Annotated in this window: 47 protein-coding genes (2 of these 47 only partly in view); 16 read left to right on the top strand and 31 right to left on the bottom strand. The window is 64.3% G+C overall.

The genetic code is table 11. The annotated features are described in order from the left end of the window. Positions 1 to 286, bottom strand: partial view of a Ku protein gene (locus GDN70_RS09940; RefSeq protein ID WP_028145682.1) — the 5' portion only. It extends 599 nt beyond the left edge of the window; only the first 286 of its 885 coding nucleotides appear in the window; its start codon is at positions 284 to 286; the stop codon falls past the left edge of the window. 118 nt (positions 287 to 404) lie between these two features. Here GDN70_RS09940 and ligD point away from each other — a divergent pair, with 118 nt between their 5' ends. Next, positions 405 to 3,089: a DNA ligase D gene (gene ligD / locus GDN70_RS09945; RefSeq protein WP_152102455.1), complete on the top strand. Its 2,685-nt coding sequence runs from the start codon at positions 405 to 407 to the stop codon at positions 3,087 to 3,089. Between the two features lie 150 nt (positions 3,090 to 3,239). On the opposite strand, the gene GDN70_RS09950 is transcribed toward ligD, so the two are convergent. Then, positions 3,240 to 3,404: a DUF3309 family protein gene (locus tag GDN70_RS09950; protein WP_018318514.1), complete on the bottom strand. Its 165-nt coding sequence runs from the start codon at positions 3,402 to 3,404 to the stop codon at positions 3,240 to 3,242. Between the two features lie 180 nt (positions 3,405 to 3,584). Here GDN70_RS09950 and GDN70_RS09955 point away from each other — a divergent pair, with 180 nt between their 5' ends. Then, positions 3,585 to 3,902 carry a polyhydroxyalkanoic acid system family protein gene (locus GDN70_RS09955; protein ID WP_028145680.1) on the top strand — a complete coding sequence of 106 codons (318 nt, stop codon included), beginning with the start codon at positions 3,585 to 3,587 and terminating at the stop codon, positions 3,900 to 3,902. Between the two features lie 2 nt (positions 3,903 to 3,904). On the opposite strand, the gene treY is transcribed toward GDN70_RS09955, so the two are convergent. The 6 genes from treY to GDN70_RS09985 are packed head-to-tail and all read right to left on the bottom strand — an operon-like array spanning position 3,905 to position 17,914. Further along, positions 3,905 to 6,691, bottom strand: coding sequence for a malto-oligosyltrehalose synthase (gene treY / locus GDN70_RS09960; RefSeq protein WP_152102456.1), 2,787 nt, complete (start codon positions 6,689 to 6,691; stop codon positions 3,905 to 3,907). A gap of 1 nt (position 6,692) precedes the next feature. After that, positions 6,693 to 8,444 (bottom strand): malto-oligosyltrehalose trehalohydrolase, encoded by a 1,752-nt coding sequence (gene treZ / locus GDN70_RS09965; RefSeq protein WP_152102457.1) that lies wholly within the window; start codon positions 8,442 to 8,444, stop codon positions 6,693 to 6,695. Beyond that, on the bottom strand, positions 8,441 to 10,519 hold the full coding sequence (glgX, locus tag GDN70_RS09970; protein ID WP_152102458.1) for a glycogen debranching protein GlgX: 2,079 nt from the start codon (positions 10,517 to 10,519) through the stop codon (positions 8,441 to 8,443). The genes treZ and glgX overlap by 4 nt, the downstream gene beginning before the upstream one ends. Before the next feature lie 3 nt (positions 10,520 to 10,522). Beyond that, the gene (gene glgB / locus GDN70_RS09975; RefSeq protein WP_028145676.1) at positions 10,523 to 12,670 is read right to left on the bottom strand and encodes a 1,4-alpha-glucan branching protein GlgB; all 2,148 of its coding nucleotides are present in this window, start codon (positions 12,668 to 12,670) and stop codon (positions 10,523 to 10,525) included. Beyond that, positions 12,663 to 15,956 (bottom strand): maltose alpha-D-glucosyltransferase, encoded by a 3,294-nt coding sequence (treS, locus tag GDN70_RS09980; protein ID WP_152102459.1) that lies wholly within the window; start codon positions 15,954 to 15,956, stop codon positions 12,663 to 12,665. The genes glgB and treS overlap by 8 nt, the downstream gene beginning before the upstream one ends. 11 nt (positions 15,957 to 15,967) lie before the next feature. Further along, positions 15,968 to 17,914 (bottom strand): maltotransferase domain-containing protein, encoded by a 1,947-nt coding sequence (locus GDN70_RS09985; RefSeq protein WP_152102460.1) that lies wholly within the window; start codon positions 17,912 to 17,914, stop codon positions 15,968 to 15,970. Positions 17,915 to 18,118: 204 nt separating this feature from the next. On the opposite strand from GDN70_RS09985, the gene malQ reads away from it, so the two are divergent. Together malQ and GDN70_RS09995 are read left to right on the top strand one after the other, a co-directional pair. Then, complete coding sequence (gene malQ / locus GDN70_RS09990; protein ID WP_038950969.1) at positions 18,119 to 20,080, top strand: 4-alpha-glucanotransferase; 1,962 nt, start codon at positions 18,119 to 18,121, stop codon at positions 20,078 to 20,080. A 45-nt stretch (positions 20,081 to 20,125) separates the two neighbouring features. Further along, positions 20,126 to 21,928 (top strand): glycoside hydrolase family 15 protein, encoded by a 1,803-nt coding sequence (locus GDN70_RS09995; RefSeq protein ID WP_152102461.1) that lies wholly within the window; start codon positions 20,126 to 20,128, stop codon positions 21,926 to 21,928. An 84-nt stretch (positions 21,929 to 22,012) separates the two neighbouring features. On the opposite strand, the gene GDN70_RS10000 is transcribed toward GDN70_RS09995, so the two are convergent. From GDN70_RS10000 to GDN70_RS10025, 6 genes are read right to left on the bottom strand one after another with little or no spacing between them, the layout of a single operon-like run. Continuing rightward, positions 22,013 to 22,825 (bottom strand): Cof-type HAD-IIB family hydrolase, encoded by an 813-nt coding sequence (locus GDN70_RS10000; RefSeq protein WP_028145671.1) that lies wholly within the window; start codon positions 22,823 to 22,825, stop codon positions 22,013 to 22,015. Positions 22,826 to 22,850: 25 nt separating this feature from the next. Further along, positions 22,851 to 23,381 (bottom strand): gluconokinase, encoded by a 531-nt coding sequence (locus tag GDN70_RS10005; protein ID WP_038970791.1) that lies wholly within the window; start codon positions 23,379 to 23,381, stop codon positions 22,851 to 22,853. After that, positions 23,368 to 24,117, bottom strand: coding sequence for a 6-phosphogluconolactonase (gene pgl, locus GDN70_RS10010; protein ID WP_038950966.1), 750 nt, complete (start codon positions 24,115 to 24,117; stop codon positions 23,368 to 23,370). The genes GDN70_RS10005 and pgl overlap by 14 nt, the downstream gene beginning before the upstream one ends. Continuing rightward, a complete protein-coding gene (gene zwf, locus GDN70_RS10015; RefSeq protein WP_028145668.1) occupies positions 24,117 to 25,628 on the bottom strand; it encodes a glucose-6-phosphate dehydrogenase in 1,512 nt (503 codons plus the stop codon). The genes pgl and zwf overlap by 1 nt, the downstream gene beginning before the upstream one ends. Positions 25,629 to 25,665: 37 nt before the next feature. After that, positions 25,666 to 26,664, bottom strand: coding sequence for a phosphogluconate dehydrogenase (NAD(+)-dependent, decarboxylating) (gene gnd / locus GDN70_RS10020; protein WP_028145667.1), 999 nt, complete (start codon positions 26,662 to 26,664; stop codon positions 25,666 to 25,668). A gap of 13 nt (positions 26,665 to 26,677) precedes the next feature. After that, positions 26,678 to 29,527 (bottom strand): bifunctional transaldolase/phosoglucose isomerase, encoded by a 2,850-nt coding sequence (locus tag GDN70_RS10025; protein ID WP_038950965.1) that lies wholly within the window; start codon positions 29,525 to 29,527, stop codon positions 26,678 to 26,680. A gap of 304 nt (positions 29,528 to 29,831) precedes the next feature. On the opposite strand from GDN70_RS10025, the gene GDN70_RS10030 reads away from it, so the two are divergent. The 4 genes from GDN70_RS10030 (at position 29,832) to GDN70_RS10045 (ending at position 35,570) form a co-directional block, all read left to right on the top strand. Next, positions 29,832 to 30,497: an STM3941 family protein gene (locus tag GDN70_RS10030; protein WP_028145665.1), complete on the top strand. Its 666-nt coding sequence runs from the start codon at positions 29,832 to 29,834 to the stop codon at positions 30,495 to 30,497. Between the two features lie 297 nt (positions 30,498 to 30,794). After that, positions 30,795 to 32,738: a PrkA family serine protein kinase gene (locus GDN70_RS10035; RefSeq protein WP_028145664.1), complete on the top strand. Its 1,944-nt coding sequence runs from the start codon at positions 30,795 to 30,797 to the stop codon at positions 32,736 to 32,738. Positions 32,739 to 32,757: 19 nt separating this feature from the next. Continuing rightward, positions 32,758 to 34,035, top strand: a complete 1,278-nt coding sequence (locus tag GDN70_RS10040) for a YeaH/YhbH family protein (RefSeq protein ID WP_173015941.1) — start codon at positions 32,758 to 32,760, stop codon at positions 34,033 to 34,035. Further along, a complete protein-coding gene (locus GDN70_RS10045) occupies positions 34,032 to 35,570 on the top strand; it encodes a SpoVR family protein (RefSeq protein WP_028145662.1) in 1,539 nt (512 codons plus the stop codon). Before GDN70_RS10040 ends, GDN70_RS10045 begins: the two co-directional genes overlap by 4 nt. A gap of 251 nt (positions 35,571 to 35,821) precedes the next feature. Here GDN70_RS10045 and GDN70_RS10050 read toward each other — a convergent pair whose 3' ends face one another. The 6 genes from GDN70_RS10050 to GDN70_RS10080 form a co-directional block, all read right to left on the bottom strand. Beyond that, positions 35,822 to 36,256: a DUF1801 domain-containing protein gene (locus tag GDN70_RS10050; protein ID WP_038950962.1), complete on the bottom strand. Its 435-nt coding sequence runs from the start codon at positions 36,254 to 36,256 to the stop codon at positions 35,822 to 35,824. Positions 36,257 to 36,270: 14 nt separating this feature from the next. Further along, positions 36,271 to 36,465, bottom strand: coding sequence for a hypothetical protein (locus GDN70_RS10055; RefSeq protein WP_085967818.1), 195 nt, complete (start codon positions 36,463 to 36,465; stop codon positions 36,271 to 36,273). A 59-nt stretch (positions 36,466 to 36,524) separates the two neighbouring features. Further along, entirely contained in the window at positions 36,525 to 36,956 is a 432-nt protein-coding gene (locus GDN70_RS10060) for an SRPBCC domain-containing protein (protein ID WP_028145659.1), read from the bottom strand. Next, complete coding sequence (locus GDN70_RS10065; RefSeq protein WP_028145658.1) at positions 36,953 to 37,276, bottom strand: helix-turn-helix transcriptional regulator; 324 nt, start codon at positions 37,274 to 37,276, stop codon at positions 36,953 to 36,955. The genes GDN70_RS10060 and GDN70_RS10065 overlap by 4 nt, the downstream gene beginning before the upstream one ends. Before the next feature lie 263 nt (positions 37,277 to 37,539). After that, on the bottom strand, positions 37,540 to 37,989 hold the full coding sequence (locus tag GDN70_RS10075) for a DsrE family protein (RefSeq protein WP_028145657.1): 450 nt from the start codon (positions 37,987 to 37,989) through the stop codon (positions 37,540 to 37,542). Positions 37,990 to 38,032: 43 nt separating this feature from the next. Then, positions 38,033 to 38,653, bottom strand: coding sequence for a hypothetical protein (locus tag GDN70_RS10080; protein ID WP_038950961.1), 621 nt, complete (start codon positions 38,651 to 38,653; stop codon positions 38,033 to 38,035). 304 nt (positions 38,654 to 38,957) lie between these two features. On the opposite strand from GDN70_RS10080, the gene GDN70_RS10085 reads away from it, so the two are divergent. Together GDN70_RS10085 and GDN70_RS10090 are read left to right on the top strand one after the other, a co-directional pair. Beyond that, complete coding sequence (locus GDN70_RS10085) at positions 38,958 to 40,499, top strand: SUMF1/EgtB/PvdO family nonheme iron enzyme (RefSeq protein ID WP_038970785.1); 1,542 nt, start codon at positions 38,958 to 38,960, stop codon at positions 40,497 to 40,499. A gap of 17 nt (positions 40,500 to 40,516) precedes the next feature. Further along, positions 40,517 to 40,966, top strand: coding sequence for a DUF4399 domain-containing protein (locus GDN70_RS10090; protein ID WP_028145654.1), 450 nt, complete (start codon positions 40,517 to 40,519; stop codon positions 40,964 to 40,966). Here the strand turns inward: GDN70_RS10090 and GDN70_RS10095 are convergent, their stop codons facing one another. The 10 genes from GDN70_RS10095 to pqqA all read right to left on the bottom strand — a co-directional run bounded on the left by GDN70_RS10095 (position 40,967) and on the right by pqqA (position 51,107). Next, positions 40,967 to 42,022 (bottom strand): 2-oxoacid:ferredoxin oxidoreductase subunit beta, encoded by a 1,056-nt coding sequence (locus tag GDN70_RS10095; RefSeq protein ID WP_018318541.1) that lies wholly within the window; start codon positions 42,020 to 42,022, stop codon positions 40,967 to 40,969. A 129-nt stretch (positions 42,023 to 42,151) separates the two neighbouring features. After that, positions 42,152 to 43,999, bottom strand: coding sequence for a 2-oxoacid:acceptor oxidoreductase subunit alpha (locus tag GDN70_RS10100; protein WP_028145653.1), 1,848 nt, complete (start codon positions 43,997 to 43,999; stop codon positions 42,152 to 42,154). Continuing rightward, complete coding sequence (locus GDN70_RS10105; protein ID WP_152102462.1) at positions 43,969 to 45,768, bottom strand: FAD-dependent oxidoreductase; 1,800 nt, start codon at positions 45,766 to 45,768, stop codon at positions 43,969 to 43,971. Before GDN70_RS10105 ends, GDN70_RS10100 begins: the two co-directional genes overlap by 31 nt. 236 nt (positions 45,769 to 46,004) lie before the next feature. Next, positions 46,005 to 46,682, bottom strand: a complete 678-nt coding sequence (locus GDN70_RS10110) for a DUF4286 family protein (RefSeq protein WP_152102463.1) — start codon at positions 46,680 to 46,682, stop codon at positions 46,005 to 46,007. Between the two features lie 24 nt (positions 46,683 to 46,706). Continuing rightward, complete coding sequence (gene pip / locus GDN70_RS10115; RefSeq protein WP_152102464.1) at positions 46,707 to 47,693, bottom strand: prolyl aminopeptidase; 987 nt, start codon at positions 47,691 to 47,693, stop codon at positions 46,707 to 46,709. Continuing rightward, positions 47,683 to 48,882, bottom strand: a complete 1,200-nt coding sequence (gene pqqE, locus GDN70_RS10120) for a pyrroloquinoline quinone biosynthesis protein PqqE (protein WP_152102465.1) — start codon at positions 48,880 to 48,882, stop codon at positions 47,683 to 47,685. The genes pip and pqqE overlap by 11 nt, the downstream gene beginning before the upstream one ends. Further along, complete coding sequence (pqqD, locus tag GDN70_RS10125; RefSeq protein ID WP_028145648.1) at positions 48,879 to 49,190, bottom strand: pyrroloquinoline quinone biosynthesis peptide chaperone PqqD; 312 nt, start codon at positions 49,188 to 49,190, stop codon at positions 48,879 to 48,881. Before pqqD ends, pqqE begins: the two co-directional genes overlap by 4 nt. Positions 49,191 to 49,202: 12 nt before the next feature. Next, positions 49,203 to 49,982, bottom strand: a complete 780-nt coding sequence (pqqC, locus tag GDN70_RS10130) for a pyrroloquinoline-quinone synthase PqqC (RefSeq protein ID WP_038950958.1) — start codon at positions 49,980 to 49,982, stop codon at positions 49,203 to 49,205. Beyond that, on the bottom strand, positions 49,979 to 50,908 hold the full coding sequence (gene pqqB / locus GDN70_RS10135) for a pyrroloquinoline quinone biosynthesis protein PqqB (RefSeq protein WP_038970781.1): 930 nt from the start codon (positions 50,906 to 50,908) through the stop codon (positions 49,979 to 49,981). The genes pqqC and pqqB overlap by 4 nt, the downstream gene beginning before the upstream one ends. A gap of 118 nt (positions 50,909 to 51,026) precedes the next feature. Next, entirely contained in the window at positions 51,027 to 51,107 is an 81-nt protein-coding gene (gene pqqA, locus GDN70_RS10140) for a pyrroloquinoline quinone precursor peptide PqqA (RefSeq protein WP_007595659.1), read from the bottom strand. 249 nt (positions 51,108 to 51,356) lie between these two features. Between pqqA and GDN70_RS10145 the strand changes: the two genes are divergently transcribed. The 6 genes from GDN70_RS10145 to GDN70_RS10175 all read left to right on the top strand — a co-directional run bounded on the left by GDN70_RS10145 (position 51,357) and on the right by GDN70_RS10175 (position 56,787). Beyond that, complete coding sequence (locus tag GDN70_RS10145; RefSeq protein ID WP_038950955.1) at positions 51,357 to 51,614, top strand: hypothetical protein; 258 nt, start codon at positions 51,357 to 51,359, stop codon at positions 51,612 to 51,614. A 200-nt stretch (positions 51,615 to 51,814) separates the two neighbouring features. After that, positions 51,815 to 53,215 carry an amidase family protein gene (locus GDN70_RS10150; protein ID WP_038950954.1) on the top strand — a complete coding sequence of 467 codons (1,401 nt, stop codon included), beginning with the start codon at positions 51,815 to 51,817 and terminating at the stop codon, positions 53,213 to 53,215. A 2-nt stretch (positions 53,216 to 53,217) separates the two neighbouring features. Then, positions 53,218 to 53,694 carry a glutathione peroxidase gene (locus GDN70_RS10155; protein WP_038950953.1) on the top strand — a complete coding sequence of 159 codons (477 nt, stop codon included), beginning with the start codon at positions 53,218 to 53,220 and terminating at the stop codon, positions 53,692 to 53,694. Between the two features lie 11 nt (positions 53,695 to 53,705). Next, positions 53,706 to 53,948 (top strand): DUF3297 family protein, encoded by a 243-nt coding sequence (locus GDN70_RS10160; protein WP_038950952.1) that lies wholly within the window; start codon positions 53,706 to 53,708, stop codon positions 53,946 to 53,948. Positions 53,949 to 54,085: 137 nt separating this feature from the next. Beyond that, a complete protein-coding gene (gene tarD / locus GDN70_RS10170) occupies positions 54,086 to 55,255 on the top strand; it encodes a D(-)-tartrate dehydratase (RefSeq protein ID WP_152102466.1) in 1,170 nt (389 codons plus the stop codon). Between the two features lie 242 nt (positions 55,256 to 55,497). Next, positions 55,498 to 56,787, top strand: coding sequence for an IS4 family transposase (locus tag GDN70_RS10175; RefSeq protein ID WP_038951373.1), 1,290 nt, complete (start codon positions 55,498 to 55,500; stop codon positions 56,785 to 56,787). A 139-nt stretch (positions 56,788 to 56,926) separates the two neighbouring features. On the opposite strand, the gene GDN70_RS10180 is transcribed toward GDN70_RS10175, so the two are convergent. Next, on the bottom strand, positions 56,927 to 57,671 hold the 3' portion of the coding sequence (locus GDN70_RS10180; protein WP_028145642.1) for a malonyl-CoA decarboxylase. Its footprint extends 608 nt past the window's final position; the window shows 745 of its 1,353 coding nt (coding positions 609-1,353); its start codon lies off the right edge, out of view; it ends in the stop codon at positions 56,927 to 56,929.

The following is a 57,671-nucleotide window of genomic DNA, read 5'->3' on the forward strand; positions in this document are numbered from 1 at the left end:
CGATGTCGATGGTATGGTTGCTCTCGATCTGGACCGCCTCGAGCTCCTCCGGCTCGATCTCGACATATTTGCCCTTGCGCAGCTCGTAGCCGCGGCCCTTCTGGTCGCTCTCGACGACATCGCCGGTCTCGGCATCGATCATCTGCTGCTTGAGCCGGTTGCCGGTCTCGCGGTTGATCAGATGAAACCGCGTCTTCTCGGCCGCCGTGGTCGCCGGATAAAGCACGACCGGGCAGCTGACCAGCGAGAGCTTCAACGTTCCCTTCCAATAGGCGCGCGGGGCCATTCCATTCTCCAGCGTTTTCAAGGCGTTTTGGAACCCCAACCGCCCCGCGGGGTTTTGGTTCCGGATGGGACTTTGGCCGTGATAGGCTTGAATCCCCGAAAGAGAAGCGGGACCGGTCGTGCTGCAAAAACTCTCCACTTACCGACAGAAGCGTGATTTCGAGAAGACACCGGAGCCGTCGGGCAAGACGGCGGTGACGCCGTCGAAGCAGCGGCGCTTCGTGATCCAGAAGCACGATGCGAGCCGGCTGCATTATGATCTCAGGCTCGAATTCGACGGCGTGTTCAAGTCCTGGGCGGTGACCAAGGGTCCCTCGCTCGATCCGCACGACAAGCGGCTGGCGGTCGAGGTCGAGGACCATCCGCTCGACTATGGCGATTTCGAAGGCACGATTCCGGAAGGGCAGTACGGCGGCGGCACGGTGATGCTGTGGGATCGCGGCACCTGGGAGTCGGAAGATCCCGAACGCGGCTTCAAGAAGGGCGATCTGAAGTTCACCCTGCATGGGGACAAGCTGCAGGGAAGCTGGGTCCTTGTGCGCATGCGCAACGACCGTACCGGCGGCAAGCGCACCAACTGGCTCTTGATCAAGCACCGCGACGAATTCGTCCGCGAAGGGGCCAAGAACGACATTCTCGACGAGGACAAATCGGTCGCCTCCGGCCGTGCGATGGAGCAGATCGCCGAGGGCAAGGGGCGCGCGCCAAAACCGTTCATGCTGGCCAAGGGTGCCAAGACCAAGGCCGACGCGGTCTGGCAATCCAACCGGGCCGAGGAAGCGAAAGGGCAAACGGTCAAGCCGGCGCCACGTACGGCATTGAAGGGCGGCAAGATCTCTAAGAGCGGGGCGGCGAAGAAGGCCACAACTGCCATCAGTGGCAAGAAGGTCACCGAGATGCCGGACTTCGTGCCGCCGCAGCTCTGCACGTCGGTCGAGCGGCCGCCGGGTGGCGAGGGCTGGTGCCACGAGATCAAATTCGACGGCTACCGCGTGCAGCTCCGGGTCGAGGACGGCAAGGCGACGCTGAAGACGCGCAAGGGCCTCGACTGGACCGACAAGTTCGCCTCGATCGCGAACGAGGCGGCTGCGCTGCCGGACGTGATGATCGACGGGGAGATCGTGGCGCTCGATCACGACGGTGCGCCGAATTTCTCCTCGCTCCAGGCCGCGCTGTCGGACGGCAAGACTGAAGAGCTGATCTTCTTTGCCTTTGACCTCCTGTTCGCGGAGGATCTCGATTTTCGGCGTCTGCCGCTCGGCGAGCGCAAGGCGCGGCTGAAACAGCTGCTGGGAGCGCGCAGGCGGAAATCGGCTCAGATCCGCTATGTCGAGCATTTCGAGAGCGGCGGCGATGCGGTGCTGCAATCGGCCTGCAAGCTCGAGCTGGAGGGCGTGGTGTCAAAGAAGCTGGAGGCGCCCTATCGCTCCGGCCGCACCGAGAGTTGGACCAAGGCAAAGTGCCGTGCTGGCCATGAGGTCGTGATCGGCGGCTACAAGACCACCAACGGCAAATTCCGTTCGCTGATGGCCGGCGTGCATCGCGGCGATCATCTTGTCTTCGTCGGCATGGTCGGCACCGGCTTCGGCGCGGACAAGGTCAAGCGCATCATGCCGTCCCTGAAGGCCATGGAGGCCAAGGAGAGCCCCTTCGGCGGCAAGAACGCGCCGAAGAAGAGCCGCGAGGTGCACTGGCTGAAGCCGGAACTCGTCGCCGAGATCGAGTTCGCCGGCTTCACCGCCGACGGCAATATCCGCCAGGCCGCGTTCAAGGGCCTGCGGCAGGACAAGCCCGCCGAGGAAGTCGAGGCGGAGACGCCTGTCGACACCGAGCTCGCCGAGCCCACGCCCCGCAAGCGCGCGGCGAAGACAGCCAAGCGATCGAAGGACACCGGCACCGCCGAGGTGATGGGCGTCGTCATCTCCAAGCCGGACAAGGAGCTGTGGCCCGACGGCGGTGACGGCGAGGGCGTGACGAAGCTGGATCTCGCGCGCTATTTCGAGGCGGTCGGCGCCTGGATGATCGAACATCTGAAAGGGCGGCCGTGCTCGATCGTGCGTGCGCCCGACGGCATCGGCGGCGAGACGTTCTTCCAGCGTCATGCCATGCAGGGCACCTCGAATTTGCTCGAGCTGGCCAAGGTCTCGGGCGATCGCAAGCCGTATTTGCAGATCGATCGCGTCGAAGGGCTGGCCGCCGTCGCGCAGATCGGCGGCGTCGAGCTGCATCCCTGGAATTGCGCGCCTGATGCCTACGATACGCCGGGCCGGCTGGTGTTCGATCTCGATCCGGCGCCGGATGTGGAGTTCGCCGATGTCGTCGAGGCCGCCAAGGACATGCGTCAGCGGCTCACAGACCTCGGCATGGAGAGCTTCTGCAAGACCACGGGCGGCAAGGGCCTGCATGTGGTGGTGCCGCTGCTTCACGGCGCGCGCGACAAGGTGAGCTGGAAGGAAGCCAAGGCCTTCGCGCAGGGCGTCTGCCAGTGGATGGCCGACGACGATCCAGAGCGCTATCTGCTCAACATGTCGAAGAAGCTACGCAAGGGGAAGATCTTCCTCGACTATCTCCGTAACGACCGGATGTCGACGGCGGTGGCCCCGCTGTCGCCGCGTGCACGGGCCGGAGCCACGGTTTCGATGCCCGTCACGTGGGCGCAGGTGAAGAGCGATCTCGATCCGAAGCGCTATACGCTGCGGACCGTGCCGGGCCTGCTGCCGCGGTCGAAGGCGTGGGAGGGCTATGACGATGCGGCCGCGTCGATCAAGGCGGCGATCAAGAAGCTTGCGGAGAAGATGAAGTAGGGTGGATTAGACGGCGCAGTCCCCGCTCCAGCCGCGACACTCGTAGGGTGGGCAAAGCGAAGCGTGCCCACCACCTTCTTGTTGCGGCGAGGGAAGGTGGGCACGGCGCAAGAGCGCCTTTGCCCACCCTACGAAATCCTCGCTGGGTCGCTAGATCCGTCCCATCAGCAGCAGGATCAGCAGAATGACGATGACCAGTCCGAGGCCGCCGCCGCCGTAATAGCCGGTGCCGTAGAACGGGCCGCCGCCGATGCCGCTGAAGCCGCCAAGCAGGGCGATGACCAGAATGATCAGAATGATCGTACCGATTGACATGCGAATCTCCTCAGCCCTTTGTTGCAAGGGTCGTTTGCACCTGTCCCCTCGTGCGAGGGCAACTTGCCGCAGGGTTTTAGGTTCCGTTTTTGAAACAGGGCCACAGGTCCAAGTTGCATGGAACCTTTGCCGCGTCGTCCGGCATGACTATGTGAGGATCGATCATCACGGGGCAGGGCCATGTCAGCACCGCTTGTCGTTTCAATTCCGCATCATCTCGGCCGCGAGGAGGCGGTCCGCCGGCTCAAGACCGGGCTCGGCCGGGCGGCAGCCAGCATTCCGGTGATGCAGGTCGAGGAGGAGCGCTGGACCGGCGACAGCATGGCCTTTCGCATTCGCGCGCTCGGGCAGATCGCGACGGGTCAGGTCGACGTCGCCGAAGACCATGTCAAGGTCCAGGTGGTGCTGCCCTGGCTGTTGCAGCGCTTTGCCGAGATGGCGCAGGCCACGATCAGGAAGCGCGGGCAGTTGCTGCTGACCAAGGACGACGGAAAGTAGCTTCAGGCGCGCACGCGCGGGCGCGCGGGCCTGATGGCGCTTGCCGTGCGGGCCTCGATGACGGCGGCGGGAAAATCATGGAAAGCCTGCGTGACCGGCAGTTCGTGGCCCTCATGGCCCGTCGCGGCATAGCCCGTGATATCGACGGTCGCGTCAATTCCCTCCACCGCGGGCCATTCCCGGCCCGCTTGGGTAAACGGCGCGAACTGGCGCCCGACCACGACGATCGCCGCAGCGCGGCCATGGCGCCGGGCGTAGGCAATGACATGGTCGGCATGGGCGCCGCGCACCGCCAGCGGTTGATAGTCGCCTTGAGCGAAGACGTCGGCGAGTTCATTGCGCAGCTCGAGAAGACGCCGTGTCCAGGCCAGCTTGATCAGGCCGTCGGGCCAGCTCTTGGTCAGGCTACGCCAATCCGGATCGTCCAGTGACCTCAGCGCCGCGTGCCGCGCGCCAAAATCGACCGGGCGACGGTTGTCGGGGTCGACCAGTGACAGGTCCCAGAACTCGGTGCCCTGGTAGAAGTCGGGCACGCCGGGCAGGGTGGCCTTGAGGGTGAGCTGGCTCAGAGAATTCAAGGCGCCGAGCAGCGCCAGGCGCCGGGCCAGCGTTTGCAGTGAATCCAGGAATTCACCGGATAGTGCGGGATCGAGAATCTTGTCGATGAAGCTCTTGACGCCGTTCTCATAGGCTTCATGCGGGTTGAGCCAGCTCGTCTCTTCCTTGCCCTCGCGCGCGGCCTTCAGCGCATAGGCCTGGATGCGCTCGACGAAGCCGGCATCGACCGGTCCCTGCAGCGGCCAGGCTCCGAGCAGGGTCTGGTAGAGCATGTATTCGAACGTCGCCGACGGCGCGCGGTAATTGCCATGGAGCGTGAGGTGTGGCGCGTTCAGCACCTTCCATCGCGCCACCGCGCTGGTCCATTCGCCGGGAATCTCGCTGATCGCCGCAATGCGCGCGCGGGCGTCCTCGCCGCGCTTGGTGTCGTGGGTGGCGGTCGCCGTCATTCCCAATGGCCATTCCTTGGCGCGGGCCTGCATGGTCTCGTGGAAGGCGGAAATCGTGAGCCCGGTGCTGGCGGGATCGCCGCCGACCTCGTTCAGCGCGAGCAGCCGGTGGAATTGATAGAACGCGGTGTCCTCCAGCGACTTCGCCATCATCGGCCCGGTGAATTGCTGCACCTTCAGCGCGAAACGACGCACGCGCGGGGCGCTGTGCGGGGGGCGGCCGGGCTTGAGCAGGTCCATGGTCAGCGCGTCGCGCAGGAAGTCGAAGATGCCTTCGTCCGCGGCGAACCATTCCGCGCGGGCGCGCGCGATGGTGTCATCGATCAGCTTGCGATCGGGCGCGGTCGGGCCGCTATTGGTCAGATAGGTGCGGTACACCGGGAAATGCAGCACATAGAGCTCCAGCGCCTGCCGCAAACTGTCGGCGGAGAAATCGCGCGTCGAATAATGCCCGTTGGCGATGCGCGCGAGCAGGCGGGTCAGCACGGTGAATTCGCTGGTGAGCAGCGTCTCCAGCACGCGCCGCTTGGCGTCCTTGACGTAAGGCGCAAGCCGCGGCGGCCGGTTGCTGACCTGCCGCCAGGTCTCGTCCAGCGCCCCCAGGCCCCCGGCCTCGACCAGCGCATGGGTGATGACGTTCATCCACTCATAGCCGGTGGTGCCCTGAACGCCGGCGAGGTGCGGCAGGCGTTCGTGCTCGCACAGGATCTTCTCGATCACGGTGTAGAACGGCTTTGTATTTCCTTGCGCGTCGCGCACCAGCCGGCGCAGCCGCTGGCAATATTGCGCGGGGTCGCGCAGGCCGTCGATGTGATCGAGCCGGATGCCCTGCAGCTTGCCGCTGGCGATGAGCTGCTTCACCAGCCGGTGCGTGGCGGCGAAGGTGCTCGCGTCCTCGACGCGCAGACCTGCGAGCCCGTTGACGTCGAAGAAGCGGCGATAGTTAATATCGCTGGAGGCAAGCCGCCAGTGCCCGAGCTTGTAGTGCTGGCGCTCCAGCAGATGGTGCAGCGCCAGCGTCTGCGCGGGACGATCCTTGGCGGCACGATAGGCGGCAAGGCCGCGTGCGATCACCTCGGCAGCACCAGGGATCTCCCTGAGCTCGGTCTTGAACGCCGGTGCCTCCTTGCGATTGGGACGACGCAATCCCGTATAGCGCGCCGCAAGCGACAGCAGAAGTTCGCCGGCCTCCGTCTCGGCGGCATCCGCTTCCTTCACGATCATGCGCAGCATCTCGCCATAGCGCTCCGGCGCGACGGGCAGGCGATGCTCGAAATACCAGGCAGAGAAGCTTCCCTGGTCCGGATCGTAGCGTAGCTCGATGTCGCCGCGCTCGAGCGCCTCGCCATAGGACGCGCCGAGGATGGGCAGCAGCACACCGCCGCGGGCGCGATAGGCGAGCTGATCCCAGTCGATGTCGAAGGAGACCGCGTGGGGCGAAGCCTGGCCCCATTCCAGCACGTCGAGCCACCAGGGATTGTCGGCAAAATGCACGCCGACATGGTTGGGTACGAAGTCGATGATGAGGCCGAGGTCGTGCTTGGTCAGCGCCTCGCTCAGCCGGGCGAAGCCGGCCTCGCCGCCAAGCTCCGGATTGAACTGGCTGTGATCGACGGTGTCGTAGCCATGGGTCGAGCCCTTGCGCGCCTTCATCACCGGCGAGGCATAGAGATGCGTGATCCCCAGCGCCTTCAGATAGGGGACCACCGCGGCCGCCTTGTCGAAGTCGAAATCCGCGGTGAGCTGAAGCCGATAGGTCGCGAGCGGAATGGCGGGAGGCATCCTAACCTCCGAGGCGCCAGATCACCGACCAGGGCGGAAGCCGGTCGCCGGTCTCGCCGCCCCAGATCGGCGTACCCGCGCTGACATTGGAGACGATCTCGTGGTCCGACAAGTTGGCGGTCAGGCGCAGCACCGTGCCGTCGCCCATGCGCCAATGCGCGGTGAGCAGGCCGCTGTCGGCCGCCTCGGCTTCGCCGAAACTCGCGCCCCTCAGCCGCGGCATGATCTCCTTGCGGCGAAGCGCGAGCAGCTCCCGGACCAGCGCGAGCCGCGCGTCCTGCTGCGGGGTGCGGCCGGTCCAGTCGAGCACGGCCGATTGCAGCGTTGCCGGATCGAGCGGGTCGGGCACCTCGTCGCCGTACTTCTCGTAAGCCCAGGCATATTCCTGCTTACGCCCCTTGCGGACGGCATCGGCGAGTTCGCCGTGGAAATCGCAGAAGAACGGAAAAGGCGCCGTGGAGCCCCATTCCTCACCCTGAAACAGCATCGGCACCATCGGCGCGAGCAGTGTCACTGCAAGCGCCGCTTCGATCTGCTGCGATGATGCCAGGCTCTCGAGCCGGTCGCCGAGCGGACGATTGCCGATCTGGTCGTGGTTTTGCAGGAAATTGACGAAGGTCGCCGGCGGCAGCTTGCCGCTCGGCTCGCCGCGCGGCTTCTTGCCCCAGAACTCCGAAACCTCGCCCTGGTAGACGAAGCCGGAGGCCAGCGCGCGGGCGAGATCGAGCCGTGGCGTTTGATAATCCGCGTAGTATCCGGCGAGCTCGCCGGTCAGCATCACGTGCCAGACGTGGTGATAATCGTCGTTCCACTGTCCCCGATATTTGCCATTCGGCGGCTCCTGCGCCGCGTCGAGCAGGCTGGCGCGATTGTCGCCGTTCTCCAGCACGAGATGGATGCGCCGCCCCGTGGCCTTGGCAAGCTCGCCGGCGGCGACGCTGAGGTCCTGCAGCATCGACTGCTCGCCGGGGATTGCCATGATGTGATTGGCGGCATCCAGCCTCAGGCCGTCGAAACGGTAGTCGCTGAGCCAGGACAGCGCGTTCTCGACCGCGAATGCGCGCACCTGCGGCACGCGATAGTCGATCGCACTGCCCCAGGGCGTGTGAGCATCGGTGAAGAAGGTCGGAGCATAGCGGCCGAGATAATTCCCCTCGGGCCCGAAATGATTGTAGACGACGTCGAGGAATACCATCAGCCCGCGCAGATGCGCTTCGTCGATCAGCGTCTTCAGGTCTTCGGGCCGGCCATAGGCGCTGTCGGGCGCGTACCACAGCACGCCGTCATAGCCCCAGCCGCGGCGCCCGGCGAAATCGGCCAGCGGCATCAATTCCAGCGCGGTGATGCCCGTTGCGACAAGATGATCGAGCTTGTCGATCATGGCGCGGTAAGTGCCTTGGGAGGTGAAGGTGCCGACATGGGTCTCGATCAGCACGGTCTCTTCCCAGGGCCGGCCGCGCCAATCGCGCGCACGCCACGAAAAGGCGTCGTGATCGATCACCTCGCTCGGGCCGAACACATCCTCGGGCTGAAAGGCCGAGGCGGGATCGGGTACCTCGATCTCGTCGTCGATCCTGAACTTGTAGGGACTGCCGGCGGTGAGGCCGGAAATATCCGCCACGTACCAGCCATCCTGCCGGCGCTGCATCGCGTGTCTTCGGTCGAGCAGGAGGTCGACACGGCGAGCGCCAGGCGCCCACAGGCGGAACGACACGCCGTCCTTTGTCGGCCTCGCCCCGAAGGATGGCCTCATAGCGCCCCCGCGAAGGCGAGTACGGAGCGCGGCGGCGCCTTGCTATCGCTCCCGGGCGGGAACTCGACCGTATTCAGCTTGGCATCGGTCGTGTTCAAGATCTGCTGCCAGCTCTTGTATTCGGGCATTTTGGGCAATTTGAATGCGATCTCTTCGGGGGCGGCGTTCAGTACGATAAAGATCGCGGCCCCACCCGGTTCCATCGGGCCCATCACATAGGAGAGGAATCTCCCCTCCGGGAATTTCCAGTCGTTCTCCGTCATCTCGTCACCCGCAGGTGTCAGCCACAATGCGCCGTACGACACGCCGTCTGCGGGGCGGCCGTCGAGCCAGCGATGGCTGCGAAGTTGCGAGAACCGGCGGCGGATGTCGGCGAGATGGCCGACGAAATCGACCATGTCGTCGCCCTCTTTGCCGAGATTGTCCCAGCCGACCCAGCCGATCTCGTTGTCCTGGCAATAGGCGTTGTTGTTGCCGGATTGCGAGTTGCCGACCTCGTCGCCGGCGAGGATCAGCGGAACACCCTGCGCCAGCATCAGACAGGCCAGCACGTTCTTGCGAAGCTGGCGGCGCAGGGCGATGATATCAGGATCGTCGGTCGGACCCTCGACACCGCAATTGTTGCTGTGGTTGTCGTTGGAGCCGTCGCGGTTGTCCTCGCCGTTGGCCTCGTTGTGCTTCTCGTTGTAGCTGAAGAGGTCGGCGAGCGTGAAGCCGTCGTGGACGGTGATGTGATTGATGCTGGCGCGCGGCCGCCGTCCGTCATGGTTGAACAGGTCGGAGGATGCCGTCATCCGGCTGGAGATGTCGCCGATCAGGCTGCCTTCGCCGCTCCAGTAGCGGCGCATGGCGCTGCGATAGCGATCATTCCATTCCGACCATTGCGAGGGGAATGCGCCGACCTGGTAACCGCCGAGGCCAAGGTCCCAGGGTTCGGCGACGAGCTTGACCGTCGCGAGCACCGGATCCTGCCGGATCGCGGTCAGGAACGAGATGCCGCGATCATAACCGTTCGGTCCGCGCGCGAGCGTGGTGGCGAGGTCGAAGCGGAAGCCGTCGACGTGGCAGACCTCGACCCAGTAGCGCAAGGAATCCATCACCATCTGCAGCACGCGCGGATGGGTGAGATTGACCGACGAGCCGCAACCGGTGAAGTCGTCGTAATAGCGCGGGTTCTCGCGGTTGAGCCAGTAATAGGAGGCGTTGTCGATGCCGCGGTAGCACAGCGTCGGACCAAGATGGTTGCCTTCGGCGGTGTGGTTGTAGACGACGTCGAGCATCACCTCGATGCCGGCATCGTGCAGGCGCGCCACCGTGGTGCGGAAGGAGTCGAGCGCGTTGTCCTGGGCGTAGCGCAGCTCCGGCGCGAAGAACGAGAGCGAGTTGTAGCCCCAGTAATTGGCGAGCTTCTTCTCCACCAGGATGCGGTCGTCGACGAAGCTGTGCACCGGCAGCAGCTCGACCGTGGTGACGCCGAGCTTCTTCAGGTGCTCGATCATCGCCGGCGAAGACAGCCCGCCATAGGTGCCCCGCAGGTTCGGTGGCACGTCGTCGCGCTTCTGGGTCAAACCCTTGACGTGAGCCTCGTAGATGACGGTGTCTTCCCATGGGATGTTGGGACGGATCTCGCGGCGGCCCCAGTTGAAGGTCTCGTCGACCACGACGGCCTTGGGCATGCCGCGGGCATTGTCGCGCCGGTCGAAGGAGAGATCCTCGCGCGCGCTTCCGGTGCGGTAGGCAAAATGCGCATCGCTCCAGACCAGGCGTCCCGCGAGCCGCTTGGCATAGGGATCGAGCAGCAGCTTGTTCGCGTTGAAGCGGTGGCCGTGCTCGGGCTCGTAGGGGCCGTGCACGCGATAGCCGTAGAGCTGGCCGGGCGAGACGTCGTTGAGATAGCCGTGCCAGACATCCTCGGTTCTTTCAGGCAGCTCGATGCGTTCGAGCTCGCGGCGGCCTTGCGCGTCGAACAGGCAGAGTTCCACCCTCTGTGCGTTCGCGGAGAACAGCGCGAAATTGGTGCCGCGTCCGTCCCAGCTTGCGCCGAGGCGTGCAGGCGATCCAGCAGTCAGGCGCATGTGTCAGCTTTCCGGAACGAGGAAGATCGCGGCGAGCGGCGGAATGGTGAGGCGGAGCTCGGGCGCCTTGCCTTCAACGGCATGAACCTCGCCGATGTTCCCGACATTGCTGCCGCCATAATGGGCGGAGTCCGAATTGAACACTTCCTTCCATTTGCCGGCAAAGGGCACGCGAACGCGATAGTTGCGATAGACATTGGGAGAGAAGTTGATGATGACGAGACACCGCGCCTGCTCGTCGAATCCCTTGCGCAGCCAGGCGAACACGTTGCGGTTGGCATCATCCGTGATCAGCCATTCGAAGCCGGCCTGGTCGCAGTCCATCTGGTGCAGCGCCGGCACCGCGCGGTAGAGCCGGTTGAGGTCGCGGATCAGTGACTGGATGCCGGAATGATACTTGTATTCGAGCAGGTGCCAGTCGAGCGACTGGTCGTGATTCCATTCGCGGCTCTGGGCGATTTCCGCGCCCATGAACAACAGCTTCTTGCCGGGATGGCCGAACATGAAACTGTAATAGGCGCGCAAATTCGCAAAGCGCTGCCACTCGTCGCCGGGCATGCGGCCGAGGATCGAGCGCTTGCCGTGCACGACCTCGTCATGCGAGAGCGGCAGGATGAAGTTTTCCGAGAAGGCGTAGTGCAGGCCGAACAGGATGTCGCCGTGATGGTGCTTGCGATGGATCGGATCCTTGCTGATGTAGTTCAGCGTGTCGTGCATCCAGCCCATGTTCCACTTGTAGCCGAAGCCGAGCCCGCCGAATTCGACCGGGCGTGAGACCTGCGGCCAGGCCGTGGATTCCTCGGCCGCCGTGGTCGCCTGCGGGAAGCGCGCGAATACTTCCGTGTTGAAGCGGCGCAGGAAGTTGATCGCCTCGATGTTTTCGCGGCCGCCATATTGGTTCGGGATCCAGGCGCCGGGCGGCCGGCTGTAGTCGAGATAGAGCATGGACGCGACGGCATCGACGCGTAAGCCGTCAATGGCATAACGCTCCATCCAGAACAGCGCGTTCGACACCAGGAAGTTCGTCACTTCGGTGCGGCCGTAATTATAGATCAAGGTGCCCCAGTCGAGATGGCGGCCCTGGAGCGGGTTGGCGTGCTCGTAGAGCGCGGTGCCGTCGAAGCTGCCGAGCCCGTGGGGATCGTCGGGGAAGTGACCGGGCACCCAATCGAGCAGCACGCCGACGCCTTCGCGGTGGCAGGCATCGACGAGGGCAGCAAAATCCTCCGGCGTGCCGAAGCGGCTGGTCGGCGCATAGAGGCCGGTCGGCTGATAGCCCCAGGAGCCATCGAAGGGATGCTCGCTCACGGGCAGGAATTCGAGATGGGTGAAGCCCATGTCGCGGGCATAGGCCGGCAACTGTTCGGCCAGCTCGCGATAGGTCAGCCATTCATCGCCGTTCTTGCGACGCCACGAGCCGAGATGGACCTCGTAGATCGACATCGGCGCCGACAGCGCGTTGATGCCGTCAGGCGCCGGGCGCGGACGCGCCAGATCCGCCTCGTCGAACACGATGGAGGCCGTCTTCGGCCGGACTTCGCTGGCAAAGGCCATCGGGTCTGATTTCAGCGGAAGCAGATGGCCGTGCGGCCCGATGATCTCGAACTTGTAGTGATCGCCGGCTTTGGCATGCGGAATGAACAATTCCCAATACCCGGCGCCGCGCACCCGCATCGGATGGCGACGTCCGTCCCAGAAATTGAAATCGCCGACCACGGAAACGCGGCGTGCGTTCGGCGCCAGCACCACGAAGCCGATGCCGTCGATGCCCTCGAGCCGCATCGGATGCGCCCCGAGCTTGTCGTAAAGGCGCTGATCGGTGCCTTCGCCCAGCAAATAGAGGTCGAAATCGGTCAGGATCGGCGGAAAGCGGTAGGCGTCCTCGAACTCGACGACGTTGCCGCCGAATTTTGCGCGCAGCTGATAGTGCTTCGAGCCATTGGGCAGGGCCCCGATGAACAGGCCGGAATCGTGCACGCGGTCGAGCGGAGCGACTTCGCCACGCTCGCCGACTGCCTCGACATTTGAGGCCTCGGGGAGAAAGGCGCGCACCACGCTTTTACCGCCCTCGGGATGCAGCCCGAGATAGTGGAAGGGGTCGGAGTGGCGGCCCTCGATGATCGCATAGGCCTCGGCAGGCAGTTTAGGCATGGGCTTCGCTCCCGGCACTGGACAGAATGCGAAGCAGTCCGGTCAGCGGCGCATGGAGCCCCTCAGGCCGGTTGGACAGCTCGTACTCTACTTCATCGAAGGCTTGATCAAGCAGGAAAAACCTTAACAGGCCTTCTGCGGATTGCCGATCCTCCGGCCACAGCCGTCGATCGGTCACGGCCTCGCGATAGGCGGACAGGAAGGTTGCGGCGGTTCGCTCGCGCCATTCGTCGAGCGCGGCGGTGATCCGGCCCTGCTCGTCGGAGGCACCCGTGAGTGCGCGGCTCAGCGCCGCGTTAACCGAAAGATCGATCGAGCGGATCAGGCCGGCGACGTCGCGCGCGGCAGGCAGCTTGCGCCGCTTGTCGGCCAGCGGCACACGGGGATTGCCGTCAAAGTCGATGATGAAGATATCGTCCTTCACGATCAGAGTCTGCCCGAGGCGGAAGTCGCCATGATGACGGATGTTCAGCCCGCCGATCCCGGAAGGCAATAGCGCATTCAGGGTGGCGGGCAGGGACGCGCGCACGGCGGCGAGCTGGTCGATCAGCGGCCGGTCCGCCTCCCGCAGGCCGTCGCGGCTGTCGGCCAGCCGTTCGAAAATCCGCTCGGCCCGCGCCTTGAGGTCGGACACGAGGCGTTTGACGTGCGCAGAGCCGATCGGCTCCGGGGCGAGATCGTCCGGCTTTGCCGCCGCCAGGGCAACATGCAACTCGCCGAGCCGCCGGCCGATCTGCGCGATGAAGTGCAGATAAGGCGCTTGCTCCTGGGTCTCGCGCGGCGCTTCGCCTGCCGACAACACGCGTTGCTCGTCGATATAGCGATCGAGATAACCCGTGGTCACGGTCCAGCCGTCACCCTGGTTCTCGACATAGGCATGGAGCACGCCGAGCGTGCTGCGCTGATCGCCTTCGACCAGCTCGACGCTGCCGAGCAACGCCGGCGTATTGGCAAAGCGCGCGACCTCGGTGAGATAATGGCCGATCTCGATCTCGGGATTGATGCCACTTTCGAGCTGGCGGTAGAGCTTGGCGACGTACTGGTTGTCGACCAGCGCGGTGCTGTTCGATTGCTCGATCGCGCGGATGCGTTCGGGCTCCTTGATGGTGTAATCGGCGAATCGGCTGGTCGCCTTGAACTCCAGCCGCAGATTGTTCTCTTCCACCACCAGGTTCTGCGACAGGTTGCGCAGGAACAGGCCGATGAAGATCTGATCGGTCGCCACGTCGAGCAGCGTGCCCTCGCGCGCGCCCTGGCGCACGGCGGCGAGCGCCTTCGGGTTGAACCGCTCGCGGTCGAAGCGCACCCACTCGATCTGCATCGGCAGCACGTAACGCGGTGCAGCGTCCTGGTCCGGCCTCTCAAAGAACGCGATCCAGGGCCTGTTGTCGCCGATGTCGCAGAACGGCACCGCCGAGGTCAGCGCGGTCTTGATGTGCTTGGGATTGTGCTCGGGATACCACCGCGTCCGCGACAAGAATCCCGGCAGCACGTCGCGCTCGAACACGCCGCGCTCGCGGGCGAGCGACACCCAGTTCGAGTTCACCGGCACCACCAGCGTCTCGAACTCTGGCACCGCGCGCGGCGTCACCGGCTCGGACTTGTCACGCTCCTGGAGCTGGAACCAGTAGAAGCCGTAGGGCCCCAGCGTGATCATGTAGGGCAGTTCGCCGATCGCCGGAAAACGCGTCCGTCCCAGCATCTCCTGCGGGATGCGGTCCTTCCAAGGCGACAGGTCGAGCTCGGTCGCTTGCGCTGCGCGCGACAAATTGGCGACGCAGAGGATCACCTCGTCGCGGTATTGGCGGACATAGGCGAGCACGGCGCGATTGGCCGGGCGGATGAAGGTCATGGTGCCGCGGCCGAAAGCGAGCGTCGACTTGCGCACCGAGATCAGCCGCTTGGTGGCGCTGAGCAACGACGACAGGCTGCGCGACTGCGCCTCCACATTCACCGATTCGTAGCCGTAGACGGGATCCATGATCAGCGGCGCGTAGAGGCGGGCCGGGTCGCAGCGTGAGAAGCCGCCGTTGCGGTCAGGGCTCCACTGCATCGGCGTGCGGACGCCGTTGCGGTCGCCGAGATAGATGTTGTCGCCCATCCCGATCTCGTCGCCGTAATAGATGATCGGCGTGCCGGGGAAGGACAGCAGCAGCGAGTTCATCAGCTCGATCTTGCGCCGGTCATTGTCCATCAGCGGCGCAAGGCGCCTGCGGATGCCGACATTGATGCGGGCACGGGGATCGTTGGCGTAGGTGGTCCAGAGATAATCGCGCTCGACGTCGGTGACCATCTCCAGCGTCAGCTCGTCATGGTTGCGCAGGAACAGCGCCCATTGGCAGCTTGCCGGAATGTCCGGCGTCTGGCGCAGAATGTCGGTGATCGGAAAGCGGTCCTCCTGCGCGATCGCCATGTAGATGCGCGGCATCAGCGGGAAGTGGTAGGCCATGTGGCACTCGTCGCCGCGGCCGAAATATTCCTGCACGTCCTCCGGCCATTGATTGGCCTCCGCGAGCAGCAGCTTGCCCTTGGAGTAGGAATCCAGCTCGTGGCGCAGGCGCTTGATGATCGCATGCGTCTCGGGGAGGTTCTCGTTGTTGGTGCCGTCGCGTTCGCACAGATAGGGAATGGCGTCGAGCCGGAAGCCGTCGACGCCGGCGTCCAGCCAGCGCTTCATCACCTGGATGAGCGCGCTGACCACGCGCGGATTGTCGAAATTGAGATCGGGCTGGTGCGAGAAGAAGCGGTGCCAGTAGAACGCGCCGGCCTCGTGATCCCAGGTCCAGTTCGACTTTTCGGTGTCGGTGAAGATGATGCGCGTGCCCTGGTATTTCTGGTCGGTGTCGCTCCAGACATACCAGTTGCGGGCGCTGGAGCCGGGATGGCTGCGGCGCGCGCGCTTGAACCATTTGTGCTGGTCCGAGGTGTGGTTGACGACGAGTTCGGTGATGACGCGCAGGCCGCGCTTCTGCGCTTCCTGGATGAAACGCTTGAAGTCCTTCATCGTCCCGAAATCGGGATTGACCGAGCCGTAGTCGGCGATGTCGTAGCCGTCGTCGCGGCCGGGCGAGGGGTAGAACGGCAAAAGCCACAGCGCGGTGACGCCGAGCTCCTGCAGATAGGGCAGCTTCTCGGTCAGGCCGGCGAAATCGCCGATCCCGTCATTGTTGCTGTCGGCGAAGGCCTTGACGTGGAGCTGATAGATAATGGCGTCCTTGTACCAGAGCTCATCCACGATCTCAGCAGCCTCAAGCTTCTTGGTGTCGACGGAAGACAGAACATTCATGGCGTGGCCCCTTACGCCAGGCAGCGGAACAAGAGCGCCGGATCGCGGTCGGGATCGATACGCAACCTGATCCCGCCCCATTCGATGCGGGACTGTTCGCCGGTGAGAAGGTTTTCGAGTGTCGTCACATGGTGCCGCTGCCCGCCGGCGTCAACGGTGACGTCGCCGAGCGGCAGCCAGCACTCGCGCAAATGGCCCGAAAGCGCGATCACGATGACGACGGTGTTGGCCGGCTCGGCCGCCTCTTTGACGAAGGCGATCGTCTCGCCGTCCTCAATGCCGAGAAACCGCAAATTTGCCGTTTGCTGGAGCGCGGCATTGTCGTTGCGGATGCGGTTGAGACCGGCAATGTAGGACTTGATGTTGCCGGGCCGGTCCCAGTCGCGTTGCCGGAGCTGGTATTTCTCGGAATCCAGATATTCCTCGCGGCCGGGCATCGCCTCGTGTTCCAGCAGCTCGAAGCCGCTGTAAACGCCGTAGCTGCCCGACAATGTCGCCGCCAGCGCAACGCGCGACTTGAACGCCCAGGCCTCTCCGCCCTGGAGATGATAGGGCAGCAGGTCGGGCGTGTTGACGAACAGGTTCGGGCGATAGAAGTCGCGCTCGGGATAGCGCGTCAGCTCGCCGAGATATTGCTCCAGCTCCCACTTTGTCGTGCGCCAGGGGAAGTAGGTGAAGGACTGCGCAAAGCCGAGCTTGGCGAGGCCTTTCATCAGCTTCGGCCGGGCAAACGTCTTGGAGAACAGGATCACCTCGGGATGCCGGCGGCGGATGTCGCGGATCAGCCAGTCCCAGAATGCAAGCGGCGCGGTGTCGTGGTTGTCGATGGCGAAGATGGTGACGCCTTGGTCGATCCAGAACAGCATGGCATCGCGAAACCCGTTCCACAGCCCGGCCCTGTCGACGGAGTCGAAATCGGGGATCACGATGTCCGAATAGGGTCCATCCGCGGTCCGCACCGAGCGGTCCGGCCGCCATTTGAACCATTCCGGATGCAGCGTCAGCCAGGGATGGTCGGGCGAGCATTGCACGGCGAAATCGAGCGCGAGCTCGAGACCGTATTCCAGGCAGGTCGCAACCAGCGCGCGGAAATCCTCGATGGTGCCGAGATCGGGATGCAGCGCATCGTGGCCGCCCTCGGCGGCTCCGATCGCGTAGGGCGAGCCGGGCTCGCCGTCGGTTGCCACCGGCGCATTGTTGCGGCCCTTGCGACGGCTGCGGCCGATCGGCTGGATCGGCGTCAAATAGAGCACGTCAAAACCCATCGCGGCGATATCGGGCACGCGGGCGATGCAGTCGCGCAGCGTCCCGTGCTGGCCGGCGACCTGGCTCTGGCTGCGCGGCATCATCTGATACCAGGCGCCGAAGCGCGCCTTGTCGCGGTCGACGGTCAGCGGGAAAGGCTGCGAGCGGGTCAGGTCTGGCCGGGACTGGCTCTCTGCCATGGCATTGCCGAGCTCGGCCGCAAGCAGCGAGGCGACGTCGCCGGTCTGAAGATAATCCTCGCACTGTCTGACGATGACCGCCGCCGCGTCCTGTCGCGCGCCATGCGCCTTGGTCAGGAGCCCGGCCCCCTCGATCGCATCGAGGCTGACATCGGCACCCATTCGCTGCTTGCGCGCGACTCCGTGCGACCAGGTGGCGAACTCGTCGGTCCAGGCCTCGATCGCGTAGACATGTTGGCCGGGCTCAACGGGTGTGAATCCGCCGGACCAGCGGTCATTGCCCCGATGGTCCATCGGCTCGCGCTTCCAGTCGCGGTCCTGCTCGCGGCGCCAGATCAGCGCGGCCCCGACCACGGCATCGCCATCGCGGTAGACATCGGCCCACACCTCCATGCGCTCACCCGCGATCCGCTTCACCGCGAAGCGGCCGGCGTCGATTGCGGGATAGACGTCCTCGATCAGGAAAGCGCTGCCGGCTGCGGCACTTTCGACAGTTTGAATTGTCTTGTTCACGGTGATGCCATTGACAAGAAAGCAGGAGCCCGTTTCCCTTGTCGGGAACCTACGCTTGGTACCTATATAGAAAGCCGGTTGTGTGTCATTAGTTCCCTCGGGAACGGGTAGCGCGGTCCGCGAGTTAGGGCTGACTAACGTCTTCCACCGTCTCGTTAAAATCGATGCCCCCGGCAAAAGGGTGGCCTGCAAGCTGCGTGCCGAATGGATCTTTTAGCTCAAGCCCGGATCAAGGGCGTTCAATCCGAATTCATCGACGCCCTCGGAAAGCTGCGGGTCACCGATCCCGTGGCCCTCAAATCCATTCTCGATGCCCTGCCGGAGAAGCGGGTTTACCGCTTCGTCAGCGGGCCGGTCGTGGTCCGCGCCTTGGGGCATCCGCGCACCGAATTGGCGACGATCGGCGCGCCGCCGCTGAAGTGGAAATTGGCCACAAAGGGGGAGGTGACCGCCGAGGGCGAGACGCGCGAGCCCGTGATCGCCTGGCCTGCCGGCCTGCCGCTCGGCTATCACCGGTTGACACTGACCGATGCCGAAGGTGTGACGGAAGAGGTGCCGATGATCGTGGCGCCCGAGCGCGCCTTCGGCGGCGATTTCGATCGCGGCTGGCTGCTTGCCGTGCAGCTCTACAGCGTCCGTTCGGACCGCAATTGGGGCATCGGCGATTTCACCGATCTCGCCGATCTCGTCCGGCTCGCAAAGCAGCTGGGGGCTGACGGTGTCGGACTCAATCCGTTGCATGTCCTGTTCGACGACCACCCGGCCGATTGCAGTCCCTACTCGCCGAATAGCCGGCTGTTCCTCAATCCGCTCTATATCGACGTCGAAGCCATTCCCGAATTCTCCGCAGACCTCGTGCCCGACGCGGCCGCGACCGCGGCCCGTCTGCGCCAAGGCGATCGCGTCCCCTATGCCGACATGGCGGCGTTGAAATGGCTGGGCCTGCGCGCCGCCTTTGACAGCTTCGTGACGACGGCAAGCGCGGCGCGCCGCAAGGCGTTCGACGCCTTCCGCGCCGCCCGCGCGCCGCTATTGTCCCGCTTCGCCTGCTTCGAGGTGCTGCGCCATCGTTTCACCGCGCCATGGTGGGAATGGCCGGTTGAATGGCAGCAACCGGACGAGGCGAAATGCGCCAGCTTGCGCAATGGGCCTGACAAGCGCGAGGTCGAGTTCGTCGAATTCGTGCAATGGACCGCAGATAGCCAGCTGCATGCTGCCAAGGAGCTTGCCAGCCAGCTCGGCATGCGCGTCGGGCTCTATCTCGACGTCGCCGTCGGCGTGCAGTCCAACGGCTTCGATGCCTGGAACGAGCAGATGGCGATCTCCCGTCATCTCGCCGTCGGCGCGCCGCCCGACGTGCTCAACACCATCGGCCAGGACTGGGGCCTTGCCGGCTTCAACGCCGGCGGCCTGGAAGCGCAATCCTTCGTGCCGTTCGCCGACATGCTGGCGGCCTCGATGCGCCATGCCGGCGCGATCAGGCTTGATCACGTGCTGGGCCTGAAGCGGCTTTATCTCGTGCCCCGCGGCTTCAAGCCGGATAACGGCGCCTATGTGCAGATGCCGTTCGAGGCGCTGCTTGGCGCCGTGGCGCGCGAGAGCGCGGCCCACAAATGCATCGTGATCGGCGAGGACCTCGGCACCGTGCCGGAAGGTTTTCGCGAGACCATGCAGGATTTCGGCATCTGGTCCTATCTCGTCATGATGTTCGAGCGCGACGATGCCGGCCATTTCCGCAATGTCGACCATTACCGGCCCAACGCGCTGGTCACGCTGAACACGCATGACCTGTCGACCTATGCCGGCTGGCGCTCCTTCGGCGACCTGAAGATGAAGCGCTCGCTCGGGCTCGATCCCGGCGAGAACGACCAGGCGCGCTGGGATGCGCTCGGCAGGCTCGACGAGATCCTGCGCCAGAACGGCATTCGTGCCAACGACCTCTATTCGGTGCTCGCCTTCCTGTCGCGCACGCCGTCGCGGCTGCTCGCGGTCTCCATGGAGGATCTGCTCGGCGTGATCGACCAGCCCAACATTCCCGGCACGATCGACGAACATCCGAACTGGCGCCAGCGCCTTCCTGTCGCGCTCGACAAGATCGCCGCGAAGGTCGATCTCACGGCCTTGCGAGCAGCGACGCGGGAACGTTCGTTGAATGGCGGGAGTTGACGGCGTAAGGGCTTCCGAGGGGCTGTTTTCAAGGCTCGCACGACGTTGTCTCAGAGGATCGAGGACTATGCGCTGATCGGTGATTGCGAGACCGCGGCGCTGGTCGGGCGCAACGGCTCGATCGACTGGCTGTGCTGGCCCGCCTTCGATTCCGATGCCTGCTTTGCCGCCATCCTCGGCAGCGATAAGAACGGCCGCTGGCTGGTTACGCCGGCCGAGGACGTCACCAGCATCTCACGCCGCTATCTCGGCAACACTCTCATCCTCGAAACGCGTTTCGAGACGAAGAGCGGCACCGTCGCGCTGATCGATTTCATGCCGCCGCGCGGCAAGGCGTCCGACATCGTGCGGCTGGTCCGCGGCGTCAGCGGCGCGGTGAAGATGCGGATGGAGCTCGTCATCCGCTTCGGCTTCGGCATCGATATCCCCTGGGTGCGGCGGATCGACCATTCGCTGATGGCCATCGCCAGCCAGGATATGACCGTGCTGCGCACGCCTGTCGAGATTCGCGGCGAGGATCTGACCACGGTTGCCGATTTCGAGGTGAAGGCCGGCGAGACGGTACCCTTCGTGCTGACCTACGGCCCCTCGCATCTGGAGCCGCCCGCGCCGATCGATCCGGAGATCGCGCTTCAGGACACCGAAAAGTTTTGGAAGGATTGGTGCGGCCATTGCACCCGCGACGGCGACTATCAAGACCTCGTCATGCGCTCGCTGATCACGCTGAAGGCGCTGACCTTCGCGCCGACCGGCGGCATCGTCGCGGCACCCACCACCTCGCTGCCGGAAAAGCTCGGGGGCAGCAGGAACTGGGACTATCGCTTCTGCTGGCTGCGCGATGCCACCTTCACGCTGCTGGCGCTGATGAACTCGGGATACACCGAGGAAGCCCTGGCTTGGCACAATTGGCTGCTGCGCGCGGCGGCCGGCTCGCCGGCGAACATGCAGATCATGTACGGCATCTGGGGCCAGCGGAGGCTCTTGGAATGGGAGGCGGGCTGGCTCGAGGGCTATGAGGGCGCCAAGCCGGTGCGCGTCGGCAATGCCGCACATGCGCAGCTCCAGCTCGACGTCTATGGCGAATTGATCGACGCCTTCCACCAGTCGCGCATGGCCAAGCTCAAGCTGGACGACGAAACGACATGGGCGCTGGAATGTGCCGTGCTCAATCATCTGGCCGAAGTCTGGGACCGGCCCGATCACGGCATCTGGGAGCGGCGCGGCCAGCCCAGGCACTACGTCTTCTCCAAGGTGATGACCTGGGTCGCCTTCGACCGCGGCATCAAGAGCGCCGAGACCTTCGGCTTCAAGGCGCCGCTGCTGCACTGGCGTACGTTGCGCGAGGCCATTCATCGCGACGTCTGCAACCGGGGGTTCGACGTGGAGGAAAATGCCTTCGTCGAATCCTACGGCTCGAAATTGCTCGATGCCAGCGTGCTGCTGCTGCCGGCCGTGGGCTTTTTGCCGCCGTCGGACCCGCGCATCCGTGGCACCATCGCCGCGGTCGAGACATGTCTGGTGCGCGACGGCTTCGTGCTGCGGCACGATCCGCGCGAGCTGCCTGCAGGGCAGCCGCCGCTCGAAGGCGCGTTCCTGGCCTGCAGCCTGTGGCTCGCCGATGCCCATGTGCTCGCCGGCGATCTCGACAAGGCGCAGATCTTGCTCGATCGCGTGGCCGGCATCGCGAACGACGTCGGGCTGCTGGCCGAGGAATACGATTCAGTCGCCCGGCGCCAGACCGGCAATTTCCCGCAGGCGCTGACCCACATCGCGCTGATCAACACCGCGCACAATCTGTCGGCGGCAAGGCAACAGTGCGACAAGCCGGCGGTGCAGCGGTCGAAGTAGTAGCGCTCTCTCCGTTCTCTCCCCCACAAGAGGGGAGGGAACGCACCGCAGTGGAGGAGCCTGTCGAGGCTCTTCACATCAAGCTCAGCCCACCCCATTCCACTTCAAGATCATCTCCATCGCCTCGGCAAAGCCATCCTGCTCGTTGCTCGCAGTGACGTGCGTCGCTTGGTCCTTGACGTAGTCGGTGGCGTTGCCCATGGCGATCGAGATGCCGCTGACGGCGAACATCGCAAGGTCGTTCTGCATGTCGCCGATGGTGGCGACGGCGCCGGTCGCAATGCCCAGGCGCCTGGCCATCGCCTCCACGAATGTGCCCTTGTTGAAGCCCGGCGGGGTGATGTCGAGATAATAGGTCTGCGAGCGCACCGCGGTGGCCTCGCTGCCGAGCGCCTCCTGCATCGCCTTCTCGCAAGCCTCGAGGCCGGCGGCGTCGGCGCTGGCGCCGACGATCTTGCAGGCGCTCGACAGGTAAGGCGAAAAGTCCGTCACGATGGTGGGATCGGAGCGGATCGTATGCTGCTCGTGCGCGACGTATTTACCGCTGGGGTTGTCGATCAGCCACTTGTCGGTGGTGAACAGCCAGATGTCGGCGCCGAATTCGCGGAGGATCTGCAAGGACCGCTCGGCCGCACTGGCCGGGATCAGGTGCTGTTCGACCGGCCGCATCTCGGGATCGACGATCGAGGAGCCGTTGAAGGGGCCGACCGGCAGCCAGAGCGCCAGCGGCTCGATCAGGAAGCGCATGCCGATGGCGGGACGGCTGGAGGTGATGGTGAAGCCGATGCCGGCCTTGTGCAGCCGCTGCACCGCACCCCTCGCGCGTTCCGTCAGCGTCTTGTCCTTGGTCAGCAGCGTGCCGTCGACGTCGGAGACCACGAGGGAGATTTGCGTCATGACAGAACCTTCAGGTTTCCAAATCTCAGCGCTTCGCCCCGCCCAGCTTCAGCTGCCGTACGATCCCGTCCACGATCGCTTCGACGGTTTCGTCGATCGAGACGGTGATGACGTGCTCGCCCGCCTCCGGCGGCTCCAGCGTGTCGAACTGGCTCGTCAGTAGCCCAGGCGGCATGAAATGACCCCTGCGCTGCGCGAGCCGTTCGGCGATCAGCTCCTTGGTGCCCTTCAGGAACACGAAGCGGACGTCGTCGCGTCCACGCAGCAGCACGTCACGATAGGTGTGCTTCAGCGCCGAGCAGGCGATGATGATATGCCCGCCCTCGTCGCACACCCGTGCGATCTCGTCTGCGATGGCGTTGAGCCAGGGCCAGCGGTCCTCGTCGGTGAGGGGATGGCCGGCCCGCATCTTCTCGACGTTGCTGGCGGGATGAAAGCTGTCACCGTCCTCGAAGCGCCAGCCGAGCCGCTCGCCGAGCGCTTCCGCAACCGTGCTCTTGCCCGAACCCGACACGCCCATCACGATCAATGCACAAGGTGCTTCAACGCCCGCCACGAATGTCCTCCGGAAGCGCGGCCCTGTCGACCAGCCAGACGGTCTCACCATTCGAGCGCGCGCGTAAGGCCGGCAGAGTCTCGCCATTGACGATGCGCGTCAAGATCGGCTGCTTGTCATGCCCGGCAATCTCGAACAGCATTTCGCGGCAGGACGCCAAAGCGGGCAAAGTGAGCGAGACCCGCGGCACGAAAGGCGCGACATTGGCCTTGGGCACCCCGACGACCCAGCGTTCGGTCTCCTCGATTTCGGGGAAGCCCGGGAAGAGCGAGGCGGTGTGGCCGTCGGGGCCGGCGCCCATCAGCACCAGGTCGAACAGCGGCCGCGCCGGATCGAGACTTTCAGAACCGTAGAAGGCCTGCAGCTCGCGCGCATAGGCCTCAGCGCTTCGGTCTGGATTGTCGGCCGTGGTCGGGATCGGGTGGATATGGCCGGAAGGCGCATTGCGGTCGAGAAAGGTCGCGCGCGCGACCGCCATGTTGTTGAGCGGATCGCTGTCGGGCACGAAGCGTTCGTCGCCGATGAACCAGTGCACGCGGTCCCACGGGATCTTGCCCCGCCAGGGGTCGCTGCCGAGCAATTGATAGAGCTTCTTCGGGCTGGAGCCGCCGGTGAGGCAGATCGCGATGCGGGAGGGGTTGGCCGTGATCCGCGCCATCACCCGTTCGGCCGCGGCCTGCGCCAGCGCCCCGGCGTCGGCCGCGACGATCAGCTCCGGCGGTCCGGCCGCCGCCATCACGAAAATTTCCGCCAGCTTCGTCCGTCGCGCCGCAGCAGCTCGTCGGCGCAGGCCGGGCCGTCGCTGCCGGCTTCGTAGGTCTCGATGCCGTTGGTGCCCGCGCTTTTCCAGGCGTCCAGGAACGGCTGCACCGCCTGCCATCCGGCCTCGATGCCGTCGGCGCGCTGGAACAGGATGTTGTCGCCGATCATGCAGTCGTAGATCAGCGTCTCGTAGCCGGTCGAGGGATCGGCCCGAAAATAATCGCCATAGCGGAATTTCATCTCGACGCCGTCGATGGTGACGCTCGGTCCGGGGATCTTGGCGTTGAACTGCAGCTCGATGGTCTCGGTCGGTGCGATGCCGATGGTGAGAAAATTCTGCGACAGGCGATCGACTGTCGTGCCTGAGAACATCGACAGCGGCGCCTGCTTGAACTTGATCGCGACCTCGGTGCGCTTGTGGCCCAGCGCCTTGCCGGTGCGTAAATAGAAGGGCACGCCGGCCCAGCGCCAATTGTCGATCATAAGCTTCAGCGCAACGAAGGTTTCGGTGCTGCTCCCGGGCTTGACGTCCTGGGTCTTGCGGTAGTCCGGGATCTCGTCATCGCCGACGCGGCCTGCGAGATATTGCGCGCGGACCGAGTTCTTCAGCGCATCCTCCCGGCTCGGCTGCTGGATCGACGTGAGCACCTCGGCCTTCTCGGAGCGCACGGAATGGGCGTCGAAGCGCGCCGGCGGCTCCATCGCCACCAGCGACATCAGCTGGAACAGATGGTTCGGCACCATGTCGCGCAGCGCCCCGGTGGCATCGTAGAAGCCGCCGCGGTGGCCGACGCCGAGCTTCTCCTCCACCGTGATCTGGATGTGGTCGATGTGGTTGCGATTCCAGATCGGCTCGAACATGCCGTTGGCAAAGCGCAGCACCAGGATGTTCTGCACGGTCTCCTTGCCGAGATAATGATCGATCCGGTAGATCTGGTGCTCGTCCATGATCTTCAGCAACTCGGCGTTCAGCGCCTTGGCCGAGGCGAGGTCGGTCCCGAACGGCTTTTCGATCACCAGCCGCCGCCAGGCGCCGTTCTCCTTCGTCATGCCGGTGCGGCCGAGCTCGCGCGCCGTCGGTGCGAACGCAGTGGGCGGCGTCGCCAGATAGAACAGTCGGTTGCCGCCGGTTTCCTGCGCGCATTCCAGCGAATCCAGGTGCTCGCGCAGGCGATCGAACGACGGCGGGTCCTTCGGATCGGCCTCGACGAAGGTCACGCATTCCAGCAGCTTCTTTGCGATGTCGTCGTCCACGGGACGGGTCGCGAACTGGCGCAGTCCCTTCAACAGGCTGTTGCGCAGTTCGTCATCCGACTGCCCCCTGCGGGCCACGCCGACGACGCAGAACTTTTCCGGCAACAGATGCTCGGCCGCCAGATTGTAGAGCGACGGCATCACCAGCCGATGAGTGAGGTCGCCGGTCACGCCAAAGATGACGAAGGCGCAATTTTCCGGCTTGCGCTTTACTTGCGGGTCTTTTGTCACGAATTGTCGGCCTTCGCTTGGTACGCTTACTGAGCTCTTATTTGGACTTCGCGGCGCCCGGCTGCTTCGGCTCCTTGTGGCCGCCAAAACCTGCGCGCATCGCGGAGAGAATTTTTTCGGCGAAGGTGTGTTCCTGGCGGGAACGGAAACGTGTGTAGAGCGCCGCGGTCAAAACTTCGGCCGGCACGGCCTCGTCGATCGCCGCATTCACGGTCCAGCGTCCTTCGCCGGAATCTTCCACGAAGCCGGAATATTCCGTCAGCTGCGGACTGTCGGCGAGGGCCGTCGAGGTGAGGTCGAGCAGCCAGGACGGGATTACGCTGCCGCGCCGCCACACTTCGGCGATGTCGGCGAGATCGAAATCGTAGCGGTGATCCGCCGGGAGAGCCTCGATATTGGCGTTCTTGAGGATGTCGAAACCTTCGGCATAGGCCTGCATCAGGCCGTATTCGATGCCGTTGTGGATCATCTTGACGAAATGGCCGGCGCCGACCGGGCCGGCATGGATGTAGCCCTGCTCGATGCGGGGATCGCGGCCCTCGCGTCCTTCCGTGCGTGGAATGTCGCCGGCGCCGGGCGCCAGCGCGGCGAAGATCGGATCGAGCCGGTCGACCACCTGCTTCTCGCCGCCGATCATCATGCAATAGCCGCGGTCGAGGCCCCAGACGCCGCCCGACGTGCCGACGTCGACATAGTGGATGCCGCGTTCCTTCAGCGCCTTGCCGCGGCGGACATCGTCCTGCCAGAAGGTGTTGCCGCCATCGATGATGACGTCGCCCGCCTGCATCACGCCCGCGATGGTCTCGATCGTGGTCTGGGTGATGTGCCCCGCAGGCAGCATCACCCAGGCCGTGCGCGGCCGCTCGAGCTTCGAGATGAAGTCTTCGAGCGTCGAGGAGCCGACCGCACCGTCCGCGGCAAGGCCCGCGACGGCCTTGGCGTCCTTGTCATAGACCACGGTCGAATGTCCCTGGCGCATCAGGCGGCGAACGATGTTGCCGCCCATCCGGCCGAGGCCGATCATGCCGAGTTGCATCTGCAATATTCCCTTAGTTCAGCGCGTCGTTGAGCGCCGCATTGAGTGCCGCGAGACCCTTCTTGAGCCCGCCCTTGAGGTGGACGCGCAGCGCGCGCCGGCCGCGTTCGGTGAGCACGTCGAAATCGCCGCGTGCCTGCGCCGCCTTGATCACGCCGAAGCTCGCCTTCTGGCCGGGTACCGCCAGGTCCTTGGCATCATCAGCGGTGATCTGGAGGAACACGCCGCTGTCGGGTCCGCCCTTGTAGGCCTGCCCCGTGGAGTGCAGGAAGCGCGGTCCGAACTCGGCACAGGTTGCGACCTGCCGCTTCTCACGGACTTCGAGCCGCATGGCCTGGAGCGCGTCGATGGTCAGCTTGTCCCGCGCGACATAGCCGAGCAGGGCGACGTAATCGCCGTCGCCGGAGCGCGACAGATGCGCCTTCAGCCACGAGGTGAGGTCGCCGTTGGCGCCGGCGGCGCGCAGCGCGGTGGCGTTGGCCTCGTCGGTGTAGAGATCGGCCTCATCGGTGCTGACCACCGGCTGCTCTTCCGGCAACGCGCCGGTCTTCTCGAACGACGCGGTAAGCTCGCGGGTCTTGATCTTGGCGGCTTCCACGTCCGGCTGGTCGAACGGGTTGATGCCGAGGACCGAGCCCGCCACAGCGGTCGCCATCTCGAAGCGGAAGAACTCCTGGCCGAGATGGTCGATCGACTTCATCACGATGCGCACCACGGGATGGCCGGCCGCCTCGATCGCGGCAAGCTTGGAGTCGTGGGCGGCGTCCGCTTCGCCTTCGACGCGGATGTCGATGAAGAACCGGTCGTTGCCGTAGACGGAAGGGTCGCCCAGCGGCTCGCCCTCGATCGGGATCAGGCCCTTGCCCTCCTTGCCGGTCGATTCCGCGATGAGCTGCTCGGCCCAAGCTCCGAAATCGGCGATCTTCTTCGACGACAGGATCGTCACCTTGTCGCGGCCTTCGAGGCCGGCGAGGCCGATGGCAAGGCCAAGCTGCACGCCCGGGTTTTCGCTCGGCGGCACGTCCGGTCCGCAGGAGCGCGCCATGGCGAGCGCGTGCTTGACGAAGGTCTTGACGTCGATGCCGGCGGTCGCCGCCGGCACGAGGCCGAACGGCGACAGCACGGAATAGCGTCCGCCGATCGAGGGCTCGCCATGGAAGATGCGGGCGTAGTTCAGCTTCTTGGCGGCCTTCTCCAGCGATGAGCCGGGATCGGTCACCGCGATGAAGCGGAAGCCCGTCTTCGCCTTCGGGCCGAGCGCTTGCGCAACGCGCTCATGGAAATAGTCCTTCATCGCGTTCGGCTCGGTGGTGCCGCCCGACTTGCTGGAGACGATGAACACGGTGTTGGCGATGTCGATCCGGGCCTCCATCGCCCGCACCTGCGCCGGATCGGTGGAATCCAGCACGTGCAATTTTGGGAAGCCGGGCTTTTTCCCGAAAGTCTCGGCCAGCACCTCCGGCCCGAGGCTCGATCCGCCCATGCCGAGCACGACGGCGTCGGAGAACTTTTGCCCCTTCACGCGGCCGGCATAGTCCTCGTAATCGGCGACGTCGGCCTTGGCGGCGCTGTCGAGCCAGCCGAGCCATTTGTCCTCGTCCGTGCCGGTCCAGACCGACTTGTCGCGCTGCCACAGCCTGCGGATCTTGGCCGATGCACGCCATTCCTCCGTGCTCTTGGCCATCGCCTTGCCGAGCCCGTCGCCGAGCGAGAGAGACTGGCGGTCGAGCGCGGGCCCAAGCACCGTGGCGCGCTTGTGGGCGACGGCGCCGTAGAGCTTGTCGGCGGCGTCCGCGAACAGCTTGACGCCGTCCTTGACGAGCTCTTCGGTGATGGCGTCGAGCGAGACGCCGGAGCGCTCCAGCTCTTCCAGCACTCGGTAGGCGTCCTCGACGTTCTCTTCCAGGCTGTCGCGCGGCTTGCCATGGTCGCGGAACGCATCCAGCGTTGCCGGCGGCACGGTGTTGATGGTGTCGGGGCCGATCAATTCTTCGACATAGAGGACGTCGCTGTAATCCTTGTTCTTGGTGCCGGTGGAGGCCCACAGCATCCGCTGCGGTTTGGCGCCCTTGGCGGCGAGCTTGTCCCAGCGGGGACCCGAGAACAGGCGCTTGTAGTCCCGGTAGGCGACCTTGGCGTTGGCGATCGCGACCTTGCCCTTGAGCGCGGCGAGCCGCTCCTTCTCGGACGGATCGTTGGCGCGGGCGATCTTGTCGTCGAGCTGCTTGTCGACCACGGAGTCGATACGGCTGACGAAGAAGCTGGCCACGCTCGCGACATGCGAGGGATCGCCGCCGCCTGCGACGTATTTTTCGAGGCCGGCGATGTAGGCTTCGGCCACCTGGAGGTAGACCGCCTTGGAGAACAGCAGCGTGATGTTGATGCTGATGCCGTCGCCGATCAGCTGCTCGATCGCCGGCAGGCCCTCCGGCGTCGCCGGCACCTTCACCATCAGGTTCTTGCGGCCAACGTCCTTCCAGAGCCGGCGCGCCTCAGTGACCGTGCCTGATGTGTCCATGGCGAGATAGGGCGAGACCTCCAGGCTGACATAGCCGTCACCGCCCTTGAGGCGGTCATAGACCGGGCGCAGCACGTCGGCCGCGTTCTGGATGTCTTCGATCGCGACGGCCTCGAACAGGTCGGCCACGGTCCGGTCGCCGCGCTTCAGCGCTTTGCCGATCGGGGCGTCATATTCGTCCGAGCTGCCGATCGCCTTCTCGAAGATCGAGGGGTTGGAGGTGACGCCCTTGACGCCGTCGGTCTCGATCAGCCGCTTCAGGTCGCCCTTGGCGATGAAGCCGCGGGCCAGGAAGTCCAGCCAGACGGCTTGTCCGTGCTTTTCCAGTTCTTTGACGGGATTCATGATGCTTATTGATCTCCAAGCCTGCGGGCGAGGGGTTTCCGCGCCGGTCCTGACGCGCTATCCTCTAGCTTACATGCTCCCGGGAGGGAACCAATCAAGGGTACAGGCGTCATACCCTCCAGTGTAACTCCGTCGCGATCATGGCGATCCGGGCGGCAGTAGCGGTTGTTGCGTAATAAGTCGTTGGCCGAAGGTTCGGCCGGGTCTCCTTGCGTAACGCCGGCCGCTTCGTCGTCAGCCAGTGGCTGCGTGGAGTGCCATCAGCGGATTCCGGTCCGTCTGGTGCATCGTGGTTCGGCCGCGAATGGCCATGCTGGGGAAGAGCATGCACGCCCATCCTGAAGGTCTGGCGTTTGCTGTCGCCGACAGCCAGCAATCTGCCATGACCATCGACGCATCCCGCGATCTCGAAATCAGGCGATGCGCGACGCAGTTGCGGCTGCTGGTTGCAGCGGGGTTTGCGATGACCCTGCTCAGCGCGAGCCTCGCTTTCGACTTGTGGGACGGTTTGGGCGACTACGACACGACGCTCGGCTATGCCGGCGTCGTGCTGTTCGGCCTGGTGACCTGCCGGCTGATCTGGATGCTGCCCGCCGAACGGGGGGCGGTCGTGGTCGTCACCCCCTACGGCATCCGCGATCTGCGCATCGGCAATGAATTTCTGCCGTGGGATTCGATTGCAGAGATTTCGGCTGAGGAAAGCCGCGGCCACAAGATGATCGTGCTGACGCCGACGCCGGCTTTGCAGCAGCAGCTCTGCGGCATCCGCGATCTGGCCCGTTGCGCGCGAAACGATCGCATCGTCATCCTGTCGGACGGCCTGGCGACCGATTTTGATACATTGCTGCGCGCCTGCCGCGACTGTCACGCTGCCAGCACTCCGCGCGCCGCATTGCAGCAGGAAGATGAACGCGGCACCCAAGGTGGTAACCAAGGCGGCGCTCAAGGCTTCGCCGTACAAGCGTCATAAGATCGCCGCTCGCCGATCGCTATGCTGCAACGCCGGATGGTCTCATCCCCGGTAACGCCCGGATGTTGCGACCGAGTGACATTTTGTGGAAATGAGCCAATATAGACAGAGATTCGCACAAAATACGGGCAGGTGCCTGTTCGTAACTCAACGAGTGCCTACGTTGTGCGTTGCGTCGTGTCTGCACCCGGGTGTCCAATGATCGTCATGTGCTCACGCTGATTCGAAACGGCCTGAGGAACGGTCCGGCAACTGCTTTCGTTTCAGCTTGTAGCGGAACTCACGCGGAGAGGGATCATGTACAACGATTCTCTATTCAACGCTTTCGCTAAGTCGTTCGAGGCGAGAAGCCAACACGACATGTCGATGGCGGAATATCTGGAATCGTGTCGAAGCGATCCCATGAAATACGCGAACGCGGCCGAGCGACTGCTAGCGGCGATCGGTGACCCCCAGACGATTGACACGGCCAAGGATACCCGCCTTGGCCGTATTTTTTTGAACCGTACGATCCGTACCTATCCGGCCTTCGCCGGCTTCTACGGCATGGAAGAAACCATCGAGCGCATCGTCGGTTTCTTCCGCCATGCGGCGCAAGGTCTCGAAGAGCGCAAGCAGATCCTCTATCTGCTCGGCCCGGTCGGCGGCGGCAAATCCTCGCTCGCCGAGCGGCTGAAGTCGCTGATGGAAGTGCATCCGATCTACGTGCTCAAGGCCGGCGATGAACTCTCGCCCGTGTTCGAGAGCCCCCTCAGCCTGTTCGATCCCGATCAGCTCGGCCCGATGCTGGAAGAGAAATACGGCATTCCGCGCCGTCGTCTCACCGGCCTGATGAGCCCGTGGTGCTACAAGCGGCTGGAAGCCTTCGGCGGCGATATCTCCCAGTTTCGTGTCGCAAAAATCCAGCCGTCGCGGCTGCGCCAGATTGCGATCTCCAAGACCGAGCCCGGTGACGAGAACAACCAGGACATCTCCTCGCTGGTCGGCAAGGTCGATATCCGCAAGCTCGAGACCTACGCGCAGAACGACCCCGACGCCTACAGCTATTCCGGCGGCCTCAATCGCGCCAACCAGGGCGTGCTCGAGTTCGTCGAGATGTTCAAGGCGCCGATCAAGATGCTGCACCCGCTGCTGACTGCGACGCAGGAAGGCAACTATATCGGCACCGAAAACATCGGCGCGATCCCGTTCACCGGCGTCATCCTCGCGCATTCCAACGAGGCCGAGTGGTCGAGCTTCAAGGCCAACAAGAACAACGAGGCCTTCATCGACCGCATCTGCGTCATCAAGGTGCCGTACTGCCTGCGCGTCACCGAGGAGCAGAAGATCTACGAGAAGCTGATCCAGGGCTCCGAGCTCGCGTCGGCGCCTTGCGCGCCTTCGACGCTGGAGACGCTGGCGCGGTTCTCGGTGATGTCGCGCCTTCGCAAGCACGAGAACTCCACCCTGTTCGGCAAGATGCGGGTCTATGACGGCGAGAGCCTGAAGGAATCCGATCCGAAGGCGCGCAGCGTCCAGGAATACCGCGACGCCGCCGGCGTCGACGAGGGCATGGACGGCGTCTCCACCCGCTTTGCCTTCAAGATCCTGGCCGCGACCTTCAACCACGATCCGCAGGAGGTCGCCGCCGACGCCGTGCATCTGATGTACGCGCTGGAGCAGTCGATCCGCCGCGAGCAGCTGCCGGAGGAGGTCGAGAAGCGTTATCTCGAATTCATCAAGGCGGATCTGGCGCCGCGCTACGCCGAGTTCATCGGCAACGAGATTCAGAAGGCCTACCTGGAATCCTACTCGGATTACGGCCAGAATCTGTTCGACCGCTACGTCGACTATGCCGACGCCTGGATCGAGGACCAGGACTTCAAGGATCCCGACACCGGCCAGCTGCTCGATCGCGAGCTTTTGAACCAGGAGCTGACCAAAATCGAGAAGCCGGCGGGCATCGCCAACCCCAAGGACTTCCGCAACGAGGTCGTCAAATTCTCGTTACGGTCGCGAGCCCAGCACGGTGGCAAAAATCCGACCTGGACCTCCTACGAGAAGATTCGCGACGTGATCGAAAAGAGGATATTCTCGCAAGTCGAGGACCTGCTTCCGGTCATCTCTTTCGGATCGAAGAAGGACGGCGAGACGGAGAAGAAGCACGGCGAGTTCGTCGCACGCATGGTGGAGCGTGGCTACACCGAGCGTCAGGTTCGCCGGCTCGTCGAATGGTACATGCGTGTGAAGCAGGCCGGTTGAGGCGGATGGTAAAGTGCCCATTCACATTATTGACAGGCGCCTGAATCCAGGCGGCAAGAGTCTTGAGAACCGCCAGCGGTTCTTGCGTCGGGCCAAATCCCTGGTGCAGGGCGCCGTCAAGAAGACCTCGCAGGAACGCGACATCAAGGACGTCCTGGAGGGTGGTGAGGTCACGATCCCGCTCGACGGCATGCACGAGCCGCGCTTCCGCCGCGAAGGCGGAACGCGCGACATGGTGCTGCCCGGGAACAAGAAGTTCATCGAGGGCGACTATCTGCAGCGCTCCGGCCAGGGCAGCGCCAAGAATTCCGGCCCGGGCGAAGGCGACAGCGAGGACGCCTTCCGCTTCGTGCTCTCCCGCGACGAGTTCGTCGATCTCTTCCTCGACGATCTCGAACTGCCGGATCTCGCCAAGCGCAAGATCGCGCAGACCGAGAGCGAGGGTATCCAGCGCGCCGGCTACACCACGTCGGGCTCGCCCGCCAACATCTCGGTGAGCCGGACGGTGAAGCTGGCGCTCGCCCGCCGCATCGCGCTCAAGCGTCCCCGCAAGGAGGAGATCGAGGAACTGGAAGCCGCGCTCGCCGCGTGTACGGACGAGGACGAGCGCGTGGAGCTTCTCGCCCAGCTCGAGAAGCTGAAGGCGAAGTCCAAGCGGATTCCCTTCATCGATCCGCTCGACATCCGCTACCGCCGCTTCGAGACGGTGCCGAAGCCGGTGGCGCAGGCGGTGATGTTCTGCCTGATGGACGTGTCGGGCTCGATGTCCGAGCACATGAAGGATCTCGCCAAGCGCTTCTACATGCTGCTCTACGTGTTCCTGAAGCGCCGCTACAAGCACGTCGAGATCGTCTTCATCCGTCACACCGACCGCGCCGAGGAGGTGGACGAGCAGACCTTCTTCTATGGCCCGGCCTCGGGCGGCACGCTGGTCTCGAGCGCGCTGCAGGCGATGCACGAGATCGTGCGCGAGCGCTTCAACCCGTCGGACTGGAACATCTACGCCGCGCAGGCCTCCGACGGCGACAATTCCTATTCCGACGGCGAGCTCACAGGGCTCCTGCTGACCGACAAGATCCTGCCGGTCTGTCAGTTCTTCGCCTATCTCGAGGTCGGGGAATCCGGCGGCAGTGCCTTCGATCTCTCCGACTCCTCGCTCTGGACCCTTTACGAGCGCCTGCGCAACAGCGGCGCACCGCTCTCGATGCGCAAGGTCAGCGAGCGCAGCGAGATCTTTCCGGTGTTCCACGATCTGTTCCAGCGCCGCGAAACTGCCCAGGAGAAAGCCGCTCCATGACGGAACGATTGTTCGAAGGCGCGGATTGGGATTTCCACACCTTGCAGCGCATCACCGATGCCTGCGAGATGGTGGCGACGAAAGATCTCGGGCTCGACGTCTATCCGAACCAGATCGAGGTCATCACAGCCGAGCAGATGCTGGATGCCTACTCCTCCGTCGGCATGCCGCTGTTCTACAAGCACTGGTCGTTCGGCAAGCAATTCGCTTTCCATGAGGCATCCTATCGCAAGGGCCTGATGGGGCTCGCCTATGAGATCGTGATCAACTCCTCGCCCTGCATCTCCTATCTGATGGAGGAGAACACGGCGACGATGCAGACCCTCGTGATCGCGCACGCCGCTTTCGGCCACAACCACTTCTTCAAGAACAACTACCTGTTCAAACAGTGGACCGACGCCGACGGCATCCTGGATTATCTCGACTTCGCCAAGACGTATGTCATGCAATGCGAGGAGCGCTACGGCCGCGTCGAGGTCGAGCGCACGCTCGATGCCGCGCATGCGCTGATGTCGCACGGCATCGACCGCTATCCCGGCAAGAAGAAGCTGGACTTGCGCGCCGAGGAGAAGCGGGCAGGGCGGCGCCGCCAGCACGAGGAGGAGGTCTTCAACGACCTCTGGCGCACAGTCCCCAAGGGCGCGGCCAAGAGCCGGTCCGCGCTCAGCATCGAGCGCCGCCGCAAGCTGCTCGGCCTGCCGCAGGAAAACCTGCTCTACTTCCTGGAGAAGAGTGCGCCGCGGCTGGCGCCGTGGCAACGCGAGCTGCTGCGCATCGTCCGCCACATCGCGCAATATTTCTATCCGCAGAGCCAGACCAAGGTGATGAACGAGGGGACGGCCACCTACGTCCACTATCGCATCATGACCAAGCTGCACGAGCAGGGCCGCATCACCGACGGCAATTTCCTGGAATTCCTGGGATCCCACACCAACGTGGTGTTCCAGCCCGAATTCGACGACCCGCGCTTCTCCGGATTCAACCCCTATGCGCTCGGCTTTGCCGTGATGCAGGACATCGAGCGCATCGTCACCAAACCGGAGGACGAGGACCGCGAATGGTTCCCCGACATCGCCGGCAAGGGCGACGTGATGGGCGTGCTGCGCGACGTCTGGGCCAACTACCGCGATGAGAGCTTCATCGCCCAGTTCCTGAGCCCGAAGCTGATGCGGCACTTCCGCATGTTCCATCTGCACGACGATCCCGAGGAGCGTGCCGGCATCCGGGTCGATGCCATCCACGACGAGCGCGGCTTCCGCCGCGTCCGCCGCGAGCTGGCGCGGCAGCACGATGTCGGCTTCATCGACGCCAATATCGAGGTCGTCGACGTCGATCTCTCCGGCGACCGCCGCCTGATCCTGCACCACCACGTCATCAAGGGCTCGCAGCTCAACGAGACCGATGCCAAGCGGGTGCTGCAGCACCTGGCCGATCTCTGGACCTACGACGTCGCGCTGATCGAGGTCGATGCCAACGACAAGGTCATGCGCGAATACGTCGTGAGCCCGCGCCCGATCCCGGCGGCGGTGGCTTGAGGCGGCTGACTGTGCCGGACGTCTGATGGGTTACCCTCAACTAGCGCACCGGCGGAGGTGCGTTCCCTCCCCCCTTGTGGGGGAGGGTTAGGGAGAGGGGTACCCAGCAAAAGGTGCTGGTCGTTGATGATGCACCGAGTGCGATCGCGCGACGGAAAGAATCCCCGTGTCGCACCCCCCTCCCTGCCCCTCCCCCACAAGGGGGGAGGGAACGGAGAGAGGCTCCGAACTCGCTTTGAACTCGCTACCCCTTAGCGCTTCGCCGGCTTCTTCACCTTGCTCATATTCAACTCCACCGCCGCGCGGATCAGCGCCTTCAACGCCTTTTCGTTGATCTTCTCGCCCTCGCGAATGTCGATCGCGCGCCGGACATTGCCCTCGAGGCTGGAATTGAACAGGGCGGCCGGGTCGTCCAGCGCGGCGCCCTTGGCAAAGGTCATCTTCACCACTTCCTTGTAGGTCTCGCCGGTGCAGATGATGCCGTCGTGCTCCCAGACGGGAACGCCGCGCCACTTCCATTCCTCGACGACCTCGGGATCCGCCTGCTTGATCAGGCCGCGGACCCGCGCCAGCATTTCGCCGCGCCAGTCGCCGAGCTCCTTGATCCTGCCGTCGATCAGCTTGGCGGGCGACGGCCCAGTCGCGTCTTTCGTGCTGGTCTTCTTCGCCGCTACTGCCTTCTTCATCGTCTCGCCTCGTGTCACGCGTTGCCGCGGCGGCCGAGATAGGGCAGCGCGAACAGATAGAGCCCGGTCGCCAGCAGCGGGATCAGCGGGACCAGCGCCAGGAAGCCGATCCAGACGGCCTGGAGCTGCATGGTCATGGCGACGATGTTGGCGATGACGGCAAGCGTGAAAGCCATCGACAGCCAGCGATGGATCTGACGAATCCGCATGTCTGTGCTCACTGGGGTCTCCTTCTAGAGATGATTGGAATGGAAATGGCCGGCCGGAGCTATTCCCCCCGCGCCAGCACCTCGTCCAGCTTGGCAAGGAACTGCTTCCAGCCGGCATGCGCGCCGCCGTAAGCCTGCTTCTGCGTCGGGCTGAAGCCCGCCTGCTCGACGCGTAAGTGCGTGCCCGCGCCGGTCGGAGTCAGCGTGAAGGTGACGACGCTCTTGAGGTCGAACGCGGCGTCCTCATGCGAGAAATTCCAGGTGTAGGCGAGCGTCTTCTGCGGCTCGATGGTGAGCACCTCGCAGTCCAGCACGCCGCCCCATTCGCCGCGAAGATTGAAGCGATGACCGACTGACGGCTTGAAGTCGTTCTTCATCAGCCATTCCTCGATCAGATGCGGCTGCGTAAGCGCGCGCCAGAGCCGCTCGGCCGGGAAGGCGAATTCGCGCTCGATCACGACGGAGCGCGTTTCGCTTGAGGCTTCGGTCATTGGTCCATCCTCTTCAGGAGATCGTCGAGTGCGTCGAGCCGCCTCTGCCAGAATCCGGTCATCTGGCTGGTCCAGTCGAGCAGCGGATCGAGTGCGCCGGGCTGCGCGCTGTAATGGGTCTGCCGTCCCTCATGGCGGTCGCGCACCAGGCCGGCCAGCTTCAACGCGCCGAGATGTTTTGAGACTGCCGGCTGGGAAACGCCGGATCTCACGGTCAGGGCCCCGACCGTCTGCTCCCCCTCGCGGCACAGCCGCTCGAAGATCGCCCGCCTTGTGGGGTCGGCGAGCGTCCGGAACAGGAGGTCGGGGGCGAGGGACATGGGAATCCATAACCGGGAAGTTATGGTTTAACTCATAACCGTTGGGTTATGGGTAAGTCAAGCATGATGGCGGCGGCGGGAGCTTTGAAGCGGAAGGCATCCGCGGGCGCGACTTACCTCTCTCGCTTGCGGGAGAGGTCGACGCGAAGCGTCGGGTGAGGGTTCTCTCCTCTGGGGGTTCTTCATTGCGGAGACACCCTCTCCCCAACCCTCCCCCGCAAGCGGGGGAAGGGGCGCACCTTTCTCGTGGCAACCGCAATGCCCTACGGCCGCAGATACAGATACCCCTGCGACTGCAGCTCAGCCAAACGAACCACGCCGCCCTTTTCCGCGCTCACGAAGCCCGGCAGCAGCTCGGTGAGCGTCACGTTCTGCGCCTTCATCGTGTTGCCGCACGCGGCGAGCTCGACGCCATCCTTGGAGAATTCGCCCACGCGCTTGCTGATGTCGGGGTTGGCCTGCGCCGAGTGGAATGCCTTCAGCGCCGGCCCGTGGATCACCAGCGCGATCGTGACGTGATCAGGACCGTCGACGCCGTCGATGTGGTTCTGGATGTTGCCGAGCACGAAATTGACCTTCTCGGCATCGCTGAGATGGTAGACCACTTTGAGCTTGTTGCCCGCGCCCGCTTCCGTCGCGGCTTTCGCGCTGGAGGCACCGAATGCCGCGCCCAGGGCCGAGATTGCGCTCCACAAGATGTTCCGCCGGTTCATGGCGATCTCCCTCGACTGGACTGAATTCGCCGGGGACATATCATCATTTGTGGCGGAGGGCGGCGAGTTCTTTGCGGTCGGTCACCAGCGAAGCGCACTCGCTGTTGTCGGTGCGGTCGAGGCGGAAAATCCGGTCGTCGGCACCGCCGACCAGCGACTGCTCGGCCTCGTCATCCGGCTTGTTGTTCTGCCAGACGCGGACCTGTTCGAGCCGTACGATCGCCGATCGGTCGTCTTTGGACAGCGCAACGCCGATGCCACCGCCCTCGCAATCGACACCGCAACCGAGGCGAACCTCGTTGCCGTCCTTGGTGAATACGGCGTGGTTACAAGAACCGCTGGAGTCGAAATCGCCGGAGCGATGGCGGTACCTGAAGCCCAGGCGGAAGGAATTGTGCAGCTCCCTGTCTTCCTTGTCCAACTCGGCTGAGATCAGCAGCTTCATCGAAGCGACCTTCTGTTTCGGATGCCGCGCCAGATGCTCCGCATCGTAGCGGCGGACGAAGCAGGCATAGGCCTTGTTGCCGGGGGTGCCCGCATACATCCGCGTGTTGAAGGTCTCGGCCTCGGCCTTGCTGGCTTCGCGGATGTCGTCAGCCTCATCCGCGTGGGCCGCGCTGATGAGTGCGGCAACGGCGAGGGCAGTCAGGAGAGAGAGCTTCATGATGGCCTCGAGCGCAATAGCTGAGCTGTAGGCTTTAGACGCGGCCCAAGTGCGACGCGTTCAACGCGCGCAAGTCGCGCATGATCATCGCAGCGCGGAGTGGGATGGATAGTTCCAGGCACGGCGTTAGTCACCGGGAGGGCGAGGAAGGTTCAACCGATGCGACGCCTTCGCCGTCCGGAACTCGATCCCTGGGAGTCCTTCGACATTGCTCCATTTCATCAATGTGATAGCCTTCACAGACGGTCGCCTTTAGCGGTCGTAAGCTGGGGCTGCCTTTGTAGGTTTGTGGAGTCCCCCCGCAATGGGCGAAATTCGCAACTTCAGACCCGGAAGTCAGGATGAGCCGCCTCCGCACGGCTCAATGCCTCGTCGTCTCGCAGCCATCATCGTCGGTGACATCGCCTCCTACAGCCGCATGATGCAGGCCGACGAGGAGGGCACGCATGTCCGCGTCAAGCGGATCGAGCGTGATCTCATCCAGCCCAGCATCGTCGAACATCACGGGGCGCTGGTGAAGACGACGGGCGATGGCTTCATCGCGATCTTCGACAGTCCTGTCGAGGCCGTTCGCTGCAGCATCGTCATCCAGCAGAACCTCATCGGCCGCAATGCCTCGCTTCCGAAGCACTCCCGGCTCGAATACCGGATCGGCGTCAATCTCGGTGACGTGATCGTGGAGCCGGACGATGTCTATGGCGACGGAGTCAACATCGCCACTCGTATCGAGGGTATCGCCGAGCCCGGTCACGTCTATATCTCGGGCGCGATCTACGAGCAGATCAAGCACAAGGTGGTGTGCGGCTATGAGTCGCTCGGGGACCGCAAGGTCAAGAACATCACGGATCCGGTGCGCGTCTATCGCGTGCTGCCGGACGCAGATGCCGTCGGAAGGACGCGAGGACGGCGCGAGAATACTCTGATCTTTCTCCTTGGCATCACGCTGCTGGTGATTGCGACCGGCGCGCTGTGGTATCTGCTGGCGCAGCCGCGGGGTAGAGTGGGCGAGCAGGCCGCTACGCCGGCCGCATCCCCGGTCGCTTCCCCGAGCCCGCTGGCTCCGCCGCGCGAAGCGGCGACGCAAGCGCCGCAACCATCTCCGTCATTGGCGTCGTCTCCGGCACCGGCGCCCAGCCCGTCGGTCGCGCCGCCCAGCCCATCGGCCACGCCGCCCCGCGAACCCGAGATGATCGCCATTCGCGGCGGCAGCTTTGCGATGGGAAGCAATGACGATCCGACCGAACGTCCTGTCCACCAGGTCACGGTCAAGCCGTTCTCGATCGGCAAATATCCGGTGACCGTGCAGGAATGGAACGAATGCGCGGCCGCAAAGGCGTGCAGCTTCACCGCTACCGGCAAAGACGATGCGCCGATCAGCAATGTGAGCTGGACCGACGCGCAGCAATATGCGGGGTATCTGGCGCAGGCGACCAAGAAGCCCTACCGGCTTCCGAGCGAAGCCGAATGGGAATACGCCGCGCGCGGCGGCACGCAGAGCAAATATTGGTGGGGCGACAAGCTCCAGCCAGGCATGGCCGGATGCAAGGATTGCGGTGACCTCGCGGCCGAGCAGCCGGCGAAGGTCGGCAGCTTCAAGCCGAACCCGTTCGGCCTCCACGACATGGGTGGCGGTATCGATCAATGGGTCGAGGACTGCTGGCACAAGACCTATCAGGGCGCGCCCACCGACGGCTCGGCATGGAGTGGCGGGGACTGCAGCTCGCACGTCCTGCGCTCGGGCTCGTGGAAGAACGATGCGAGATATGTGAGGCCATCCAATCGCGATGGTTACGACACCAATGTCCGTTATCCCACGCATGGATTCCGCGTCGCGCTCGGTCCGTAAGTGCTGGAGTGGATTTGATGAAGATCATTCATTGTGTCGCATTGGCGACGGCGATCGCAGTGCACCCGGGCGCAGCCTACTCGCAGGGAAAGACCGCGCCAAAGGACGCAAAGCTCTATTTCATCACGCCGCACGATGGGCAGAAGGTTCGCGGTGGATTCTGGGTCCGGTTCGGGCTGCGCAACATGGGCGTGACGCATGCCGGCGACGATTACCAGAATGCCGGTCATCATCATCTGCTGGTCGACGTCAACGATCCCATCGATCCCAAGGAGCCGATCCCGCAGGACAAGTCGCACCTGCATTTCGGCGCAGGGCAGACCGAGACCATGCTGGACCTTGCGCCGGGGACTCACACCCTGCAGCTGGTGCTCGGCGACGCCAAGCACTATCCGTTCGAACCGCCGGTCGTGTCGGAGAAGATCACGATACGCGTCAGGTCGCCGGCTGCGGCCCGGAGCAAATGATCACCGCAGGCTGGCGTTGATCTTGTCCAGCACGGCCGAACCCGGGCACAGCGTGTCCGCTTCCAGCGTGTTGAGCGGCGTCTCGACCGTGTTGAGATGCTCGTGCAGATCTTCGGCGTCGGGGTCGACGTAAAGGAGACCGGTGACGATCTGCCCCTTGGCGGCGTGCCGCGCGAGGAAGGTCTGGGCGCCCAGCCGGTCATGCGGATCGTAGTCGGCGTCGATCTTGCGCAGCGCGATCTTGCTGCCGTCATGCTGCTCGACCATTTGCACCGTGCCCGGCGCATAATCCACCGCGATGGGGTCGCGGCCGACCAGCACGTCGAGCCGGTTCACGGCGTCGTTGTGCTCGCGGACATAATCAAAGCTCTTGGTCGAGCCGGCGTGGTTGTTGAAGGCGATGCAGGGGCTGATGACGTCGATGAAGGACGCGCCCTTGTGGCGGATCGCGGCCGCGATCAGCGGCACCAGCTGGGTCTTGTCGCCGGAGAAGCTGCGCGCCACGAAGGTGGCGCCCAGCTGCAGCGCGATCGCGACGAGGTCGATGGCGTTGTCGGTGTTGGTGACGCCCTTCTTGGACTTCGAGCCGCGGTCGGCGGTGGCCGAGAACTGGCCCTTGGTCAGCCCGTAGACGCCGTTGTTCTCGACGATATAGGTCATGTTGACGCCGCGCCGGATCGAATGCGCGAACTGGCCGAAGCCGATCGAGGCGCTGTCGCCGTCGCCGGACACGCCGAGATAGATCAGATCGCGGTTGGCGAGGTTGGCGCCGGTGAGCACGGATGGCATGCGGCCGTGCACGGAGTTGAAGCCGTGCGAATTGCCGAGGAAATAGTCCGGCGTCTTCGACGAGCAGCCGATCCCGGAGATCTTCGCCACCCGGTGCGGCTCGATCGAGAGCTCGTAGCAGGCCTCGATGATCGAAGCCGTGATCGAATCGTGACCGCAGCCGGCGCACAGCGTCGAGATCTTGCCCTCGTAGTCGCGATGCGTGTAGCCGAGCTCGTTCTTCTTGAGGCCGGGATGATGGAATTTCGGCTTTGCAATGTAGGTCATGAGAGCACCTGCGATCCCAAGCCCGTCATGGAGGGCTTGTCCCGGCCATCCACGTCTTGGCCGGGAAGAAGAAAGGCGTGGATGCCCGGATCAAGTCCGGGCATGACGATGGAGAGAGCAACGCGTCGGTCATGACACGGCCTTGCGGAGCGGGGTCACCTTGAGGTGATCCTGGTGGTCGCCAATGGCTTTTGCGATGAAACGGGCGGTGATCGGCGAGCCGTCATAGTGCACGATCGGCACGAGGCGCACCGGGTCGATGCCGTTCTCGTTGACGATCAGCTGGCGGAGCTGGCTGTCGCGGTTCTGCTCGACGACGTAGACGAAATCGTGCTCGGCGAGGAAGCTCGCCACGCTCGAATGGAACGGGAAGGCGCGGATGCGCAGGCGGTCGAGCTGATGCCCGCGCGCTTCCAAAAGGCCGATCGCCTCGTCCATCGCCGGTGAGGTCGAGCCGAAATAGATCACGCCGTATTTGGTCGGCCGTTCCGCATTGGCCTGCAGCGGCCGCGGCACCAGGTCCTGCGCGGTCTCGAACTTGCGCATCAGGCGCTGCATGTTGTCGGCGTAGACCGAGCCTTCCTCGGAGTAGCGCGCATAGCGGTCGCGCGAGGTGCCGCGGGTGAAATAGGAGCCCTTGGTCGGGTGCGTGCCGGGATAGGTGCGGTAGGGGATGCCATCGCCGTCGACGTCGAGATAGCGGCCGAAGTCGCGCCCCTCTTCCAGCATCTCCTCGGTCATCACCTTGCCGCGGTCGTATTGCCTTGCGTCGTCCCATTTCAGCGGGCGGCAGAGCCGGTGGTTCATGCCGATGTCGAGGTCGAGCATCAGGAAGATCGTGGTCTGGATACGCTCGGCGAGATCGAACGCGGCGGCCGCGAATTCGAAGGCCTCGGCGGGATCCTCGGGGAACAGCAGCACATGCTTGGTGTCGCCGTGCGAAGCATAGGCGCAGGCGATGATGTCGCATTGCTGGGTGCGGGTCGGCATGCCCGTCGAGGGGCCGGCGCGCTGGATGTTCATGATCACGGCCGGGATCTCGGCGAAGTATGAGAGGCCGATGAACTCGGTCATCAGGGAGATGCCGGGGCCTGACGTCGCGGTGAAGGCGCGGGCGCCGTTCCAGGACGCGCCGATGACGATGCCAATCGAGGCCAGCTCGTCCTCACCCTGGACGATGGCGTATTTCGCCTTGCCGGTCTCAGGATCGTGCCGGTATTTCTTGCAGTGCGCGGTGAAGGCTTCGGCCACCGAGGAGGACGGCGTGATCGGATACCACGCGCATACCGTGGCGCCGCCATAGACGGCGCCGAGCGCGGCGGCGCTGTTGCCCTCGATGAAGATGCGGTCGCCGACCTTGTCCGACTTTTTCACCCTGAGGCCAATCGGGCATTTCAAATTCTGCAGCGCCCAGTCGCGCCCCAAATGCAGCGCATGGACGTTGGAGGAGAGCAGCTTTTCCTTGCCCTTGTACTGCTCGCCGATCAGCTGCTCGATCAGCTTCGGGTCCATGTCGAGCAGCGCCGAGAGTGCGCCGAGATAGATGATGTTCTTGAACAGCTGGCGCTGGCGCGGATCGGTGTAGGTCGAGTTGGTGATGGCGGTGAGCGGCACGCCGATTACGGTGATATCGTCGCGGAATTTGGTCGACGGCATCGGCTTGGTGGAATCGTAGAACAGATAGCCGCCGGGCTCGATGCCGGCCACGTCCTTGTCCCAGGTCTGCGGGTTCATCGCCACCATCATGTCGACGCCGCCGCGGGCGCCGAGATGGCCGTCCTCGGTCACCCGCACCTCGTACCAGGTCGGCAGGCCCTGGATGTTGGAGGGGAAGATGTTGCGTGGGGACACCGGGACGCCGTGCCGCAGGATCGCGCGCGCGAACATCTCGTTGGCGCTGGCCGAGCCCGAGCCGTTGACGTTGGCGAAGCGGACGACGAAGTCGTTTACGCTGCTGATCGGCTTTTTGTCGGGCATGTCGAACCTGCGTGGGTCATCTCGATGAAATATTTCTGCATGTCCCAGGCGCCGGTGGGACAACGCTCGGCGCACAGCCCGCAATGCAGGCAGACGTCCTCGTCCTTCACCATTACGCGCCCGGTTTTGAGATCCGAGGAGACGTAGAGGTCCTGGTCCGGATGCGGCGAGGGTGCCTTCAGGCGCTGGCGCAAATCGCTTTCTTCGCCGTTGCCGGTGAAGGTGATGCAATCCATCGGGCAGATGTCGGCGCAGGCATCGCACTCGATGCAGAGCGAGGTCGAGAACACGGTCTGGACGTCACAATTCAGGCAGCGCTCGGCTTCGCCCAACGCCAGCTTGACGTCGTAGCCGAGCTCGACCTCGGCGCGGATGTCCTTCAGCGCGATCACCTTGTCGCGATGCGGCACCTTGTAGCGTTTGTCGATCGAGATGTCGTTGTCATAGCTCCATTCGTGGATGCCCATCTTCTGCGATGAGACATGCACGTCGGGCAGCGGACGCTCGGTAATGTCCTCGCCCGAGAGCATCTTGTGGATCGACAGCGCGGCGTCATGGCCGTGCGCCACCGCCCAGATGATGTTCTTCGGGCCGAATGCAGCATCGCCGCCGAAGAACACCTTTGGATTGGTCGAGGCGAATGTCTTGGGATCGACCTTGGGCATGTGCCATTTGTCGAACTCGATGCCGCAATCCTGCTCGATCCAGGGGAAGGCGTTCTCCTGGCCGACTGCGACCAGCACGTCGTCGCAGGGAATGGTCTGATCGGGGTCGCCCGAAGGCACGAGGTTACGGCGGCCTTTGGCGTCAAATTCGGCTTTGACGTGCTGGAAGGTGACGCCGATGAGCTTGCCGGCGACGTGCTTGAATGCCACCGGCACCATGTAATTGAGGATCGGAATATCCTCGTGGATTGCGTCCTCCTTCTCCCACGGCGAGGCCTTCATCTCCTCGAAGCCGGAGCGCACGATCACCGTGACTTTCTCGCCGCCGAGGCGGCGCGCGGTGCGGCAGCAATCCATCGCGGTGTTGCCGCCGCCGAGCACGATCACGCGCTTGCCGATCTTGTCGACATGGCCGAATGACACGTTGGCCAGCCATTCGATACCGATATGGATGTTGCCCGCCGCTTCCTTGCGGCCGGGAATGTCGAGTTCGCGGCCGCGCGGTGCGCCGGAGCCGACGAAGATCGCGTCGTATTTCTCCGCGAGCAGCGACTTCATGCTCTCGATGCGGTGGCCGCCCTTGAAGTCGACGCCGAGACCCAGGATGTAGCCGGTCTCCTCGTCGATCACCGAATTGGGCAGGCGGAATTTCGGGATCTGCGTGCGCATCATGCCGCCGGCTTCCGGATCGGCATCGAACACGGTGCAGTGATAGCCGAGCGGCGCCAGATCGCGCGCCACCGTCAGCGAGGCCGGACCACCGCCGACGAAGGCGACGCGCTTGCCGTTCTTCGGCGAGGGGCGGGGCAGGCGCTGCCTGATGTCGTCCTTGAAATCGGCGGCGACGCGCTTGAGCCGGCAGATCGCGACCGGCGTCTCCTCGACGCGTCCGCGGCGGCACGCCGGCTCGCATGGACGATCGCAGGTGCGTCCCAGAATTCCGGGAAACACGTTCGATTTCCAATTGATCATATAGGCGTCGCTGTAGCGGCCTTGTGCGATCAGTCGGATATATTCGGGAACCGGGGTGTGCGCAGGACAGGCCCATTGGCAATCGACCACTTTGTGAAAGTAGTCGGGGGCCGCGATATCGGTCGGTTTCATTCCTACCCTGTCCGCGCAGGCTCAAAGACCCGGCGGCCTCTTCTGAGCTTGGCGAACGCTTAACGCGCTGCGATCTGGTTTCTGAATGACGTCATTGGGTTAGCTTATTAGAACCTTTCCGAAGTACAACGGCAAAGTTCGGCGCGTCCCCGCTTTCATGGGAGCTACGCGCACACAGCATTAACCGCCGCGCGCGATGCGCGTGCGGTGCAATATGTTGCGATGCAGATGGTTGTTCAGCCGCGCGCGATATCGCTCTTCGCGAGGTCCCACATCAGACCGTATGTGCCGACGGAGACGGGCAGCGGGAAGGGCGATGCGGCAGGGCCGGTGAAGCGCTCGGCGATCACGGCCGAGACCGCGCCAACATGCGTGCCGTCGATCAGCACGAACCAGTCGCGGACGCCTTCGTTGCGCACCGCCGGAATGTCCGCTGTCGCGCCGGACAATTCCGGCTCGCTCTCGAGCAGATGCATGGAGATGATGCCGTCGCGCTTCTCCGGCGCCAGCTTTTCTTGCAGTGCATCACGCCATGCGCCGGCATTGTCGGGCGTCGGCCGCAGGCGCACCACGCCGAGCGCAGCGCCGCGGCCGGTGCCGTTGCTGATGGTAATGCGAGCGACGACACGGAGCATGTCCTTGAAATGCGCCATGCTCCGCCGCGACCATTCGGTCTGGTTGGCCAGCCGCGCCCGATAGGCGGGACTGTCGAGCACGTCGAGCGTCGCGGTCGAGTACAGCGAGAGATATTTGGGATTGGCGGCATGCGCGACATAGCGCCGCGCTTCCAGAAAGCCCTCGATCGCGACGCGCTCTTCCAGATGTTCGCGATCGTACCAGCGGTTGAAATCGGCCTCATTGCCTGCGTCGATGTTCATCGACGTCAGCAGCATGCCCTTTCCGGCGAGCGGCATTTTCTTGTTGTCCTTTTTCGCGCATTAGCGCGCGGCCTTCGACGCAAGGTCGGCAATCGACTTCATCACCGCATCCCTCACGCCGGTATCATAGAGCGAATGTCCGGCTTCTTCCACGAGGCGAATCTCGGAACCCGGCCAAACTTTCGCGAGCGTGTGTGATGTCTCAGGAGGGCACAACAGGTCGTAGCGGCCCTGCACGATAATGCCGGGAATGCCGGCGAGCCGGTCCGCGTTCCGCAGCAGCTGGTCTTGGTTCATGAAGGAGTTGTTGATGAAATAATGTGCCTCCATGAACGGCGTCGCCGGCAGCGTGCGCCACACGTTCAGTGACGCCAGGTCCAGCCGCGTCTTCGCCGCCTTGTGCTCCGACAGGGCTCGCTCGGTATCGTGCCAGGCGCGGGCCGCAGGTCCGTGAATGGCCGGATCGGCATCGAGGATGCGGCGATAATAGGCTTCCACCGGGCGTGCGCGTTCCCCGGGCGGCAGCACGCTCAGAAAATCCTCGTAGAGCGCGGGATAGAATTGCGGCAGGCGCACCGTGAAGGCCGTCTCGACCTCTGCCCGCGTGCCCAGAAAGGTCGCGCGGAGCGCAATGCCGGAGATGCGCTCCGGATGGGCCTGCGCGTACGCCAGCGCCAGCGTCGCGCCCCAGGAGCCGCCGACGACCATCCAGCGTTCGAAGCCGAACTTGTCGCGGATCATCTCCATGTCCGCGATCAGATGTTCCGTGGTGTTGTGCTCGCGCGATCCCTTGGGACGGCTGCGGCCGCAGCCGCGCTGGTCGAACAGCACGGCGCAGAAGCGATCAGGGTCGAACAGCCGGCGATGATCGGGCTGGCATCCGCTGCCGGGCCCGCCGTGCAGGTAGACCGCGGGAATGCCGCCGCTGCGACCGACGCTCTCGACATAGAGCTCATGGCCGTCGCCGACGTCGAGCATGTCGGAGGTCAGCGGCGCAAACGGATCGGCGCGCCTCGCGGCTGTGCCTGCGTCGGCGTCAGGCCCCATTCTCAGATTCCAGGGTGCCGCCGGCGAAGTTGCGATAGAGGAAGCGGCTGGTCTCGCCCTCGGCCTCACGCTCGGCCTGCTTGAAGATGGTTTCGTGCAGCGGCGACAGTGCGCAGGCGGGATCGGTGTTGGCGGCATCGCCGGTCAGCGCAAAGGCCTGGCAGCGGCAGCCGCCGAAATCGATCTCGCGGAATTCGCAAGACTTGCACGGCTCCTTCATCCAGCCGGTGCCGCGATAGCGGTTGAAGGCCTCGGAGTTCTGCCAGATCCAGGCGATCGAATGGTTGGAGCGCACCGACTCGAAGTCGAGCCCGGTGATGCTCTCGGCGGCGTGGCAGGGCAGCACCTTGCCGGCGGGCGAGATGTTGAAGAACTGACGGCCCCAGCCGCCCATGCATTTCTTCGGCCGCAGCGCGTAGTAATCGGGAACGACGTAGTCGATCGCAAGCGTGCCCTTCAGCCGTTCGCGCGCCTCCTCGACGAGGCGGGTACATTCGTCGAGCTGCGCCACCGTCGGCATCAGCGCGGCGCGGTTCTTCAACGCCCAGCCGTAATACTGCACATTGGCGACCTCGAGCCGGTCGGCGTCGAGATCGACGGACATCTGGATGATGTCAGGCAGCTGGTGCAAATTCTGCCGGTGCATCACCGCGTTCACGGTGAGCGGCAAATCAAGCTCGCGCGTCCACTTTGCGACCTCGAGCTTCTTGCGGTGGCCGCCCTTGTAGCCGGCGACGCGATCGGCGAGGCCTTCCTCGATGCCCTGGAACGAGATCTGCACATGGCAGAGCCCGGCATCGGCGAGACCGCTGAGCTTCTCGCGCGTCAGCAGTACGGCCGAGGTGATCAGGTTGGTGTAGAGGCCGACGTCGCTGGCATGCTTGACGAGGTCGACGAGGTCCTTGCGCGCCGTCGGCTCGCCGCCGGAGAAATGCACCTGCAGCACGCCGATCTCGGCGAGCTCGCTCAAGACCTTCTTCCATTCCTCGGTGGTCAGCTCCTTGCCCGAGCGATCGAGCTCCACCGGGTTGGAGCAGTAGGGGCATTGCAGCGGGCAGCGATGGGTGATCTCCAGCAGCACCGCGAGCGGAATGCCAAAAGTCTCCGCTGTCGAGCGCTGCTTCTCCAGCACCGCGAGGCTGTCGCTGGCGTTGGGCGGGACGGTGGGATTGCCGAGCACATCGCTCATGACGTCTTCTCCCGGGCTTCCGTGAGAAAGCCCTTGTCGGCGAGATCCTGCAGCATGACGATGACATCGGCCAGGATCGCCTCGCGCGGCGCGGCGTATTTGACCGCCAACGCGTCCGCAATGTCGCCGACGCTGCGCTCGCCGTTGCAGAGCTGCAGGACCTCGACTGCGATCTCGTCCGGGGCCAGAACACGTTCCGGCGCCAGGATCACCCAGACCTTTCGCGTCTCGTCATATTTCAGCTTGGCATGCCGCGGCAGCACCGGGCGGCTTGCCTCGCTGACGCTGATGTTCCGCGGCCCGGCCATTCCAGTTCCTCTTCAGCTCGCTTTGGGCACGAACGCGCCCGGCGGAATGTTGCCCTCGACATAGGCGTGCTGGAGCGCGTCGAGCTGCACCCATAGCACGTTGGTCTTGAAGATCAGCGCGTTGCAGACGGAGGCGCGCTCTTCCGGCGTCCTTGCATGCGCCTTGACATAGTCGAGCGCAAAGCCGGCATCGCGCGGCGCCTGGGTCAGGCGACGCTTGAAGTAGCTCATGATGTCAGGATTGACGAAATCATAGTGCTCCAGCATGCCGGAGATGCGTTCTTCATGCAGATTTGGCGCGAACAGCTCGGTAAGCGAGGAGGCGATCGCCTCCAGCGGGCTCTTCTCGCGGCAGTAGTGGACGTAGGCTTCGACCGCGAAGCGCGTCGCCGGCAAGATGCCTTCGGTCGATTCCACGTAAGCCGTGTCGAGCCCGAGTCCTTCCGTCAGCTTGATCCAGCGCTCGATGCCGCCCTCGGAGCCGACATCGCCGTCATGGTCCTCGATGCGATGGCGCCATTCCAGGCGCGTGGCGCGGTCGCGGAAGCGCGAGATCACCACCGCGTCCTTGATCGGGATGGTGCTCTGGTAGTAGTAGCGGTTCAGCGCCCAGGCCTGCACCTGGCCCTTGTTCAGCTTGCCGCCGTGCAGCAGCTTGTGGAACGGATGCAGGCTGTGATAGCGCGTCGCCCCGATATGGCGCAGCGCCGCCTCCAGCTCCTCGGCGCTCGTGAGCTTGATGTCCTTGCCGATCGAGAGCGCAGTCATTCCAGTCATTGACGCCGCATTCACAGCACGATCTCCGTTCCATCCGCCGGTATCTGCCAGCCCGCCTGCTCAGCGGCCTTGCGCTCGGGTGAGGCAGGCAGCAGCGCCGGGTTCGAGTTATTGATATGCAGAAATATCTTCCTGTCGATAGCAAGGTCGGCCAGCCGTGCGATGGCGCCGTCGTCGCCGGACATGGCGACATGTCCCATGCTCTTGCCGGTCTTGTGGCCGAGGCCGCATTTGATCATCTCGTCGTCCTGCCAGACCGTGCCGTCGAAGAACACGAGCGAAGCGCCGTCGATCTCGGCCTTCAGCGCGTCGGTCACCTCGGCGCACGCCGCGATGAAGTAGAAGCACTTGCCGGTCGCCTTGTCGGTGATCTTCAGGCCCAGCGTGTCGCCGTCGCCGCTCTCGCCACCGGGATGCGCCTTGCCTTCCAGATACCAGGCCGACTTGCCGGGGACTGCGAAGGCCAGCACTTCCAGCCCGGAGCGCGCGCCATCCGGTAGCCGCGGTTCGAACGGCTCGCTGATGTCGATCGGCTGGCGCCGCACGTTCTTTTCGTTCAGCACGTCGAAGATGCTGTTGCTCTTCAGGATCGCCAGCACCTTCTCGTGCGCATAGACCGTGAAGGGCGAGCCCTCGCGCATCGAGAGCAGGCCTGCCACCGCATCCACCTCGCTGTTGGTCAGGATAACGCCTGCGATCGGCGTATGGCGCAGCGCGCTCGCTTTGGGGTGCAGCTGCGGCGTGGCATTCAATTGCTGCCGCAGGTCCGGGGAGGCATTGATCAGGAACCAGTACTCGCCGTCGCCGCTGAAGGCGACCGAGGCTTGGGTTCTCAAGAGTTCATGGCCGTTCTCACGGGCCGCCCGGCAGCCCTCGCAGCCGCAATTCCATTGCGGCACTCCGCCGCCGGCTGCGGCGCCCAGGACGACGACGCGAAGCATGATCCGTCTCCTGGAAGCAACGTCACGGAGGTGGATCTCAGGCCGACACGATTTCCATCATTCGGAAACCGGTCGTGACCGAAAGACCCACCTGCGCTGAACGCAGATCACCAACCGCTTACTTGCGGGTGGCGCTCACATACATGTTGATTTCCATGCCGCAGGGCACTTCGACGATCTTCGGGGCTTTCCAGGCCATTTTGGCACTCCATTTTCGCGAATTCGGACGTATCCGCCCACCCGTTAAATTAATGCGCGCCGAGAAGTTCGCCAGTGAAATTTTCCCGAGAAGCCCATGTTGCGCCGCGAAAAAAAGCCCTCGGGAACACCACTTCTGGGGCGCTGCCTTGCGTTCGGCGCATTCGGTCGCGAACCCTGTCCTGATAAAGCAGTTGTGAGTGCAGTGCAGCTTTCAATCCGGTACAGGCGACCCAACTGGATTTCGATGATGCCCAAATACTACTTCAACACCCGTATCGGCGACGAACTGATCGTGGATCCCGAAGGCGAGGACCTGCGCAACCCCGACCGCGCCTGGGAGGTCGCCCGCCAGATGATCCTGGAGGTGGTGAAATCCGAGGGCACCCAGCGCGCCCTGCTGGACGCCGTGATCGAGGTGACCGACGCCGAAGGCGAGATCGTGCTGGAGTTCCCCTTCACCGAGGCGCTGCTGGACATCCCGGACGCGTCCGCGACGCGGCACTAGCCCACACTCCCTCCCCGTCATTGGCCCTTGCGACGAAGCAATCCAGACTGCCTCCGCGGAGGGATTTCTCGATTGCTTCGCTGCGCTCAGGATTCAATGACGAGGGACCACCCGGCGCCCCAGCGCCTTCGCCCCTGCGAAATCCGCATGGCTTTGCCGCGTTCCCGGCGCTAAAAGACGCCGGTTACACGGAGCAAGCCATGCAAGATCTCTGGCGCCTGTCGGCTGCCGACCTCGCCATCCTCGTCAAGTCCAAAAAGGTGTCTGCCAGGGAGGCCGCCAAGGCCGGGCTAGCCCGCCTGGACGCCGTCAATCCCCAGCTCAATGCGGTGATCGACCACCGGCCGGACGACGTGCTCAAGCAGGCCGACGCCGTCGATGCCGCCATCGCGCGGGGCGAGGACCCCGGCGTGCTCGCCGGCGTGCCCGTCACCATCAAGGCCAATGTCGACCAGGAGGGCTTTGCCACCACCAACGGCCTCAAGCTCCAGCGCGATTTGATCGCGCGCGAGGACAATCCGGTGGTCGCAAATTTCCGCAAAGCCGGCGCCATCCTGCTCGGCCGCACCAATTGCCCGGCCTTCTCCTATCGCTGGTTCACCACCAACCTCGTCCATGGCGACACCAAGAACCCGCGTGACGCCTCTCTGACCCCGGGCGGCTCGTCCGGCGGCGCCGGTTCGGCGGTCGCGGCCGGCATCGGCCACATCGCCCACGGCACCGACATCGCCGGCTCGATCCGCTACCCCGCCTATGCCTGCGGTGTGCAAGGCCTGCGCCCGACGCTGGGCCGCATCCCCGCCTTCAATCCGGCACTGCCGGAGCGCCCGATCGGACCGCAGATCATGGCGGTCTCGGGTCCGCTGGCGCGCACCGTCAACGACCTCAGGATTTCACTGGCTGCGATGTCGGCCCGCGACATCCGCGATCCCTGGTACGCACCAGTGCCGCTGGAAGGCCCAGCACGGGACAAGCGCGCCGCGCTCTGCCTCAATCCGGACGGCCTTGCCACCACGCCCGAAGTGAAGGCGGCGGTGATCGATGCGGGCAAGCGCCTCGAGCGTGCCGGCTGGACGGTCGAGACGATCGAAAACACGCCGTCGATGCGCGAGGCGGTCGAGTGGCAGATCAAGCTCTGGCTCGGCGACGGCTATGAAGCGCAGCTGGAGATGGCCGAGCGCGAGGGCGATCCCGGTGCGCTGGCGTGCCTGCGCGGCAATCGCGGCAGGGTCACGCCGATGGATCAGGCCAATTACGCCAAGGCGCTGACGCGGCGGGCCACTCTGACCCGCGACTGGATGCTGTTCTTCGAAAAATACGCGGTGCTGCTGACGCCGGTGTCCGGCGAGCTGCCGTTCCCCGATCATCTCGATCGCAAGGACGATGAGTCCTTCAAGCGCGTCTGGGAAGCGCAGCTGCCGCAGATCGCCATTCCCTTCATGGGTCTGCCGGGCCTCGTGGTCTCCACGGGTCTGGTCGGCAAGGCGCCCGTCGGCGTGCACATCGTCTCCGGCCGCTACCGCGAAGACCTCTGCCTGCTCGCAGGCGAAGCGATCGAGGCGGGCGGCGTGCCGCCGTCGCCGATCGATCCCGTGGGTTAGCGATGTCCGCGATCTACGATTTCAAGGCCAACTCGCTTGCGGGTGAGGAGGTTGCGCTCCGCCGCTTCGAGGGGCAGGTGCTCCTGATCGTCAACACCGCGAGCAAATGCGGCTTCACGCCGCAATATCGCGGTCTGGAGGATCTGCATCGCGATCTCTCGCCGCGCGGCTTCTCCGTGCTCGGCTTTCCCTGCAACCAGTTCGGCGCGCAGGAGCCGGGGCAGGCGAGCGAGATCCAGGCGTTCTGCTCGACCAATTACGACGTCACCTTTCCCCTGTTCGAGAAGATCGACGTCAACGGCGCCCATGCGCACCCTCTGTATGAGTACCTGAAACACCAGCAATCGGGCCTGTTAGGGGCCTCCATCAAATGGAATTTCACCAAATTCCTGGTGGACCGTACCGGCAAGGTGATCGCGCGCTACGCGCCGACCGCACGGCCGGAAGGATTGCGGAATCAAATCGAGACCCTGTTGTGAGCGAGACAATCATGAGCGACGAATTTCCGGACCGCCTGTCGGTCGATCCGAACAGCCCCTATTACAACGCAGACATCCTGGCGCGCGACGTCGGCATCCGCTTCAAGGGCGTCGAGAAGACCAATGTCGAGGAATACTGCATCAGCGAAGGCTGGGTCCGCGTCACCGCCGGCAACGCCAAGGACCGCCACGGCAACCCGCTGACCATCAAGGTGCACGGGCCGGTGGAGCCGTATTTCAGGGATAAGAAGTGACGGCGAAGCCGTCATTCCGGGGCGATGCGAAGCATCGAACCCGGAATCTCGAGATTCCCCGGTGCGCAATTGCGCACCTGAGGTCAGGTCCTTCGGACCATCCCGGAATGACGGGCTAACAAATCGAAAGGCCCCCCATGTCCGTCCGCATCGTCGACGTCCGCGAGATCACCAAGCCGATCTCATCGCCGATCCGCAACGCCTATATCGACTTCACCAAGATGACGACGAGCCTCGTCGCCGTCGTCACCGACGTCGTTCGCGACGGCAAGCGCGTGATCGGCTACGGCTTCAACTCCAACGGCCGTTACGGGCAGGGCGGCCTGATCCGCGAGCGTTTTGCCTCGCGCATCACCGAGGCCGATCCGAAGTCGCTGCTGAATGCGGCCGGCGACAATCTCGACCCCGACAAGGTCTGGGGCGCGATGATGACCAACGAGAAGCCCGGCGGCCACGGCGAGCGCTCGGTCGCAGTCGGCACCATCGACATGTCGGTGTGGGACGCGGTGGCGAAGATCGCGGGCAAGCCGCTGTTTCGCCTGCTCGCCGAACGGCACGGCGTCAAAGCCAATCCGCGCGTGTTCGTCTACGCCGCCGGCGGCTATTACTATCCCGGCAAGGACCTCTCGATGCTGCGCGGTGAGATGCGCGGCTATCTCGATCGCGGCTACAACGTCGTGAAGATGAAGATCGGCGGCGCGCCAATTGAAGAAGACCGCACCCGCATCGAGGCGGTGCTGAAGGAGATCGGCAAGGACGCCCAGCTCGCCGTCGACGCCAATGGCCGCTTCAACCTGGAGACCGGCATCGCCTATGCCAAGATGCTGCGCGACTATCCCTTGTTCTGGTACGAGGAAGTCGGCGATCCCCTCGACTACGCGCTGCAGGCCGCGCTCGCCGAATTCTATCCAGGCCCGATGGCCACAGGCGAGAATCTCTTCAGCCACCAGGACGCCCGCAATCTGATCCGCTACGGCGGCATGCGCCCGGACCGCGACTGGCTGCAGTTCGACTGCGCGCTCTCCTACGGCCTGTGCGAATACCAGCGCACGCTGGAAGTCCTGAAAACCCACGGCTGGTCCCCCAGCCGCTGCATCCCGCATGGCGGCCACCAGATGTCGCTCAACATCGCCGCCGGCCTCGGCTTAGGCGGCAACGAGAGCTACCCCGACCTGTTCCAGCCCTACGGCGGCTTCCCGGATGGCGTTGGCGTCGAGAACGGCCACATCACCATGCCGGACCTTCCGGGCATCGGTTTTGAAGGCAAGTCGGATCTCTACAAGGAGATGAAGGCGCTGGCGGAGTAGGGTCGACGGCGTCTCCAACAACTCGGTGTCGTCCCCGCGAACGCGCTAGGGCATGCACATTCTGGTGCGGCGGATTGACTCGGGTTCGCCCTGGGGGTTCCAGAATCGGAGATCTATGTGATTCCTATTGCGGCACTCCATGGTTTGGACGGGGGTGCTGCGATGTTGTCACGGATTGACTGGACGCTGGGCCGGTTCGGGGATCGTCGTCTCGATAAAGGGGGGCGGCGCTCGCTGAACGCATGGTTGCGGGCAAAACTGTCTGCCTTCGGCAGCTCTCCAGGGGGAACCGCGCGCTGGAAGTGCGGTTCAACCGCTTTCTTGGCCATGACAAGGTGACGGTGGATCGGATCATCGAAAGCTGGAGCAATAGCACGGGCCCTGCCGTGGAAGGCCGCCACGTGCTGGCCATCCAGGACACCAGCGAGATCCACTTCAACACCACGCCGCAACGCCGGCGCGGGCTCGGAGAAATCGGCAAAGGCAATAACCACGGCGTGCTGCTGCACCCGCTGCTGGCTGTGGACGCCGACGACGGCAGCTGTCTTGGGCTTTTGAGCGGGCAGATATGGACGCGCGCAGGTCGCCGCACGACCTCGCATGATGATCGGGAATTATCGGACAAGGAATCGCAACGCTGGATATCGACTGCCGTGGCGGCAAGGCCGCTGCTCACCAAGGCCGCGGCGGTGACGGTGCTGGGTGACCGCGAGAGCGATATTTTTGCCCTTTATGCCAGCTCGGCCAAGCAACACTTCCACGTCATCGCGCGCAGCATGCATGATCGCAAGCTTGCCGACCGCAGCAGCCTGTATGAGGCCAGCGATGCCATGGCCGCGGTGGACCAGCGTATGATCCAACTGCCTGCGCGCGCCGCGCGGCCGGCTCGCCTGGCCCACCTCGAACTTCGCTTTGGCGCAATCGAGCTCGCCCGCCCGCAGAATAAGTTCTTGCACCATCTGCCGAAAAGCTTGCCGCTGGCGGTGGTCGATGTGCGCGAGATTAACGCCGAAACCGGCATAGAGCCGCTGCACTGGCGGCTTCTCACCTCTCACGAGGTCACCAGCATCGAGGACGCCTGGCGCATCGTCCAATGGTACAAGCAGCGCTGGATCATCGAGCAGTTCTTCCGCATCCTGAAGACACAAGGCCTCAAGCTCGAAGACAGTCAGATCGGATCCGCCGATCGGCTTCTCAAGCTGGTTGCGATCGCCGCCAAGGCGGCCGTCATCACCATCCAGCTTCTGCAGGCCCGCAATGGTGGTCGCCAGCCCATTCTCGCGGCCTTCGACAACGGCCAAATTGGCGCGCTCACAGCCCTCAACCGGCAACTCGAAGCCGCGAGCAAGCGACTAAAGAACCCACATCCGCCCGATAGTCTCGCTTGGGCCGCCTGGATCATCGGCCGTCTCGGCGGGTGGGATGGCTACCCATCGTCCAAGCCGCCGGGCCCGATCACCTTCAAAAACGGCCTCGAATACTTCAACGCCGTCGCAGCAGGATGGAGCCTCAGAGATATGTGCATGCCCTAGCGCGAACGCGGGGACCCATAACCCCAGGGAGAGGTTATGGAGCGGGCCGGCAACTCCGAATCTTCGCCAAACCCAACCCTGTGGCTATGGGTCCCGGATCAGCGCTTCGCTTGTCCGGGACGACGACTGAGTTTGCGGCTTACGACAATCGCATGTCCAGCAGCCGCCTTCCTTCGCCCTTCAGCAGCTTCTTCACCGCGCTCGACGCCACCACCTCGCCGTCATTCGCGTAGGCCTCGTGGTTTTTCTCGATGTCGTCGAGGCGATAGAGGTAGTTGACCATCACGCCGGCGGATTCCCGCACGCCCTTCGGCGAGAGATCGCCGAGCCAGTTGATGCGCTCCAGCCTTGCGCCGTTGCCGAGATGGAAGCGGGCGACGGAATCGATCAGCTTGCCCTTCGGCGTGCGCGCCTTGAGGAAGTAGTGCGCCGCGAGCGGCTCGATCACGGCGCGGAGCTGTGCCGTCGTCTCGGGGCTCTCGAACCATTTGGGGTCGTCGAGGCGCTTCAGCACCTCGCGGTCCTCGTCCGACAGCGGCAGGTCCTTGTCCTGCTTCAGCCATGGCATGAAACCCGGCACCGGTGACAGCGTCACGAAGGTGTCGAGCTTCGGCGTTTCGCGGCGCAGCTCCTCGACCACCTGCTTGATCAGGAAGCTGCCGAAGGAGATGCCGCCAAGACCGCGCTGGGTGTTGGAGATCGAATAGAACACGGCGGTGCGCGCGCGCTCGATCGGCAGATACTGGCGATCGACCGCGAGCAGCGGCGCGATCGCGCCGGGGATCGTCTCGGTCAGCGCCACCTCGACGAAAATCAGGGGCTCGTCGACCATCGCGGGATGGAAGAAGGCGTAGCAGCGGCGGTCGACCGGATCGATGCGGCGG

The sequence above is a fragment of the Bradyrhizobium sp. TM102 genome, assembly GCF_009176685.1.
Classification (GTDB): domain Bacteria; phylum Pseudomonadota; class Alphaproteobacteria; order Rhizobiales; family Xanthobacteraceae; genus Bradyrhizobium; species Bradyrhizobium ottawaense.

Bases quoted from the DNA above. Each gene is read 5' to 3' on its own strand.
- GDN70_RS10035 (WP_028145664.1), top strand. From the start codon at position 30,795: ATGTACAACGATTCTCTATTCAACGCTTTCGCTAAGTCGTTCGAGGCG.
- GDN70_RS09950 (WP_018318514.1), bottom strand. From the start codon at position 3,404: ATGTCAATCGGTACGATCATTCTGATCATTCTGGTCATCGCCCTGCTT.
- GDN70_RS10030 (WP_028145665.1), top strand. From the start codon at position 29,832: ATGGCCATGCTGGGGAAGAGCATGCACGCCCATCCTGAAGGTCTGGCG.
- gnd (WP_028145667.1), bottom strand. From the start codon at position 26,664: ATGCAACTCGGCATGATCGGCCTCGGCCGGATGGGCGGCAACATCGTT.
- GDN70_RS09955 (WP_028145680.1), top strand. From the start codon at position 3,585: ATGTCAGCACCGCTTGTCGTTTCAATTCCGCATCATCTCGGCCGCGAG.
- GDN70_RS10000 (WP_028145671.1), bottom strand. From the start codon at position 22,825: ATGACGCAAATCTCCCTCGTGGTCTCCGACGTCGACGGCACGCTGCTG.
- pqqA (WP_007595659.1), bottom strand. From the start codon at position 51,107: ATGGCCTGGAAAGCCCCGAAGATCGTCGAAGTGCCCTGCGGCATGGAA.
- glgB (WP_028145676.1), bottom strand. From the start codon at position 12,670: ATGCCTAAACTGCCTGCCGAGGCCTATGCGATCATCGAGGGCCGCCAC.
- treY (WP_152102456.1), bottom strand. From the start codon at position 6,691: ATGCCTCCCGCCATTCCGCTCGCGACCTATCGGCTTCAGCTCACCGCG.
- GDN70_RS10155 (WP_038950953.1), top strand. From the start codon at position 53,218: ATGTCCGCGATCTACGATTTCAAGGCCAACTCGCTTGCGGGTGAGGAG.
- glgX (WP_152102458.1), bottom strand. From the start codon at position 10,519: ATGCGCCTGACTGCTGGATCGCCTGCACGCCTCGGCGCAAGCTGGGAC.
- GDN70_RS10045 (WP_028145662.1), top strand. From the start codon at position 34,032: ATGACGGAACGATTGTTCGAAGGCGCGGATTGGGATTTCCACACCTTG.
- treZ (WP_152102457.1), bottom strand. From the start codon at position 8,444: ATGAGGCCATCCTTCGGGGCGAGGCCGACAAAGGACGGCGTGTCGTTC.
- tarD (WP_152102466.1), top strand. From the start codon at position 54,086: ATGTCCGTCCGCATCGTCGACGTCCGCGAGATCACCAAGCCGATCTCA.
- GDN70_RS10085 (WP_038970785.1), top strand. From the start codon at position 38,958: ATGGGCGAAATTCGCAACTTCAGACCCGGAAGTCAGGATGAGCCGCCT.
- GDN70_RS10150 (WP_038950954.1), top strand. From the start codon at position 51,815: ATGCAAGATCTCTGGCGCCTGTCGGCTGCCGACCTCGCCATCCTCGTC.
- GDN70_RS10160 (WP_038950952.1), top strand. From the start codon at position 53,706: ATGAGCGACGAATTTCCGGACCGCCTGTCGGTCGATCCGAACAGCCCC.
- GDN70_RS10060 (WP_028145659.1), bottom strand. From the start codon at position 36,956: ATGACCGAAGCCTCAAGCGAAACGCGCTCCGTCGTGATCGAGCGCGAA.
- GDN70_RS10090 (WP_028145654.1), top strand. From the start codon at position 40,517: ATGAAGATCATTCATTGTGTCGCATTGGCGACGGCGATCGCAGTGCAC.
- GDN70_RS10065 (WP_028145658.1), bottom strand. From the start codon at position 37,276: ATGTCCCTCGCCCCCGACCTCCTGTTCCGGACGCTCGCCGACCCCACA.
- GDN70_RS10050 (WP_038950962.1), bottom strand. From the start codon at position 36,256: ATGAAGAAGGCAGTAGCGGCGAAGAAGACCAGCACGAAAGACGCGACT.
- GDN70_RS10075 (WP_028145657.1), bottom strand. From the start codon at position 37,989: ATGAACCGGCGGAACATCTTGTGGAGCGCAATCTCGGCCCTGGGCGCG.
- GDN70_RS10095 (WP_018318541.1), bottom strand. From the start codon at position 42,022: ATGACCTACATTGCAAAGCCGAAATTCCATCATCCCGGCCTCAAGAAG.
- GDN70_RS10080 (WP_038950961.1), bottom strand. From the start codon at position 38,653: ATGAAGCTCTCTCTCCTGACTGCCCTCGCCGTTGCCGCACTCATCAGC.
- GDN70_RS10145 (WP_038950955.1), top strand. From the start codon at position 51,357: ATGCCCAAATACTACTTCAACACCCGTATCGGCGACGAACTGATCGTG.
- pip (WP_152102464.1), bottom strand. From the start codon at position 47,693: ATGGGGCCTGACGCCGACGCAGGCACAGCCGCGAGGCGCGCCGATCCG.
- pqqE (WP_152102465.1), bottom strand. From the start codon at position 48,882: ATGAGCGATGTGCTCGGCAATCCCACCGTCCCGCCCAACGCCAGCGAC.
- GDN70_RS10055 (WP_085967818.1), bottom strand. From the start codon at position 36,465: ATGCGGATTCGTCAGATCCATCGCTGGCTGTCGATGGCTTTCACGCTT.
- malQ (WP_038950969.1), top strand. From the start codon at position 18,119: ATGGATCTTTTAGCTCAAGCCCGGATCAAGGGCGTTCAATCCGAATTC.
- GDN70_RS10105 (WP_152102462.1), bottom strand. From the start codon at position 45,768: ATGAAACCGACCGATATCGCGGCCCCCGACTACTTTCACAAAGTGGTC.
- GDN70_RS10025 (WP_038950965.1), bottom strand. From the start codon at position 29,527: ATGAATCCCGTCAAAGAACTGGAAAAGCACGGACAAGCCGTCTGGCTG.
- pqqD (WP_028145648.1), bottom strand. From the start codon at position 49,190: ATGGCCGGGCCGCGGAACATCAGCGTCAGCGAGGCAAGCCGCCCGGTG.
- GDN70_RS10110 (WP_152102463.1), bottom strand. From the start codon at position 46,682: ATGCCGCTCGCCGGAAAGGGCATGCTGCTGACGTCGATGAACATCGAC.
- pgl (WP_038950966.1), bottom strand. From the start codon at position 24,117: ATGGCGGCGGCCGGACCGCCGGAGCTGATCGTCGCGGCCGACGCCGGG.
- pqqB (WP_038970781.1), bottom strand. From the start codon at position 50,908: ATGCTTCGCGTCGTCGTCCTGGGCGCCGCAGCCGGCGGCGGAGTGCCG.
- treS (WP_152102459.1), bottom strand. From the start codon at position 15,956: ATGAATGTTCTGTCTTCCGTCGACACCAAGAAGCTTGAGGCTGCTGAG.
- GDN70_RS10100 (WP_028145653.1), bottom strand. From the start codon at position 43,999: ATGCCCGACAAAAAGCCGATCAGCAGCGTAAACGACTTCGTCGTCCGC.
- GDN70_RS10175 (WP_038951373.1), top strand. From the start codon at position 55,498: ATGGTTGCGGGCAAAACTGTCTGCCTTCGGCAGCTCTCCAGGGGGAAC.